This is a genomic window from Shewanella fodinae, assembly GCF_014651955.1.
GTDB lineage: Bacteria > Pseudomonadota > Gammaproteobacteria > Enterobacterales > Shewanellaceae > Shewanella > Shewanella fodinae.
Genome location: NZ_BMXW01000006.1, coordinates 57,672 through 115,037, shown reverse-complemented (window position 1 = coordinate 115,037; position 57,366 = coordinate 57,672). Strand labels below are relative to the sequence as shown.

Sequence of the window (57,366 nt, the reverse complement as noted above, 5' to 3'; positions counted from 1 at the left end):
CGCCTTCATAACTGTCTGGCTCGCTGAGAAATAGTGTGGCAGACAAGTCTGTCCGCACCATGCCATTTTCTGTTGCACGAATCGCATTGTCGATGTGATAACCAAAGGTTTGCCCGCCTTGATAGCGGTTGAACAGTGGTGGGTAAAACTCTAGGGGTAACGCGGCAGACACAAATAAAGGGTGTGCCAGCAGTCGATCCATTATCAATTGCCCTAACGCTTGTGCAACGGGGTCATCTTTGCTCAGTTGCTGGTTGCGTTTGCGGGTTGCCGCCAACTCGCCAGAGGTTTGATTACCGTCAATCCAAGGGCGTTCGTCCAGTTGTTGTCTGAGTTGCAGGACTTCATCGTTGGAAAAAACCTGTGGGATTTCAATTAACATCATTAGGCTCCGTCAGCCAGGTGGTAAAGATGGCTTTCCCGTAGGAAAGCCTTGGTTTTCAAGATATTAAAAATGCACTTCAGCACTCAGCATGGCCAAGCGACCGGGAGCCACGTTGGCAAAATGGGACGCATAGGCTTTGTCGTAGTAACGCTTATCCGTGAGATTCTGTACATTGAATCTGAGCGTGAGGTAATCGTTGACCCGGTAAGATGACATCATGTCGAAGCGCCAGTAGGACGGGATCCACAAGGTGTTAGCGGTATTGCCATAGACTTTACTCATGTAGTAAGCCCCAGCCCCTGCCGTTAGCTGCTCGGTAATATCATAAGTGCTGAACAGACTAACACTGTGCTTGGCGGTATTGGGGAAACGGTTACCGTCATATGCAGTGTTGTAGCCGTTACTTTCTAAAGTGGCATCCAGATAGGTATAGCCGCCAAAACCGTGCCAGTGGCGCATGATGTCACCGGAAAATCCGACTTCAAACCCCTTGACCTTCTGTTTCCCAACGTTGGCCTGTGGCGCATTACGACCCGCTTCGGTGGCTACTCGGGCGTTGTTCTTTTCTATCTGAAACAGCGAGCCATTCAATGATAGGCGGCCATGGAACAGTTCCCATTTGCTGCCTATTTCATAACTTTTGGTATCTTCTGGCTGCAAATCATCATTGTTATCGCCAAGTTGATCACTGCCATCGCCGTTTGACGTGCCTGGTGGGTTAGATGAAGTTCCCCACGCCGCATAAATACTGCCGTTTTCGGCAGGTTTATACAGCACCGACAACTGATAATTGAAGAAATCACTGTTGTTATTCAGTGTCGCCGTAGAGGACTCACTGCTGGTGTCGTAATCATCCCAACGGATACCGCCATTGATGAACCAGGCATCACTCAGCTCTAGGGTGTTAAAAGCATAAAGTGAACGGGTGTCGGTTTCTGTCACTGTCGTGGCGCTACTCAGACTGATAGTGCCAACCCAGGGATCGTGCGGATTTGGATCTGATAACAAGGTGCAGTTATAGCTGTCCAACATCGCTTCATCGCAGCCCGCGTTGCGACCATTACCCGTGTCGACGCTGTAGCTGCGGTTGCTGGTGCGTTCATTGCTCAATTCGGTGCCCACGGCAAAACGATTGGGCATCCCCGCTAAGGTGACTTCGCCGCTCAATTGCAGCTGTGTGGCGAGCGTTTTGGTTGCAGAATGGCGTGATTTGGTATTACGCCACACATAACCATTGGCAACATTACCGGCGCTGTCATCTGGGTTGGTGACGATATAGTGGTTAGTGTTGCGGCTGTATACTGAGGTCGAATTAAAGTGCAGGGTATCGCTAAAATCGTGATTGATAATCACTGAAGCCGTATCATCACCATTGTCTCGAAAATCGCGATTCAACAGACCATAGAAATTATCTTCATCGACCTTAGCCGGACGGCCAGAACTCTGATCATAGGGGATGCCATAATCGGGGATGTCGTGGCTTTCAAAATGGTAATACTCCAACGTCACCTGGGTGGCGGTAGTCAGACCGAAGGTTAACGAAGGTGCAACCCCCCAACGGTTACCTGATACTTGGTCACGTCCAGGAGTGTCAGCATCATGGCTCATCATATTGATACGGAACGCGGCTTCATCGCTAAGCTCTTTGTTTACATCCAACGTGCCACGCTTGAGCGCATCGGTGCCCAGGGTCACATCGGCAGTGATGAAGTCGCCGGCGCGGGCTTTCTTGGTGACAATATTGATGCTGCCGCCTACTGCTCCGCGACCGTTATAGACAGAACTTGGGCCTTTTAGCACTTCGATCTGCTCGATGTTAAAGGTTTCGCGATTCTGTGAGCCAACGTCGCGCATCCCGTTGATAAAGGTTGACGATTGGGCATCATAGCCACGGATAAATGGCCGATCGCCGTAAGGATTACCTCCCTCCCCAGTGCCCAAGGTAATCCCTGGTGTCGCACGTAGCGCATCGCTAAAACTTTCAGCGCCCATATCTTTCATTAGATCTTGATTGATTACTGTCACGGTTTTGGCGCTATTAAGCAGATCTTCCGTGAACTTGCCAGATTGTACCCGGCGGGTGTTATAGCCTTGGTAGTCACCATTAACTTCGATGTGTTCAAGCTTCTTGTCACCTTGATGTCGATGGCTTTTATGGTGTTCTTTCGATTTATCTTCGCTGTAGTGTGGTTCGGTTTGAACCTGCGATTGTTCAGCGGCAAGGACCGGAAGCGCTGAAATTGCCATTCCTAAGGTTAAAGATCCCAAAACCTGGGTGCCGAGTCGAATCCTTCCATTGCGGCGTTGTGCTGTTGTCATTGCAAAATTCCCAATTAGATGTGTTATCAGCGGCAGTTCATCTGCTGCGCTTTTAGCACCAGCTAATATAGAGATTTGTAAATATGAGATCAAGAACGATTATCATTTAGATTATAAATTGATGTGGGTCATGTTTTTCCTGTGGCATTTATGATGGGACTGTCGAATGAGGAAGCTTGTGTTTACGGCATAAAAATGCCCGGAAGTTCCGGGCATCGCATTCAGGGTATTGCTGTCGATAGCGATTAAGGGGTATAGATATTGTCGAGCATCCGGGCCAGCCGCACCGCGCCTTTTTCGATACGTAGCTCAATCACTGGACCATATTTTTCAACGTAAGCTTGCCCTAGAATTTCATGGGGTTGATAACCCGCGTAAATATCCCGCGTCAGCGTGAGCGATTCATCGCCCCATTGTTCTGGTGTGCCGCTAGCATCCGCTTTATTGGCCAGTTTGGCTAAGCGGTCACCAAAGCCTTTCCAATCATCACCTACCATATGTTCAATGATGCCGTAATCGAAAATGCCATGCAGATTAGCGGGTTGCCCGAAAAAGGTCACTTCCGTCTTATTACCACCCCAGTCATCGGCATAACTGACATGTAATGGTTGGTGCAAATCACCTACGAAATGCGCTAGGAAGAATAACGCTTGCCAGTCCTGCGGATTTTTCTGCAGTTTGGCTTGCTGCTCGGCAATAGCACTTAACACACAACCTTTGCTGCAGTCGGCATCATGCAGGTCTTTTTCATTACGGGTGACGTTGATGTAATGCAGGTGCTTTGACCAATCCCACTGGTGATCCTTTTTGATATCGTCTGCCCAAGTACAGGCTTCAGCGAATGAATGATAATCGCCCTGTTTGGCGGCAACGGCATCCAGTGCTTTCTGGGTCGCAGGTGAGGTCAAATCATAGGCGGCTTCACAAAAGGCCTTGTGGCCGGTAAAACCCCAGGCGTGTACCTGGCTGGAGAGGACTAACAACAATAAGCCACAATAACGATACATAATGCTTCTCCTATTTTTGGGGGAGCCATTGTAACGGCCGCAGCCGTTTGGGCGAAGTACACAACACAGGCTGTTACAAAGTCGGTTGCAGAATACTGCAGCTGTGATCCTGCAGTTCTTCGGCAGAGGCATTGTTAGCAGTGAGCCAGTTGGCTTTGATAGCCATCAGCACCAACTGTCCGTTGGGCAGGTTAGCCAACGCCAGACCGTAATGTCCCATGTCGTCGGCAGCCTCAGGAAGTTCTTGCGCTAGGCGGATAAACACACTCTCATCCTGTAACTGCTGTGGCGTCAGGGTTCGCAACAAATAGTCACTGGGTCCCAGTTCATGCTGTTGCCACTGTGACGTAAGCGTTGGTGTCAGGCTATCCAGTTGTTGTCTTACATCCTGTCGTAGGCAAGAGATGTGAATATGCAGCTGGTTCTGGGTGCGGCCATAAGCGGAGTTGATCGCCAACGACAATGCACGGTCGGGAACAGTCCGTTGCTGTTGCGCCATCAGCTCGATTGCTAAGGCTCGCTGTTGCCAAGCGATAGCGAAGAAATTGGGGGTCAGCGGTTGCAACAGTTCAGGACTTTCTACTCCCGAGATCTTATCTACAGGCATCAGCAGATATTGCAAAATGCCATGTCGGTCTTTAAGCGTGACGTAGCCTTTGGATTCATTCACTTCGCTGCACGGTGCGGGTTTACCGTGCTCTTCCATATCAGGCACACAGCGCTCGCTGATTAAGTGCCACAGGGCATCGGGATTATGGGCTGGCGTTTGCCAAAAATAAGTGGCCGTAGCAGCGGCAACCAATATCAATACCGCAAACACTAGCAGGAATTTTCTCGGTGTTCTGACCATGGAGGGTTCCAGAGTAACAGTTAAAACTGGGTTAAGTTAAAAGTCGGCTATTGTAGCGACCAACGTTAAAAAGAAAATGGCTGGCGCTGCAAGTCTTATAAAGACAGCAGCGCTAAGGTTAAAACTAGCGGCAGTTGTTAGTGGCTGAACGCCAATTCTGGATGGATCACCAATGCCCGATACGATGCCTGTTGTTGTGTGGTAGCGAGCATATCCAGTTCTACGGCGATCTGCTGCGTGCCGTATTTCACTTCGACTAATCTGGGTTCGGTCAGTTCCTGCTCCAGTAATTTTCCGGTGGCGAAAAAAATTAGCATGCTGTCAGTGTCCGGTTGATAACGGACAATGGATGTCACTGGGCTGTACCAGTCATAGCCTTTATCTTTACCAAATTCCCAGCGCTGTTGGACGGTGAGTTTTTGCTCGTCAATCTGGTACTCCACCGCGCGGCTGTATTTCTGATTGGCAAAAAACGGCTGAGCGAGATGGCGGCCATCACCGTTATCAAACAAGGTGAGCGTACCTTTTTGTGGCACTAGGTAGGCGGCATGTTGGGCATAACCAAAATCAAAATCGCTGTGTTGACACACCCCATTTTCGTCACAGTCCAGCGGTTTGCCATCGGTATTCACGGGTGTTAGTAGTTTGCTTGCCAGTTGGCTGTTCCAGCCTTTGCGTGGTGCCAGAATCCATTTCACCTGCTTATCTCGGCCGATTTTAAACACTCCTTGATGGCGCGATGAGATGATAATGGTATCGTCACTGGCATCATACTCGACCGAATTGACATGCGCCCAATTGCGGCCGGTACCAACGCCCATGTGATCACCAAAGGGCGCATCAGGCTCTAGCTCGTTGCCTTTGGCTTGCAGATCGACATTCAGGCATACGGCACGCGGATCCAAGGCCTTCATCAGACTGTCCCGTAACGGGTCGAGGATGCGGTTAAGGTCCCAGACATCGACCAGACGGCCATATTCATCGACTTCCAGAATTTGGTCGCGGACGGTATTCACCACTTTTCCGTCAGGACGATGATAGTTTTGTTTGGCTGCCCGTAATAGATAGTGGCCATTTGGCAGGGCCTTCATGTCGTGTGACAGGTCGATGTACCCCTTGGGTAACCAGCGTTCAAATACCATGCGTCCTAGCAAGTCCATACGGTAATAGCGTTGCCCTTGCAAAAATATTATGTCGCCGTTAGCAACTTGATGGACGCCCATCAGAATACCGCGTTTGCCAACATCTTGCTGATCATGAATTTTATGCGGGTCGAGATACCAGCGAACTTCGCCCTGGGTATCGGTAATGAAATCCAGTGGCCAACGATCCCACTCTAGTGCGCCACCATTAGTCCACTGCATTGATTCTGAATGCTGATCGGCGACCAGATGGTTTATCCAGTACAAACGTTGTTTAAAGCCTTTGGCAACGGTGACCGGTTTGATAGTCGGAAAGGCCTCCACCGCATTATCCACGCTGATCCCTTGCAACGGTTGAGTGAAGATGTTGTAGGTTTCGTCGACCTTGTTCCCTGCTAATGTATAACGTAGCTGCACCCGATTCTGGTAATTGGCATATAGCCCAAACACCGGCACTCCGTCATAAGTCAGTAGCTGGCTGTGACCGACACGGTAGTGAATAGCAACGCCCGCTTTGCCCTTGCCTAAGACGGTCACCTCCATGTCGGTAGGCTGTTTTCCTGCCAAGCCGATAATCGCGGTCAGCGGTGCATAACCGTAAGGATTGACGCTGACCAGCCCCAACTGACCTTGTGCTGGTCGACTGATTTTCATTACCGAGGCGGTCGCAGGGGTGGTAACGGTGGCGATAGACGTAATGGTCAATGCGAGCAGCAGTGTCGCGATGAAAGACTTATGCATCCTTTCTCTCCCAGAATAGCTAAAGGACACAAGACTGCAGTCTGGCACTGCTTTTGGGTAGCGAGAGGATCACAAAAGCAATATTTATATGGTGTTACGATGGTCAGTCAGGTGCTTAATGCAGCGAGAGACTGACCGTTGCTTTAAGTCCAGATGGCTGATTAGGCTGCAATAACAGGTTGCCGCCATAGGCGGTCGCCAGCGAATGGGTGATGGCGAGTCCCAAGCCCACATTGGAGCTGTCAGTGTCACGTGCCTCGCTGAGGCGGGTAAACGGTTTTAAGACTTCTTGCAGCTTATCGGCGGGAATACCCACGCCATTATCGGCGACACAGATATGTAATTGCTTATGATCTTGCACTAATGCCAGCGTTATCTGCGCATTGTTTCCAGCGTACTGAATAGCATTATTGATCAGGTTTTCGGTCATACGGCGCACGCTAACCGGCGGAATATTGCCAGTTAAGCCGGGTTGTGGCTGGTAGTGGATTTCGACCCCTTTCTCATCGTATTCATCGACAATCGTCTGCAACAGACTATCAATGTTGGTCATTTGCCTTGGCTCTCGGTTGCTATCGTTTTTAGCAAAACGCATGGTCGCCGTCAGCATTTTCTCCATAGTGCTGATGGTCCGCAGCAGTTGCTGTTTATCTTCACTCTCTTCAATGAATTCTGCCCGCAACCGCAGGCTGGTCAGCGGTGTACGTAAATCGTGAGAGATTGCCGCGAGCAACTGCGTGCGCTCTTTGATGTAATCAGTCAGTTGCCGTTGCATATCATTGAAGGCATTAATAGTTGGTAACAGATCGCGCGGCACCTGACTATTCACTTCCTGCACCTGTTTATTACGGGCAAAGGCTAATGCGGCGCTGCCTAACTGCGCAATCGGCGTCAAAGCCCGGCGGATAACCAGCAGTGACAACAATATGGTCAACAGCATGACACTCGCCAGCGCGATCAGCACACTGTTGGACCAATGGGTAATATCGGTTTCCATGCCAGAAGAAAAGTTCAGCCACTGTCCAGAAGCGAGTTTTACCGAGCCATCAATGGTGGCACTGTAATTAAGATTACGTCCTCGGCCTGCAAATGGTGCTCCGTTACGGCCAGGTTTGGTCGATGCGCCACGCATCATGTCGCCGTTATTCATCATCCCCCGCATGCCTTCCATGTTGTGTCTGGAAAGATCCATCAACGGCCTTTGTGATTGTGAAATCAGCGTCAGGTTGGCTTCTGTAATGCCGGCAGCGGCCAACTGTTGGATAAATCGTCGACTCATGTTGTCGGTTTGGCTGGCGGCGGTGACACGTGGTGTGTCGGTCAATGACAGTTGTAAATCAGAACTGCTACTGGCGTTGAGGATGGACTGGTGCAACGATTGCGGGGTTTGTTGCAGTGTGTCTGCCACCGCAATCACTCGCTGTACTGCGCCGGATACAGACAACTGGTTGAGCCGTTGTGATTTATCGTATGACAACAGAAACAGCGTCAGTAAAAAACTCAAGGCAAAACCAATCAGGATCACCAACCCTATCTGGTAAATCAGCGGTTGCCGTTGATACCAGTTAACCATGGCTGACCTCACAACTGAGCTGATAACCGCCGCCCCAGATGGTTTTAATTAATCTGGGCTGTTTCGGATCCGGCTCGATTTTCTTACGTAACCGGCTGATCAGCGTGTCGATGGCACGGTCATAAACATCGGCACCGCGACCTTGTACCAGGCGCAGAATATCTTCCCGGCTCAGTACCACATTGGGATGGGCTAAAAATGCCAACAACAGCGTAAACTCGGTCGATGTCAAGGCGACCAATGCGCCCTGAGGATCTTGCAGTTCGCGAGAAAGGGTATTGAGTTGCCAATCGGCGAACCGATATAACGTTGGGCTGGTACTTAACTGTTCATCTAGGGTAGGGATGGCAAAATGGCGCCGCAGTACAGATTTGATCCGTGCCAACAGTTCACGTGGGTTGAACGGTTTAGGAACATAGTCATCAGCCCCCACTTCCAGACCAACAATACGGTCAATCTCTTCCCCCAGCGCTGTCAGCATGATGATGGGTACGTTGCTGGTGCTGCGAATTTCGCGGCAGAGGGTGATACCGTCTTTCCCTGGCAACATTAAGTCGAGGATAATCAGATCAAAACGCTGGGTCGCCATCAATTTTTCCATCGCTGCCCCATCGGCCGCTGTGCTTACCCGCAGGCCGTGCTGTTGCAGGAAGCGCTGCAGCAAATCGCGAATATCTTTGTGGTCATCCACGACAAGTATCTGATAAGCCCGTTCCATTTCAACCCCTTATAAAGCCCCTTGGTCATTACTATATACAGATTGCGCAGGAAAGTGTGGCAAAGTTTGTCAGCGCTATAGATTGTGACTGTTTGTCAGAAAAGAAGGGAATTGCGACACACATCGGCTGCGGGTTCTTGCTGTAATAAAGGCGTACACAGCAATAGGAGAATTAACATGAAAACTTTTATTAAAGCAGCTTTGATGGTTAGCGCGCTGGTAATTTCTGCCGGTGCATCTGCTCACTACTGGGGTTATGGTTTTGGCATGATGAACAGCAATAACCCGCAGTATAAGACCATGCAGGCGTTGCATCAGAATCCAGAGGCGATGCAAAAATGGCGCGACAGCATGCGCAATGATCCTCAGGCGCGGCAGCAGTGGATGCAGCAAATGCACGCTAACGGCGGTCGTGGTCAGCATTTTTTCATGCGTGGCAGCTGTGGTGGTACCCCGGCGTTTATGGGCCGAGGCATGAGATGGCAGGCACAACCAGGTAATGCATCAGCGCCTGCTCCAGCCCCCAAAGTGGTGAAATAAAGGTAAGTTGTCAGTGAAAATCAGGGCCTGCTGGCCCTGACTTTTTACACTATTAGCGATCATGAACTGTGATATGTTGTCAGCCCAAAGTGCTGGTTACCAGGCTTGTTCCAAGATCTGGCGGCTGACTGCTGGCGTGATTGCTTGGTGCTCTCCCAGTTTTACCATACGATGGGCTTCCAAGGCAGAGATGATATCGTCGATATCAGCTTTTGCCACATCGTAATCCCGGAGCCGGGTTTTAATGCCCAGGCTTTCAAAAAATTCACGGGTTTTGGCAATTGCGGCATCAATACGCTCTGCATCGCTGCCCGTTGTAATATTCCAAACGCGCTCAGCATATTGCAGTAATTTTGTGTGTTTCTGCTCGCGGCATACCTGCCACAATGATGGCATGACAATCGCCAATGTTTGTGCATGATCAATCCCAAAACGGGCAGTCAGTTCATGACCTATCATATGAGTTGCCCAGTCTTGCGGTACCCCGGTGCCTATGAGGCCGTTAAGGGCGTTGGTGGCGGCCCACACCAGATTGGCGCGCGCATCATAATCCTGTGGCTGTGCTACAGTGATCGGCCCCACTTCAATCAGCGTCTGCAGCAATCCTTCGGCAAAGCGATCCTGCACTTTTGCTTCAGCAGCATAAGTCACGTACTGCTCGCATACATGGACAAAAGCATCGACTACGCCATTTGCGACTTGGATTTTTGGCAGCGTGAAAGTCAGACTCGGATCGAGTACTGAAAATTGCGGATAGCACTGCGCATGATTGATACCAAATTTGCCTTTGGGATGGCTGACCACCGCAAAAGCATTCATCTCTGAACCTGTGGCGGGCAACGTTGCAACAGTGGCTAGCGGCAGTATCTTACTGCTGTCAACGGCGGCGGTGCCGTTCCACAGTAAGGTGGCTGCGTCACCTGCAAAATGGGTCGCTAGCGCCACAAACTTAGTACCATCCATTACCGAACCACCGCCAACAGCTAGCAGGAAATCGATGTTTTCTGCTTTTGCTAAGGCAGCGGCACGCATCAATGTTTCATAACGTGGATTGGCTTCTATCCCGCCAAACTCGAACTGTTGGCGAGTACCCAGTGCCTGCTTGACCGCCTCAAGGGTGCCAAATTTTTTAACGCTGCCACCGCCGTACAACACCAATACCCGCGCTTGCGGTGGTATCAGCTTGTCGATTTCGGCAATGCGGTCTTTACCAAAGACGATATGAGTAGGATTACGATAATCAAAGTTAAACATGGACACAGTCTCCATTTGCCAAGCATAGTTCAATGGTTGCCATAGTAATCCTCTGCCAGCGAAGCGCCATACCCATTGCTGGCCAATTTATGCCTATTCCTGCTTCATACTGTAAAATAGTGGTCATTTGATGGTTAAATACTGCTGATTTCTGCAAATAAGGATTAATTGATGTCTGAAATAGCGCGTCTGATGGCGGCACTTGCCCCCAAGAGCGGTACTTTTGCTACCGTCATTCCGGGGATCCGTATTTTCCGCGCTGACAGCTATCGCAGCCGCCGCCCTATGTATTATTGGCAAGGCATCATGATTGTGGGGCAGGGGCGCAAGCGATTATTCATCGAAGACAACGTATTGGAATATAACCCTCAGCAGCCATTGGTGATGACGGTGCCAATGCCGGTTGAATGTGAAACCTTTGCCTCAGCCGATGAGCCTACTCTAGTGATGATGGTGGATATTGATGCGCAGCAGCTCAGCCACGTGATCCACCAATTAAGCCAGCATTATCGGTTACCGGTTACTCAGGATATGAGTCGTCAACCCGGAGTTTTTCTCACCCAAAATAGTGAGTTGCTCAACTGTTGTATTGAACGATTGTTGTGCGCATTGCAGTCGCCATTGGAAGCAGCAGTGCTGGGGGATGGCATAGTGCAGGAACTGCTATTCCGTATTTTGCTGAGCGAGAATGCGGCTCCGCTGTATGCGCTGGCCTCAGCACATAGTCGTCTGGCGCGGATCGACAAAGCGCTACAGTTCATGCACCGACATTACAGCGATACCGTTGAAGTGGAACATTTGGCGGAGTTGGTCAATATGAGCAGCTCGGCATTTCACCGTTGTTTCCGCGAAGTAACCGCGTCATCGCCGATCCAATATCTGAAGAAGTTGCGCTTAAATCGGGCACGGGAGTTGTTGCTGCAAGGGGCGCGGGTAAAGCAAGCGGCGGCAGGGGTCGGGTATGAGAGCGCTGCGCAATTTAGCCGTGAATTCAAACGTTATTTCAATCAGAGTCCCGGCAACTATGCCAGGACTCCCGAAGAATTTCAGTAAACAGACAAGCGTGAAGCAGGCGTTGCCGAATTTTGTTTATCGATGATAGCCCAGATGCTATCTGCAGGACCATTAACTGTCCGTTGTTGCGTCAGACGCGCACTGTAGAGAAAGCCGAAAGCGAATAACAGTGCCACTAAATCTACCATCAGGGTGGTCAGTGTGTGCGGTGCCCAAATGCCTAATGACGGCGCATAAGTTGCCAGCACGGATGTTAGTGGCATGGCGATACAAGCGAGCGCGCCTATCCGCAGCAGATGAATGGCAGCACGGGCGGCACCACGCCAAAAACTGTACAATACCGCGGCGGCAAAACACAGATAGTAACTCCACAGATAACTGTGATTGATGTTGGTGACCCAGCTATACAGCCATTTCCCTAACAACATGGTGATTGCCACCGCAACCATTGCCCCAAGGCAACAGCCAACGGTTGCCGCTGCCATCAACCGCACCTTTCGTGGCTGCTGTGGCAATTCCGCGCCTTTTTGTTGCTGGCGGCGTTTTTCCAGCCACAGCAGGTTGCCACTGTAAAACAGCATGGCGCCACTGAGTCCCATAAAAAAGTAGAGCCAACGTCCTGGCATACCGCCAAAACTGCCAAAATGTAGTCCGAAGAATACCGCAACGATACGGCCCCAAGTGCCAGCTGCCGTTGGCGAGAAGGTACTGAACTGAGTTTCCAGTGAATAGGGTTGTAACGACAAAAAGTCAGCCAAAGGGCCTCGCATCAACGCTTGCTCATTGTACATTTCAATCCGCACGGCAGGGCGTGGAGTATCTAGCCCCATAAACGTGAGTGTACGCGCCTCATATCCTGGCGCATGTTGATTAGCGGTGGCAATGATTTCACGAATGGGGGGCAAATGGGTAATGTTCAGTGGTTGTACTAGCGGTGCACCGCGGCTGAAGCCGGGTGTCTTACCATACACAAACTCTCCCAGCGCATCGTAAAAGGCATCGTGAAAGGCAAACACCACGACCGTAATCGCAATGACAATATGAAAGGGTAATGCGGTGATCCCTAACAGGTTATGACTGTCTAGCCAGAATCGGCTTGGCCCCTTCTTTTGTCGCAATGCAAATAGGGTTTTAACCAAGGTTGGCAGCAGAAAGATGACGCCGGAAACCAGCGCCATAAAATACAGTATCGAGGCCACCCCCATCACCAGTACGCCTAGTTGTTCATGTCCCAAATTCCCGGGGATACCTGCCGTGCGATGTAATTGATCGATCAAGGTACCGAGTTGGCTTGGCTGCACTTTCTGGGTCAATAACTGACCATGTTCATCCAATGTTGCTTGCCATTGTTCAGCATTTAGATTCAGTCCTCGGCCACCACCATGACTATACCAAGTCAGCGGTGCATGCTTGTCATCCTCCAGATGCAAGGTAAAGCCTTTAGCAATCTCGGGATGTTGCTCCAATGCCTGCTGCAACAGCTCATCGGCCTGAGCCGTGGCGATTTGCGGCAATATGCTGGTAGGCGGTGATGCCCAGGCAGACAGTTGTGGCTTGAACATTGTCAGTGCCCCAGCGAAGAAGCAGATAAATAGTAAGATACCAGCTGTAATGCCAGTCCAAAGATGCACTTTCTGATAGATCCTTAGGATATCACTGCGGATTTGCATGGTTTACCTCAACAACAGCAGCAGGCCCCAGGCCAGCAGGTTGGCACCACCGAGCCACAGCAATGCCCGACGGGTGGAATGGAACAAATAGACAAAGCTGAGCACGCTTAACCAGATGGGGGCTAGCAGCCACATGTTGAACTGATATTTATCTTGGGCATCAATGCCTCCAGGGCCGAACCAAGCAAAGCAACCCACCAGTGCCAGCGCTAGGGCGAATCCCAGGAATAGGCCGCAAACGGTTTTACCAAACCAGTCAGGCTGGATTTTACTGCGCTCATTCATTTCAGCGGACTCCCGCGTAACAGCGATAAAAACGGAATCCATCCTAATAAGCTGCCCAGCAATAACAGCCACAGAAAAACTGCGGCTGTTGTACTTAGTAACAGGTTCCAACCTACTAATGCCGCCAGCAACAGCGCATAAGACAGGTAACGGTAGGGTGCCACGGGTAAGGGCGTGTGGAGCAAGGCTTGTTGTTTACTGCTCAGATACAGCAGTGTACTTGCTACCAACATGGTAAGAATTAGGGCGCTATACCACATGAAAATTCCTTATAAAGTGTGGGCATCAGCAACTTAAGAATGAAGAAATGAGCCGCAAAATAACATAATCACATTCAATATCAAATGATATTTATTATCATTTGTATTATTAAGTTTGGCAATTGTGATGTGTGCAGGAATTCACGCATGATAGTGAGGTTTGGCTGGACAAAATGGCCGCTGAGTATCCGGCGGCCACGTTTACATTGCGGAGAACGTGATCACCAGCGACTGTCTCGCTCGCAGGGGATCCCGTCATGGTCGCCATCCATTTTGACATTAGGACAGTGGCGCAGGAAAAACTCGGCTTCTGCTCGAGAACGCATCTGTGAACAGTATTGGCGGCCATCACATTTAAATTGAGGAGGGACTTCGGGTAGCCGTTCCTCGATACTGTCTATCACAGTCGGCTGCCATTCTGGTGATGCTACAACCTTGTCTTCGTGGCCCGCTAATCGCTGCCAGATCATCCAGCAGGCATAGGCAAAAATCAGATAGAACAACAACCGTTTCACTATTTCTCTCCTTGTGACAGTGAAAACTCATACGACGCTAGCTTAGCATCTGCTGAAAAATATCCAATGTCAGTGACAAAAGGTTTTCCTGTGCTGCCAGCTTGGGTATGCTGCATGCCGTGAAGTTCAGGAGAACAGCAATGGAGCAAACCGCATTAGTGTTGGAAGGTGGTGGACTGCGGGCAATGTATACGGCGGGAGTACTGGATAGCTTTATGGCTGCCGGACTAACTTTCCCATATCTGGTCGGTGTCTCGGCGGGGGCGATTTATCCGGCATCTTATCTGTCACGGCAAGCTGGACGTAACCTGCAAATTCAGCAAGGTTTCCTTAATGATAAACGTTACATGGGGCTGAGCCATTGGTTGCGCCGCGGTAATTATATCAACGTGGATTTTGCCTACCGTCGTATGGCAAATGAGTTAATCCCATTTGACTTCGAAAACTTCCTAAACAGCGGTTCAGAGTTCAAAGTGGGGGCATTCAACTGTGTCACAGGTAACACCGAATTCTTTGGCATGGCTGATTTCCATGATCATCAGCGATTGCTGGATGTCTTGATTGCATCCTCCAGTTTGCCTTTTATATCGCACCCAATGCTGATTAATGACATACCTTATCTGGATGGTGGCATTGCCGATGCCATTCCGATAAAGCAGGCGCAGGCTGATGGTTTCAGTAAACAGCTAGTGATCCTGACGCAGGATGCTGCGTACCGCAAATCGCCCTTCAAGCCGACTTGGTTGGCAAAGTGGGTGTACCGAGATTATCCCGAGGTCGCTAAAGCGTTAATGGTACGGCATCAGCGCTACAACCAGGCGTTACAACAGTTACAGCAGGCGTTGCAGGCTGGCACGGCGCTGGTGATCCAGCCCAAAGCGCCATTGGGGCTGTCGCGCTTGGAGCGTAATATCGACAAAGTGGCGGCGGTTTATCATTTAGGACGCAGCGATGGTGCGGCACAATTGCCTCGCGTACAAGCGTTTCTACAATCTGCTGATTAAGTGTTTTCCAGAGGAAATATGGCCAATATTCTACTGATAGCCAATCTAAATTGTGACCGTATTCTGTTGCTCAACAAAGCGTTACGAACCGGCGGACGCTTTCATTATCAAGACGGCGGTCGGCGCTTGGGTGGCGGTGGCGCCAATACTGGGATCGGACTGGAATGGGCCGGACATAAAGTGGCCTTGGTGAGTCAGGTCGGTCACGATGAGTTAGGAGATTGGGTACTGGCCGAAGCGGGTATGCAAGGACTGGATTGCCGGCGGGTACAACGACATGACGGAAGTACCAGTGAAATCTTGTTGGTGATGACGCCTGATGGCGAACGCACCATTATCCGACCACAACGGCCCACATTTCAGTTAGCCGCTCCGCCACGCTGGCAAGAGTGGGACGCGCTGTATCTTAATACCTCCGCTGAAGGCGCGGTCAGTTGGGCGCATAGCGCTTTGGCACACACGCTGGTGGTGGCGCAGTTGGCGAAAGATGATCGACCGCGGCCCTGTCATGTGCTGCTGTCATCGCATTCCGATATGCATGAACGCACGTCATTAAACTATTGGCAGTTTGCCCAGCAGATTGCCGGTGATGAATTGCGCTATTTTATTGTGACTGAGGGCGAACAAGGGGCACGGCTATACAGTGCTGAAGGGGAAACACGTATTTCTGCCGTGACCGCTGCGGTGGTGGATACTACGGGTGCCGGTGATGTCTACGCTGCGGGGTTGATCCACGGTTTATTGTCGGGGTTGGAGATTACTGCTGCCATGGGCGAAGCCGCGGTGTGGGGGGCATATGCCGTGGCCTCGGAAACCTCAGTGCCCGGCATCGCCTTGCGGCAATATCTGCAGGATGCCAGCAGCGGATGTCACAAAAACACTATATAGACGTCATGTCGTTGTCATGCTGTCCCAATAATATTCGCTGCGAGTACTGAGAAAGTTTTCTGCATACTCTCCCTTCATTCTTCCTTTTAGATGGTTTTTTGGCCTCGCATGATGCGGGGCTTTATTTTTTGTCATACACCTGTCATGGCAATAGCGCATGATTAACGGCGTAACCCTCGTTTGCAGCAATGACGAGAGGTTCGCTCATTTGCTGGTTATTCCTTCCACCCCGTTCCCCAACGGGGTTTTTTCAAATTTATCGTGTGGCTAATCGCCAACTTCTGTGATAAAAACTGCAGATTAATTATTTGTTCATCAAGACGTTAAGATGCCATTTTCTCTTTTGCCCGAACATCAACTCTGCGGCCTTTATGCCGGTGACAATCTGGCGTTTCGTGATGGCTTGCCCAGTGGTATTGACAGTAAAAAACCGCAGTCATTGTTACAGGTGACTTACACAGGGGTACTGCATGATGCTCAGGCAGATAGCAAAAACCACGGCGGAGTTGATAGAGTGCTGCATCATTTTCCCCTAGAACATTATCAAGCTTATCAACAGCTAGGGTTAGCCGGAACAACCCATACAGCTCCCGCTATGGGCGAAAATATTTCATCGTTGGGGCTGACGGAACAGGATCTGTTCATTGGTGATATTGTCGCCATCGGTACGGTGCGGTTGCAGGTAACGCAACCGCGCTCGCCTTGCTTTAAGCTCAATGTCCAATTTTGTCAGCCAAATTTTTCACAGGTGATGCAAGATAGTGCCATGTGCGGTTGGTTTTACCGAGTGCTTGATGAGGGCAGTATTCACCCTCAACAGCAGTTGCGCTTGCTGGAGCGGCGTTCGTCGGTCAGCTTAGCACAAGCGATGGCACTATATTTTACGCCACAGTATGATGCCGCGGCTTATGAAAAGCTGTTAGCTGCCGATGGGTTAGCCGCCAACTGGCAGCATAATTTGCAACAACGCCTGAATAACGGTGTGGTGGAAGATTGGCACAAGCGGTTGCATGGGCCTGCGCAGTTACAAACTTTACAGGGAAGCTAGTCATTATGTACGAATTGCCAAAACAGGAACGTGACATGGGGATGCTGGTGCATCTGGCAACATTTGCCGGTTATCTGATCCCCTTTGGTAATATTCTGGGGCCGCTTATTGTATGGTTGATGAAACGGGAAGACTCGGCGTTTGTCGATGCCTGTGGCCGTAATACCTTGAATTTTCAAATCAGCATGTTGATCTACTATGCCGTTGCCATTGTTTTGGCGTTCTTGCTCATAGGTTTCTTTCTGATTGGCCTCTTGGTGTTGTTGAATGTGATCTTCACCATCATTGCCGCTATTAAAGCCAGCGAAGGCAAAGTCTTTAAATACCCGCTGGCTATTGGTTTTCTATAAGGTGTTAACGCTTGCGGCTGGCGTCAGCGTTGTGCTGTAGCAGCCGCTGACGATAGTACAACAGTGCAAATACGCCAAAGACAAAAGCGTTGATATAGTCTTTTGCGCGCAGTGGCAACGCCTGACTGAACAGTGTATGAAAGATCAACGTCTGCAGGCCGTGCATAATAGCGGTAACGCCTAATAGGATATTGAGAATGATGACAATTTTGCCATCAAACGGATGTAGCAGGTTGAACAGCATCAGCAGCCATGCAAAGGCAGTGACCAGCTTGCCAATGATAATACTCATGTTCATGCAGTCTGCTCCTGGTAGCGATATAAGCGATAACTGACTTGACCCGCCTGTTTCTCTTTTAAAGGTTGCCATTGCGCGGGCACCTGCAAGTCGTGCAATTCAGTCTCTACCTCCACATAAATCAACGCGTCATCGTTGAGCCATCCTTGCTGCAACAGCGCTATGGTTGGCGCTGCCAGCCCTTTACGAAATGGCGGATCGATAAATACGATATCAAAACGTTTATCAACTGGTCGCTGCAGGAGTTGCAAGGTATCACCGACCAGCACTTCCGCGTTGTCACATTTGAGGGTTGCCAAGTTGCGTTTGAGCTGATCCGCGGCGCTACGCTGCAATTCATGAATTCGGGCAAAGGCGGCATAACGCGACAGCGCTTCTAACGACAGCGCACCACTACCGGCAAAACAATCAAGCACACTCGCGCCAGTAAGATGACCACTGAGCCAGTTAAACAAGGTTTCTCTGACTCTATCTGTGGTTGGGCGTAATCCTTCCAGATCCTGTATGGGTAATTTGCGTGACCGCCATTGGCCTGCAATGATCCTTACCTGTCCGCTGCCTGGACGATTTCTGGCCATGTTGCCCCCGTTATGTTGCCGACAGAAATAAAGTGGTAAACTGTACCGAATATTTTAAATCCCTTCATAATGCAGAGCGTTAACAGCCAGTTAAGGCTGATGAGGGGAGTGAAGCGTCGCTATTCTATAACAAAGTTGCCGTTGAAGGCGAAAACGCTGGCAGCAGGTAAATCCGCGACCACTGAACAGTGGCCTCCAAGGCTTCTGGCAATTCCCACCCAAGAGATTGAGCACTGAATACTGATGGCAAAGAAAGGTTTATTTTCCTGGTTCCGTAAAGATACTGACGCTGAAACCAAGCCCGAGCTGCAGCAGTCCACGTCTGCATCTGCCGAAACAGCATGCGAGATTGCAGAAACAGACGCTGCGGCGGCGACAGCGGATACAAATACCACAGTTCCAACGGCCGAAGCAGAGCAAGACCTACCAGACAAAGAGCCTGAGTCGCCGGATGCTGACGATATCGCCGAGGAAGTGTCTGTTACTGATGACCATGCGGTAGGCACTGATGACGAAGTAGCGGTAACTGCAACCATCCCTGCAGAACCTTCAGTCGCTGATCATGTTGCCGCAGCGAAAGCCAGCGATGAACATGGTGAGAAGCTAGAACAACAGCCGGAACCGCAGGCTAAACCACATAAGGAAGGGCTATTTGCTCGACTGAAACGGGGGTTGATGCGCACCAGCGAGAACATCGGCAGCGGTTTTATTGGCTTGTTCCGCGGCAAGAAAATTGATGAAGATTTGTTTGAAGCGCTGGAAGAACAACTGTTGATCGCCGATGTAGGCGTAGAAACCACGCGCAAATTGATCGATAACCTCACCGAACATGCGAGCCGCAAACAGTTAAAAGATGCGGAAGCGCTGTATGCTTTGATGCAACAAGAGATGCTGGCAACCTTGGAACCGGTGAGCCAGCCACTGGTACCGGAAAATGCCACGGGTCCGTTTGTGATCCTGATGGTAGGGGTGAACGGCGTGGGTAAAACCACGACCATCGGCAAGCTAGCGAAACAGTACCAGCGCCAAGGTAAATCTGTGATGCTGGCCGCAGGCGATACTTTCCGTGCCGCTGCGGTTGAACAGCTGCAGGTGTGGGGCCAGCGGAACAATATTCCGGTCATCGCCCAGCACACCGGTGCTGACAGTGCCTCCGTATTGTTTGATGCGTTGCAGGCCGCAAAATCCCGTAAAGTGGATGTGTTGATCGCCGACACCGCTGGCCGTCTGCAAAATAAAGCACATCTGATGGATGAGCTGAAAAAAGTGGTGCGAGTGATGAAGAAGCTGGATGACGCCGCACCGCACGAAGTGATGTTGACACTGGATGCCAGCACGGGCCAGAACGCCATCAGTCAGGCACAGTTATTCCATGAAGCAGTGGGTATTTCGGGGATCACTATCAGTAAGCTTGATGGCACTGCCAAAGGCGGGGTGATCTTTGCCATTGCGGATAAATTTGGTATTCCTATCCGTTACATAGGGGTAGGTGAACAGATTGATGATCTACGAACCTTCAACGCCAAAGACTTTATCGACGCCCTGTTCAGTCAGGAGAAGACGGATAGCTGAGTATGATTCGATTTGAGCAGGTCAGTAAAATCTATCCCGGTGGTCAGAAAGCGCTGACCGAGGTGAACTTTCACCTGCAACGGGGAGAAATGGCATTCCTCACCGGTCATTCTGGTGCTGGTAAGAGTACCTTGCTCAAACTGATCACCGTGATTGAGCGCGCCAGTGCAGGCAAGGTCTATATCAACGGTCATGATATTGCCCATATCAAACGCCAGCATGTGCCTTATCTGCGACGGCAGATAGGGATGATTTTCCAGAACCACCATCTGCTGATGGACCGCAGTGTGTTTGACAACGTGGCGTTGCCGTTAGTGATTGAAGGTTTTTCGCTGGGCGAAATTCGCAAGCGGGTGGCAGGTGCGCTGGATATGGTAGGGCTATATGGCAAAGAACGGCATTACCCCATTATGTTGTCTGGTGGTGAGCAACAGCGGGTTGGCATTGCGCGAGCGATTGTGAACAAACCGGCACTGCTGTTGGCCGATGAACCGACAGGCAACCTCGACCCTAAATTGTCGATGGACATTTTGCGGCTGTTTGAGACTTTTAACGATGCTGGCACCAGTGTGTTGATTGCCACCCATGATCTTGGTCTGATCGCCCGTATGAAATATCGTACCCTGACGTTACGGCAGGGGCGTATGATTGGTGGTGAAGCCGATATCGTTGAATCCTTGAGCGATTAGGAGTTGTTATGTCCCCATCTTCGCTGACCCGCTCCAAGCTACCACTCTCTGGCCGCATTGTGATGTTTTTCATCCGTCACATTCAGCATGCCACTGCCAGCATGGGCGAGTTGTGGCGGACGCCGGTGTCCTCCATTATGACCATGGCCGTACTCGGGGTGAGCTTGAGTTTACCGGCGGCATTACAGGTGCTGGTTAAGAATGTTGAAAACATCACGCACTCTTGGAGCAGCGCCGCGCAGATTTCCCTGTTCATAGACGGTAGTCGCTCCGAACAGAGTATTCAAAGCCTGATCGCCCGCATTAAGGTTTATCCTGAAATCAGTGATATCAAATACATCACACGAGCACAGGCACTGGCAGAGTTTCAGCAACAATCCGGTTTTGGTGACGCGCTCTCTTATCTAGATGAAAATCCACTACCCGCAGTGGTTATTGTAACCCCCAGCAGTCGTTACTCCACCCCCGTGGGTGCCAGAGAGTTATTGGCAAAGCTGGAGCAGGAACCCGAAGTCAGTTTCGGACGGCTGGATATTGAATGGCTGGAGAAACTCCAGGCACTGGTTAACGTGTTGGAACGCACTGTGTTCGGATTGGCAGCTTTGCTGATCCTGGCTGTGGTATTGGTGATAGGCAACACCATTCGATTGGCAATTATGAACCGGCGCAATGAGATTGAAGTGATGAAGCTGGTGGGCGCAACCGAAGCCTTTATTCAGCGCCCATTCCTTTATACTGGCATTTGGTACGGTGTTATTGGTGGTACTTTAGCGTGGCTGATTATCAATCTGTTAGTGTGGTTTTTATCCGGTGCAGTGACTACTTTTATCGGGCTTTATGGCAGCAACATGCAGCTACAGTCGCTGAGTTTCAGTGAATTGTTACAGATGGTGTGTGCCGCATCGTTTCTCGGTTGGCTGGGGTCTTATTTATCCGTACGACAGCACCTGCGGGCCATTGAACCCAGCTGATATTACCGTGAACTAATTGGGACTTGCATTGTCCTATTTGTGGAGCAAAAATAACACTCCGCACCGAGTTGTGTTGACATATAATGTCAATTAACCGATAGTGCAAAAGTTCGGTTGAAATCCTTTAATTGAACTGTAGTAATGAAAGGGAGCGTGAATGACTGATCAAACGCAATCAATGGCACTGATGGTTCCTCAGGGAAGCAGCAGTCTCGAAGCCTATATTCATTCAGTGAGCAGCATGCCAATGCTGGAAGCTGATGAGGAATATGCATTGGCTAAGCGTTTGCAGGAAACAGGTGACCTGCAGGCGGCTAAGCGGCTTATTATGTCGCACCTGCGCTTTGTAGTGCATATTGCCCGTGGCTATGCCGGTTACGGTTTGCCTCAGGCAGATTTAATTCAGGAAGGCAACATAGGCTTGATGAAGGCGGTAAAACGCTTCGACCCCGATGTCGGCGTGCGTCTGGTTTCTTTTGCCGTGCACTGGATTAAAGCGGAAATCCATGAATATGTTTTGAAAAACTGGCGTATCGTTAAGGTTGCTACCACTAAGGCACAACGCAAGCTGTTCTTCAATCTGCGTAAGGCAAAGCAACGTCTTGGCTGGTTCAGCGATGAAGAAGTCTCCATGGTGGCCGATAGTCTTGGCGTCTCCAAGGCGGATGTGACCGAGATGGAGTCACGCATGTCAGCCCAAGATGCGGCGTTTGATATGAGCAGTGATCAGGATGATGACCATGACTTTGCCCCTGCTCTGTACTTGGAGGATCACTCTTCTGATGTGGCCGAACAGGTGGAAAATGATAACTGGGAAGCCAACTCGCAGGCCCGGTTGCTGGCTGCAATTAAAACGCTGGATGAGCGTAGTCAGCATATTCTGAAAGCCCGTTGGCTGGATGATGATAAAACCACCTTGCAGGACTTGGCAGACCAGTATCAGGTGTCAGCGGAACGTATCCGGCAGTTGGAAAAAAATGCCATGAACAAGCTCAAGGCATGTATGGAAATTTGAGACTGAGTCAGAATTATCTGAGCCCGGCAAATGCCGGGCTTTTTACATGATGAGAGCCTCGATTTTAGTGAGGGTCGGTGTTGGTCACTTGGGCAATGATCTGCTGCCGTTGCACTTTCAGACCGGTCTGATCAATAGCTGGCCAAGCGTAGTAACGTCTAGGTCGCTTGAATGCTGCAATATACTGGCTAAGAAACGCTTTGATCTCCTGCGCGTCTGGCAATTCTCCGCTACGGGTTTTCACTATTGCTGATGGCAGATAACCAAATTTGAGATCTGGCTCTGGAAACACTATAGCTTCAAGAATATCTGGGTGCAGTTTTAATGCGGCCTCTACTTCTTCTGGCTGAATATTTTCGCCACCACAGATGAACATATTATCGGCGCGCCCTTGAATATGCAGTCGCCCCTGCTCATCTAAGAATCCCCGGTCTTTACTGCAAAACCAACCGGACTCATCTGTGGCTTTATCCACACTGCCATCATCCTGCAGATAGCCGAGAAACAACGTTTCTCCCCGTACCCAGATGATATTGTCGCGGATTTGCAGTTGGCGTCCTGGCAGTAGTTTACCGCTGCTACCGTCAGTGCGAACTGGCCCTGTGGTAATTTGCGAACCCATTTCGGTCATGCCGTAGCTGGTGAAGACCTGCATGTCCAGTGGTTGTAAACGGTCCAGTAATGACTGACTGATAGCACTGCCACCGAGTAGCAGATATTTGATGAGTAACAGACTGTTAGGCGCCTCATCCAGCAGTTGTTGTAATTGGGTGGCTACCAGTGACAAGTGGCTGATGGGATCGCGTTTGAGTTGTTGTGCCAGGCTCAAGCTGCTGTCAGGCAATACTGTGGTCGCTGCGGCTAGGGCACAGCGATTGATAATCGCCACTCCACCAATATGAAACAGCGGCAATGATGCCAACCAGCCATCACCGGTTTGCAATGCGATTAAGCTGCGGCTGCCTTCGGCGTTGGCGATATGTCCAGCCAGACTGTGCATGGCGGCTTTCGGCGTGCCACTGGAGCCAGAGGTCAAAATAATGTCAACCGCAGTATCCAGTGCTATTTCTGGTGCAGTGCTATTCGCGGTTAGGGCAAAATTGAGGTTTAATCTCTGACGTGTTTGCCACAGCGGCTGACGAGCATCGTCTGGGCACCAGAGGTATTGGATCGCAAAGCGCTGCATCAACCCTTCAAGCTGGCTGTCAGGAAATTTGGGTGACAAGGGACAAAATAGCAAGCCGTTGTCGACGCAGGCCCAGTAAAGTTTCACCAATTCGGCACAATTGCCAGCAATACAGGCAAGTTTATCTCCCGCGTGTAATCCAGCGTCCCGTAACTGTGTACCTAATGCCAGTACTTGTTGACTCAAATTGCGATAACTGATGCCTCGGCCGTTAGCCATCAGCGCAATGGCGGTGGGATGCTGGCGGGCACTCTGATGCAAGGGCGACAACATCGATTATTTCCCTACACTGAATACAGGAGTAAGCGCTTCAAACTGCAAGCAGGTCTTATGCTGATCGCCAACGATCAAATCCTTGCTAAATGGCGACAGTGTATCAGCGCCCGGGGTTTCATCGGGGGTTAACAGTGCTGCCACCCGGCATAAATCACGGATCCCCAGTGATGCTTCTAGTGACGAACTCAGCACACTACGAATACCCAGCGCATTGGCTTCGTCTACCAGTTGTTGCAATCGTTGCAGTGTGCCTAGCAACATGGGTTTGATCACCAGTGCTCTCAGGCCATGTTCGAAGGCATCCTCCGCCACTTTAAAATCCGCTGTTTTGGCCAGCGTTTCATCTAGTGCGAATGGGATGCCGGTGCTGGCGAACAGCGCCCGGTTATTTTGCCAGATACGGCAAGGCTCTTCGAAATACTCGATAGCTGCCTTTGGCAGGCAGGCACAGAAGCTTTCTGCCTGTGGCTGCTCAAAGCCTTGGTTGGCATCGAGCCGTAGCTTTAGCTCTGGGCGTAACTCTAGCACGGCATAGATCAGGGCCAGCTCTTCTGCCATAGAAGTTTGCGCTACTTTGATTTTTACCCGACGGATATGCGTGGGTAAGTTGCTGATGCGTTGCTTGGTTAAGGTTATGGGTTCGCCTTCTCGTGGAACCAGTAGCGGAATAGGTTCAAATTGGGGGTGGTGTACTGGTAACTGCCCTGCAATCTTGGCATTGAGCAGACTTAAGCCCCACGCCAGCGACGGCAGTTGGGTGAGATTACTGGCGGCAATAAGATCATGTCCGCCTTCTATGACAGACTGTAACAGTAGTTGCGCTTCAGTAATTACGTCATCCAGCAACTCATGGCTGAAGCCGTTAATGGGGCTGCCATCACGATCTAGACCGCTTAACGGGGCGATTTCCACATAATGTTGCTGGTCGCCAACACAGGCTTTGAGCACTAATCCCTGACGCAATTCAATACGCTGTTTCCCTACAGGTAAAGGTGCTTCCAACGGAATATGGTAACGGGCAAGCGTAAAGGAATCGGCAATCATAGGGTAACCTCCGCTGGTGAACCTAAAGCGGGTAAAAGCGCTGCAAGAAACTGCTGGGGATTGGCCTGATGGCTGTTATGCCCCGCAGCAGCAATAGCATGGCAGTGGATGTTACTCCGTGTCTGCCAGCGTTGTGCCAACGCGGAAAATTTCGCATCCTGCTGGCCATAATAATAGTGTACCGGACAGCCACAGCTGGCCGGGACCTGCTGCAAATCCTGTTGCCAAGCGAGAGACGTGGCACGGAACATCGCCAGTAACGCGTCAGGGCTCTGTTGACTACGGCGTTCGATTAATAGCGCTTTCTCGGCGTCAGATAACTCGGCAAACACGGGCTGTTGATACCAGAGTGCCAGAAATTGCTGTATCGGCAGGTGTGCCAGTCGGGTAGCCCATTGCGAATCGCTAACGGCGCGTTGTTCCTTTTCTGCCACCGTCAGTAAGCCAGGATGGCAGGACTCCAGCTGCAGACTCAATAAACGCTGTGGTGCCATTTGTGCGACATGCAAAGCGATACGTCCACCCAGAGAATAACCCAGCAGATGGAAACGGTTTACCCCGAGATTGTCCAGTGTCTGCAACAGGAGCTCGACCGTCGCCTTGAAACCCGGCTCTGGCACCCTCTGGATGCTACTGTTGCCATGCCCTGGCAGGTCGATAGTAATACAGTAAAAATGTTGGCTTAGGACGGGTAATAACTGAGCCCAATCCGCGCCACTACCAAGAAATCCATGCAACAGCACCAGATTAGGTTGCCGATTGTCGCCTGTACATTGATAGGCCAGCATCAGCTTTGTCTCACCCATTGACCCAACTGAGCAATCTGCTCGCTGGCTTGGGTCTGACTGACGCGAACTTCAATCACTGACGCTCCGTCATATGCTAAGGCTTCTTGATAGGCATCATTGAATGCCTGTAAATCTTCCACCCGGTTATAGGGCAGACCAAACATGGCGCTGCCGTACCCAAATTCCAGTCCGTGTTCGAGGCGGTAATAGCGTTGGCGCACTTGTTCATCGGGCACCGGCAAAATGTTAAAAATACTACCACCATCGTTATTGAGAATGACCAGCACTAAAGGTCCTTTAGCCTGTCGCGCCAGTGCCAGAGAGTTCAGATCATGCAACGCGGAGATGTCACCAATAATCAGTGTTGTCGGTCGCTGCTGATGGGCTGCTATACCACAACTGGTCGCAATCAGGCCATCAATACCGGAAGCGCCACGATTGGTGTAGGTCTGCGCAGCGTCGGCCGTCACTGGTGCAAACATATCGTATAACCGCACCGGCAAACTATTACCGATGAACAGTTGCTGTTTCCCCGGTTGCGTGGCGGCTATGGCCCTGATCACCTGTGCTTCACCAAACGGACCATTATCTATCTGCTGTCGGAACAGTTGGTGTAACTGTTCATTGGCCGTGATTAGCTCCAGTGCCCAGTTAGCAGCAGAGGAGCGTGGCCAGTCGAGTGCGGCAAACGCTGTCAACGGCGTCAGCCAGATTTCTTTGGCTTTGTGGTTGGGATCCAACCTTTGTTGTGATGGCAATACTTGCCAGTAACTCTGCCAATCCTGTTGTGCTAGATAAGCAATTAAGCGCTTTGACAGCAAACGGCCGCCAAACACCAATACCCGGTCAGCGCGCTCCAATAGTGCTTTGGCTTTAGGTTGCTGCAGCAACTGATCAATATTGCCGATAACGGCCGGGTGCTGCCGCAGTTGTGACTGGGCATCGGTCAAAAGGGGCCAGCCCAATTTGGCTGCTAACTCTGTCAACTGCGCTGGTTGTTCTGCAGCATCTAGGGCACCAGCGATAATAACGCCCTGACCATGGGCAAAGCGGTTGAGCATGTCGCGACTTGGTAATTGCCCCGAGATTAACCGACTGTATTGACTATAGGGTTTGGCATGGCTTTGCCAGCACTGCAATGGTAACAGGTAATGATGGAGTTCCTGCGCTAGCGGCGCGTGCAAATCCTGCGGATATAATGGTTCGCGGAACATACAGTTGATATGCACCGGGGATTGTTGATTGCAAACCGCTTCATCCACGGTTGTTAGCAGTGTTTGTGGTGCGATAGCCAGATCCGGTGTTGGCAGATTAACGGGTCGTGCATATTGGCCATAGATCTCGGGCTGATGGATTGCCTGATTGGCCCCACAGTCAATCAATTCCGGTGGACGATCTCCAGATAACACAATCAAAGGTACTTGCGTCAGCCAGGCTTCAACCACTGCTGGCAATAGATTGGCAACCGCGGTGCCGGAAGTGGTAATAATTGCCACTGGGGCACGACTGGCCTTCGCCAATCCCATGGCGTAAAAGCCCAGTCCTCGTTCATCGAAATGCAGATGTTGTTGCAGCTTCGTCTGCCTGGCCGCCGCCAAGGTCAAGGGGGTAGAACGTGAGCCAGGAGCCATACACACATGTTGTACTCCCAGCCGCGCCAGTTCTTCCAGAATGAGTTCGCCCCAAAGTAGATTCAGATCGGCGTGTTGATTCTTTTGCATAAACAGACACCCTGTGGTGGATGGCTGTTAGTGTAACCTGTTTGCGGTATGCAATGTATGTTCAGATAGTTAAAAAACGTGTCAGGCCGTTACACCAGGGCCTGGGTCACTTCTCTTACTTTCTGTTTGAGCCAATTTAGCTCAATATCATTACTATCGGTCGGCGCTACCATTTCAACGGTTTTGGGTTCGGCGATGCCAAACATGCGCATTGTTTCGGATTCCGCCAGCTTACAGCCATGTAATGTTGGTACATCGGCCAGCAGATCAAAAACGGACTTATAAGGCACCAGACATACCGCCTGGCTTTCTTCCAGATAATTAAACAGCGATGAAACACTGCTAATGCTGATCTCTACATCCAGTTGGATCTCATTACGGTGGCACCAATCTTCAAACGGACAGGTTGCGTGCGGATTACAACCGAGGTCAGTTTTGATAAAAGGAAACTTGGCAATCGATTCGAGGGTGATTTCCTGCTGCAACAACGGATGTTTACTGCTACAGATCAGGAAAATATCTTCCAACCGTTTCAACGATTCGATCTCGTACTGACCATCGACCAGTTTCATGGCATCTTGATGGTTACCACAGCAAACGCCCATGGTAATTTCACCATCCATAATCCCCTGTAAAGTGCTGTTATTCCACGGCACAATATTCAGATGGAACTGTTTATCTTCATTACGGATAGATTGCATTAAGGCTTTGGGATATAAATAAGTGACTAAGCCCGGAACAGCCACTTCAAACCAACGTTCACTATTTTGTTGATTATTGGCGAGATTGTTAAAACTATGCGCGTGATCTACTATTTCTTTCGCAATTGGATAGATCCGCTTAGCATATTCGTTAGGAATTAATCCATATTTCTTTCTATAAAATAATTCGTTGCCAAAAATTGTTCTAACATTTCTTAAGCAACGGCTAATCTTTGATTGCGGTACATTGAGGATTTTTGAAACATGGGTAGCTGATTTGTTTTCACACAATCCAACAATGATCATTAAACTCAGTAGGTCGAGTTTTTCAAAATCGATGTGTTTCATTGTTAGTACTCCATTTGTGGAAATTCCTATTGCAATTAGATTAATAAAAAAAATGAAAAATGGAAAATCCAAAAGGTGTGTTATATCACGTTTAAAAATGTATTCTATTTAGATTTTATAGCAAACAGGAGTTAAGCCTATTTTCATATTTCATAAATTGCAATTTGCATAATGATATATCTGTTTTTTTATAACTGTATTTACCATTATTTGTTTTTAGAAAATAGTAATTAAATTAACCTCTTAAAATTTAAAACTGCTCATTTTCTCCACCACTTGATGTGATTCGGATCACTAATATACTTGCACTTTCTGCCAATAATTTAATTGCGAAATAATCGCTAATAAATAAATACAACATGATAGTTGGAGGTTAATATGAGCACCGCATCTGTATATCTCAGTTATGCGTTTATCTACTTTGTATTGTTCATTGCAGTTCCTTTTATCGCTGTTACATTCGTGATGACTTGCATTAAGTTTTTCAAGTCAGAAACTGCAGCGCCAGTACATGCAAAGATTAAAGACCGTCTGTTTGATAATGAAAGCTTAGGCTTTCTTAAGTCTCTGAAGAGTCTGACTAAAGGTGAATATGAAATCTGCAGTCATGTTCCATTGGAGTCTGTTATCGAAGTTAATGCAGACGAAGCTGAACCTCATGGGTATCTGGACTATGTGCTGATTGACCAGAACTCATCAGAAATCAAAATGGTGATTTCTGATTTCAGCGATAAATCTAGTGCAGAAATCAAACCACTGCTTCAGAAACTCAACATCAGATTGATTGATATGAAGCGTAACTGCCCAATGGATAAACAGCATTTAATGCAGGCCTTGGCTGCCTGATGTTTACAGTCGATGTCGGTGACAATCTGAAAAAAGGTTGTCACCCTTCTTCTCAAAAATAACAAACTAATAATCAGGTAACGAACTATGTTCAGGAATACTTGGCGCACAGTGCTCGGTGTTGCCACATTGGTATGCCTGTTGGGTTTCGGCACAGCCGGCACCGCCAATGCAGAAACATCTACCGCGCTGAAAATCAATGATGGCCCCTGCCTAAAATGCCACAAGCGCAATGGCACAATGCTGGGGGTTCACGGACAGGACAAAATGCATTTCACTTGCAGTACCTGCCACGGTGAACAGGGCGTCCATCCCCGCAAACCCAACGACATCCGGGTATTTAACCCCGATCCAGAGAACGCTCCCCAAGAGCAGAACAAAACCTGTCTCAGATGTCACCGCCCGGAAAAACTGGCTGCAGGCGAATGGACTCATAACGTCCACGCTAACAAAGTAAGTTGCGCTGCTTGCCACCAACTCCACCCGGCGACAGATCCGATGACCCAAATGACCGGCACACAACACAGTCAGTTGTGCCGTCAATGTCATGCGAAGTAGGGGGTGCGTGATGGATAAGTCAAAAAGACAATTTTTACAGGGCAGCGGGGCAATGATTGCCGGCATCTCTCTGTATGTACTGACCAATGGTGAAGTGGCCGGTGAACAGCAGAAAAGTGCAGTCAAATACGCCATGCTGCATGACGAGAACAAATGTATTGGCTGTAATGCCTGCGCTGATAATTGCCGCAAGGTAAATCAGGTGCCAGAAGGGGTGGCGCGTCTGGAAATCATCCGCACTGGCCCATTTGGTGAATATCCGAATCAGTACTATCACTTTACCCGTAAATCCTGTGAACAGTGCGAAGACTCACCTTGTGTGCATGTGTGCCCAACCGGCGCTGCATTTAAAGACGAGAACACCGGCATTGTAAGTGTGAATTCTTGGAAGTGTGTAGGTTGCCAGTATTGTATTGCGGCTTGCCCTTACCACATTCGCTTTATCAATCCGGTGACCAAAGCCGCTGATAAATGTGATTTTTGTCGAGAAACTCAGCTTAAACAAGGCAAACAGCCCGCTTGTGTGGAAGCGTGTCCGACTAAAGCGCTGGTATTTGGTGACTTGAATGATCCCAATTCAGAGATAGTCAAAGCGCTGGAAGAAAATCCGGTGTATCGCAATAAGAGAGATTTGGGAACTCATCCTAAATTGTTCCGTATTCAAGCTAAGCAGGGAGGGATAAACGTATGAGCCCTTTCCATTTTGAGCATCTGGTCTGGCATTGGCCAATCGCTTTTTACCTGTTTTTTGCCGGGGTTTCAGGCGGTGCTATGTTTTTCGCCGTGCTGTTGAAGAACTTTATTTTACGCGGTGACGCATACAAGTCTGGGTTTGTTCAGGCTGCTTGTATTGTTGCGCCTATCACTGTCATGGCAGGTTTGGGGATCTTAGTCACCGACCTGACCAAACCACTACATTTCTGGAAGATCATGGTGTTCTATAACCTGACCTCCGTTATGTCTGTGGGTGTGATCATCCTGTGTATTTACATGGTCTTCATGTTCCTCTGGATAGCGCTGGTGTTCCGTCCAGTCATTGACGAATGGTGTCGAACTCGCTTCCCTTGGGTGCTTAAACTGAGCGCATTCCTGAGCAGCAGTGAAGCGACTATCACCGGGTTGTTGGTCATTCTGGCTCTGGCATTGGGTGCCTACACTGGCTTCCTGCTGTCGGCTTTGCCTGGCTATCCGATGCTGAAGAACCCAGTACTGCCTATCCTGTTCCTGTTATCAGCACTGTCTTCTGGTGCCGCTGCATCGCTGTTGGGTGGTGTGCTGATGAAAGGCAACCCTGATGGACGTGAAGTGCATTTGATCCATAAGATTGAAATCCCACTGATTTTGGTAGAGATGGTAGCCATTTTCACCTTCTTCCTTGGGTTGGTTTTGACCGGGGGACAAGCCAAAGTGGCTGCCGCCAATGCCTTAGGTTTTGGTTTCTGGGGTGTGGTGTTCTGGGTGGGGATCCTGTTGGTTGGCCTATCTGTGCCGCTGGCAATGAATCTGTTCATGACCGCTACCGCCAAACGCCGTTTTGCTTATGTTGCGGGGACTGCAACCTGTAGTTTGATTGGGGTGATACTGCTGCGTCATTTTATTCTGTACGCAGGGCAGATGACTATCGCCTAATGGATTATGTGTGAGCTTAGATAATAACGATAAATGTTAGAAAGAGCTGTATTCGAGTTTAAGGCAGTTATGTATGCCGTAAAACACGGAGGTCATTGGGCAGGACGCCATTTTGCTCTTTATCCACACATTACCCGAACCTCCACGGGTTTTGCCACCTGTTGAGCACGCAGGTGGCTTTTTATTGGTTGCAATATGGTGATGATCAGCCGCATCTCTTTGATTCGTTAAACTCTTTCCAACTTGTTTGATGTTAGGGTATTCAGCGTTTACATAAAGGATATAGCATAAAAAGGGCTGCTAATCTTCTAAGAGTGGTTTTGTCGAACGACGGATGCTTGGATGGTCGCTGTGACTGGCGAGATTATGTTGAATTTTCAACAGAACCTGACGGAATATTTCGACATGCTGCGGGTCGATGTCCTTCCACGCCGGCACCCACAGTTCATCAACAACATCACCAATTATCTTCAGGTTTTCAGACGCAGCGCTGGTGACAAACAAACCATTCACTCGCTGATCATTGGTAGGTTTGCGTCTTTCCAGCAACCCCATCTCTGCCAATTGATCAACAATTCGACCTAATTTGGCGGGCTGCATTCGCATCTGTTCGGCCAGTTCAACCTGTCTTATCCCTGGCGTCATATCTGCTCTTTTTAGGACATCTGCTTGTACTAGGCTGATATCTGCAATTTTCTCATGAACTTGAAAAGCAATACTCAGCATACGGAGTATATCGACCATAACAAAACCGGATTTTTCTTGCATCTTTTAAACCTACTACGGGAAAAATCGATTTGTCAGTTTACTTTTCTTTACATAGTGCATCAGTAAGACAACTCGCATTTTCTGAATAAACCTCTACGGTTTGAAATGAGGCTGATAATGCGGTTAATTATCAATTGTAGGTTTTATGAGAACACCACTAATATATAATTCCTATTTAAATCCATCAGTAAATAATATATTTAAATTAGAATTATTTTATCTAATAATATTAAAAATATCTTTCCCAAAAGTATTAATATTTTTAAATCCATTTATATGATTAAAATTCTACTTATTTTTATGCGCAATAGATCAAATTTCTTATATTTATATATATAAGATTACCTTTGATTACCAATGAAATGTGGATGGGTAAGCTAATTTAGATTTATCGTAACAATTTGAATTTTATAATAAATTATCGAATTGCTGCAGTATGTTTTTGAGCGGTAAATCACAATAGCCTCACAAGTTTAATTATGATCACATTTGAAATATTAATAAATAAAATATCTATATTTGTATGGAACAATGGTAGAGGGCTTATTTATAAATAAGTTCAACTAAATATTAATAACTCACCGATAAATAAAAGGTAGTTTACATGTCCCGTATTGTTAAAGTAGCAATGCTGGGGGCGGGGGTCTTTTTGTCCCTGATAACCCCAGTGAAAGCGACGCCCTGGGATAATTTGAGTAGTGAGCAACTGGAGCAGCAACTGCAAGCGAAGTTCGCAGAAGGTAATTATTCTCCGAAAGGTGCTGATTCCTGCCTGATGTGCCATAAAAAAGATCCGAAAGTGATGGCACTGTTTGACTCAACTCATGGACGTCTCGACAACAGCAAGTCGCCGATGGCTGGCCTGCAGTGTGAGGCCTGTCATGGCCCGCTTGGCAACCACAACCGTGGTGGCAAAGAGCCGATGATTGATTTTGGCCCAGACAGTAAGTTGTCTGCTGCGAGCCAGAACAGTGTTTGTCTCGGATGTCACCAGCAGGCTAAAACTCAGGAATGGCACAGCAGTGTCCACAACCTTGAAGGTATTACTTGCGTTTCCTGCCATCAAATTCATACCGCCAATGATCCGGTGCTTGATCACAAGCAGGTAAACGAGGTGTGTAGCAAATGTCATCGCCAAGAAAAGGCGGATATGCATAAACGTTCATCACATCCGCTGCAGTGGAATGAGATGACCTGTATCGATTGTCATAACCCCCATGGTTCCGCCAATGACAAAGCGTTGAAGCGTGCCACCGTGAATGACACCTGCTACAGCTGTCATGCCGACAAACGTGGGCCGTTCCTGTGGGAACACGCGCCGGTGACGGAAGATTGTACCAGTTGCCACAATCCTCACGGCAGCGTTAACGACAATCTGTTGAAACAGAAGGCCCCACAGTTGTGTCAGCAGTGTCACGTGGATGACGGACATGCTAGCCGTGTCGTCAGTCAGCCCGGTGTGGATGCGTTCGGTGGTGGTCGTAGCTGTCTGAACTGTCACAGTCAAATTCACGGTTCTAACCACCCCGCTGGCAGCAACTTCAGCCGTTGATAAGGAGATAAGTTATGCCAATGAAATTAAATCTTATCACCCTAGGGCTGATGGCTGCGGCTGGGCAGGTCGCCGCCGCAGATTTTGGCGTGATGCACGCCAATACCAGCAAGGTGAACACCACAGATTATCAGTGCCAGCGTTGTGTTAATCCGACAGGATTGCGCGGCGAAGTGAGCGTCAGTACTGGCTGGAAAAGTGGCGACGACATCCATTCCGGCAATGCGTTAGGTAAAGAGGACAGTGGTTGGTTGGGTGCCGTAAGCGGTGAGCTACATTATCGTGACGGTCATGGCTATCAAGCCAGTGCCGAGGCTGAAAATTTAGGGCTAGACAGTAGTCGTGCCCATCTGCAAGCCGGTAAAACAGGGGTGTTTAAGGCTACCGCTGATTACCGATTATTACGGCATTCACAAGTCACGGGCAAAAGTCCAGTTTGGTACAGCGATAATCTGTTACAGCCTTCAACCACCGATACTCGTTATCCCAAGCTGTTTACGGAACGGGAGCAGATCGGTGCAGGCCTGACGCTCTACTATCAGGATTACAGCGCTTTCGTGGCGTTTAATCATGAAGCGAAGACCGGTAATAAGGCCGCGAGTCTGATTGCCGCTAACGGTGTCCTAAATTTTGCCGCGCCAATCGATAACAAGACTGACCATTTTACAGCAGGGCTCAGTGCCAATGGTGATAACTGGTTTAGTCGTCTGCAGTATAACGGTAGTTTCTTCCGTAATGATATCGGTAACTTATCGCTACCTTATCTTGATGATGTCTACGCTGCGACCCCAGATAACGATGCCCATCAGGTGTCATTGGATGGTCAATATCTGTTGGACCGAACAGTCGTTAACGGTCATCTGGCGGCGGGCCGTTTAATCCAAGATGCTGACTTAATCCAGATGGACGGCAATCCATTGGTGAATTGGAACGGTGAAGTGGATACCCGTGACGCTCGTTTGTCTGTTAGCAGCTTGCTGACAGCAAAATGGCGAGTCAATGGCCAGCTCAGCTACAGCGACCGTGACAACCAAGGCAGTGTTGCCGAGTTTGCCCAACTAGAGTGGGACAATGTTAATGGTGCCTTTAAAGCCAATGTGCCGCTGGACATCACCCGTAAGAGCGTGAAGCTGCAGAGCAGTTATCGCTTCAGCAGAGATGTGCGACTAAGTGGGCAGTATCAGCATAAACAAACTGAGCGTAACTATCTGGAACGGGAAGATAACCGCGAGGACAATCTGTGGGCCCGTCTGAGTCTTAAACCACTGGATAACCTGCAGCTGGGCGTCAAAGCACTTTATGAAAGTCGTGATGGTTCTCGGTATGACGCCTCCCGCATCACCGCTCCTGACGAAAATCCGCTGTTGCGTAAGTACTACCTAGCTGACCGCAACCGCTATGGCGCGGAACTGAGCTTTACTCATACGCCGTTGTCCTGGCTGACCTTGGATATCAATCTGCGTTATGCCAAAGACGACTACCAGCATACCGAGTTAGGGCTATCGGCTTCAGAAGACTACCGCTATGACGCCAATCTATCGCTTGACCCCACTGCAGATTGGCATGTGTACGCATTGGCCAGCCAGCAATGGATTAACTCCGACATGGCGGGTTCCAGCAACTTTGCAACAGCAGATTGGCAAGGGCGGATAGAAGACCGCTTCATCAACCTTGGAGCCGGGTTCAGCTACCGTTGGTCAAGCCAACTGACGGTCGGCGCTGACTACCTGTTTGCCAACTCTGAAAGCAACACGGCCATTGATAGCAGTGATTACGGTGACTATTACGACTTCAGCCACAGTCTGGAGCTGTATGGCCGTTATGCCCTGAGCGAACAGATGTGGCTCAAGCTGAGCTACCGCTATGAACGTTACTACGATACCGACGATGCCCAGGTGGCCGTGGATGTTATTACCGGCCTGACCACCCTAGGCAAACTGGATCACAACTATAACGCCCACCTGCTGATGTTGAGCTTCAGCTACAAGCTGCCCTAGGCCAACGTTATAAATAGACGAGGTTTAAATACAAATGGAACGTAGAAGTTTTTTAAAAATGAGTGCGGCGCTGAGCGCGGCTGCCACAGTGACCGGCTGTAACTCCAGTTCAAAAGATGTGGAAGAGGTGCCTGCTGAACCAGGTAGTGCTGTGGAAGTTCAGACTTGGTCTGCCTGTTTGTGTAACTGCGGCTCTAACTGTCCACTGAAAGTGTTCAGTAAGGACGGCAAGATTGTCCGTATAGAGAATGAAACTTTTGGTGATGACTCCTTTGGCAATCATCAGATCCGTCCATGCGCCCGCGGCCGTTCCAATCGCAAGCGCGTGTATAACCCTGATCGAGTGTTATACCCAATGAAGCGTGTTGGCAAGCGCGGTGCTGGTGAATTCCAAAGAATCAGCTGGGAACAGGCCATCAGCGAAATTGGCGCGAAACTGAAGGGAATTTATGACACTTACGGTGCACGTTCAGTTTATTACCAATATCAGTCAGGTGCTTACTATGACCTTAACGGCAGTTCAACGTGGCATCGCTTGTTGAACTGTATGGGAGGATGTCTGGGTTATTATGGCAGCTATAGTTCCGCGCAGGTAAGTCGGCTCTATCCAATTATTTATGGCTCCAATGCACGCTCCACAATGTTGGAAGCTCACAACAGCGATTTGTGCCTATTCTTTGGCTATAACCCGCTGGAAATTCGCCAAAGTGGTAGCGGCGAAGGTTATGAGTTTGCACAGATAAAACATAAGGTAAAAACCATTCTGTTTGACTGCCGTTACACCGATACGGCGGCTGGCAGCAACATTGAATACCATGCTTGCCGTCCAGGGACAGATGCGGCACTGATATCTGGTATTGCTTACCACTTGATCACCAACAATATGATCAATGAAACCTTTCTCAGTGAAAAATGCTATGGCTTCCGCGCTGAAGCGGCAATTCCAGAAAAGGGCCTAGAAGCATTGCCTTATGAGCGCAGCTACGAAGCCTACATTCTTGGTGTTGGTGAGTTGGATGCCGTTGCCAAAACGCCTGAGTGGGCGGAGCGTATCTGTGGTGTACCGGCTGATACTATTCGTAGTGTTGCTGAGCAGTTATATGCAGCCAAAGCGCCTTATATTGTAGGCGGTTATGGTTTAAACCGTCAGGCTAATGGCGAGTATAACGTGTGGGCGACAGCAGCACTATGTGCTTTACTTGGCGCAGTTGGTAAGCGTGGTACTAATACAGGCCATATGCCTTACTCACTCAACAACCTCAGCAGTCCTGGATTCCCAAGTCTTAGCAGTGCAGAAAAGGCCAAAATCTCAGTATTTACTTGGCCAGATGCCATCCGTAATGGGAAAGAGATGACGGCGTTTAAGGATGGGGTGCAGTTGCCAGCAGATGAACTGGATGCAAACGGTGACGGTAAGCTTAACGCCAATATCAAAGCCATCATCAACTTCGCAGGTAACACATTGATCAATCAGCATTCTGATTGTTTTGGTACCGCTAAATTGCTGGAAGATGACACCCTGTGTGAACTGATTATTGTCAGTGAAAATCACATGACTCCCTCTGCACTCTTTGCAGACTATCTGTTGCCAGACAGCAGTTGGTTGGAAAAGGATGACGTCGCCAACCAATCGTATTCTGCAGGCTCAATGTCGTATATCACCGCTATGACCGCTGCGATTGAACCATTGGGCGAATGTCGCGGTACTTATGATGTTTGTGCCGAACTTGCCCAAGTGATGGGTGTCGCCGACAAATTCACTGAAGGTAAAAGCTACCAGCAGTGGCTCAAAGAGTACTATGAAACCAAAGTGGCGCCACAAGATGAAGTCCTGCCTGCAACGCTAGAGGAATTTCAAGCTCAGGGGCTGGTGAAGAAATTCAATCCGTTGAGTGAATCACATTGTGGGTTGTACAACTACGTTAACGATGGTGGTGAGCTGAAGACTAAATCTGGTCGCATTGAACTGTTTTCTCATGAAGTGGATTTCATGAATAAAAACTGGATTAAACCAGACTATGTTGTCGGCCTGCATATTCCACCGATCCCAGCTTACATTGTGACCTGGGAAGGTTACGAAGACACCTCTCCAGAGTTGCAGGATTTCCCGCTGCAGTTAGCGGGCCATCATACCAAAGGACGTACACATTCTTCATTCCACAGTGTGCAGTGGCTGCGTGAAGCTGTAATGGATGCGGTATGGGTTAACCCCAAAAATGCAGATGGCTTTGCTGATGGTGATTGGGTCATTGTGGAATCTCTGCGCGGAAAAATCAAAGTGCGCGCTAAAGTAACTAACAGAGTAATGCCAGGTGTTGCCTCAATGCCTCAAGGTGCCTGGTTCAAACCCAGTGGTGACGTGGATATTGGTGGCTGTATCAATACGTTGACGGCTTATCGTCCGAGTCCGATTGCTAAAGCCAACCCACAGCACACCAATCGCGTACGAATCTATAAAGCTTGAGGAATAGAAAATGCCTGATAAACAATATGGTTTCTACTTTGACACCAAAAAATGTAACGGTTGTAAGGCGTGCCATATCGCCTGTAAAGACAAGTTTGATGCTGCCGTCGATGTAAAACCGCGGCGAGTTTACGAGTATAGCGGTGGTACTTTCGTCGAAGGTGCTAATAACACCGTGACCTGTAATGTGTTCACTTATTACATGTCTGTGGGCTGTAACCACTGCAGTGAGCCTGTGTGTACCAAAGCTTGCCCTACCGGCGCTATGCACAAACGCAACTCGGATGGCTTTGTCAAAGTTGAAGAAAGCTTGTGTATTGGCTGCGGCAGTTGTGCCAGAGCTTGTCCATATGATGCACCACAGCTCGATAACGATCGTAAAGTCATGGTCAAGTGTGATGGCTGCTATGAGCGGGTTGCGCAAGGGCTTAAGCCACTGTGCGTGGCTGGCTGCACCCAACGCGCTTTAGATTTCGGTCTAATCGAGGAACTGCGGCAGAAATATGGTACCGAACGCGATATTGCACCGTTACCACCAAGCAACATCACCAATCCCAATATCATTATTGGGACTGCTGATTTCACTCGACCATCAGGCAGCACTGATGGTGCTATTACGAACCCGACAGAAGTGTAATCTGGTTCCCGGGGCTGAAAACTTCAGCCCCGGATTCTCAGGAGTGAATAATATGAAAGCTGACATTGCATTGGCGCTGAAAACAGTCGCGCAGTTGTTTTACTGTTATCCGACCTCGGACTTGCTGTCTGTCATCACTGATACTTCATTACAGGAGTGGCCAGTTGTCGGTGATGATGATGCCGAGGCGTTGCAGATTCTTATTGCCAGCGACCGGGATTTTAACGTCATCTGTGCTGATTACACCCGAATGTTTATTGGGCCAGGTAAAAAACTGGTGTACCCATGGAGTTCGATTTATCTCGATGATGAACCGCTGATGTTTGGTGACAGTACCGAACGCTGGGAAAAGTTTTGTCATCGTTATGGTATCGGTATTGAACAGCAAAGCAATGACCCCTCAGACCATTTTGCGCTGATATTGTGGGTGATGGCAGATCTGTTTGATAACCCGCAAGCACAATCTTTGTGCGAGCAGGTGGTTAAAGAGTTTTGTTTACCTTGGATCCCGTCATTATTGACATCGGTAGTTGCAGCGTCGCAAACCGTGTTTTATCGGCAATTGGCGCAACTTGCACAGATCTATCTAAGATTGATTGCAGAACAGTTTGTGGATCGGACGTATACGCCACCACGGACTACCATTGCTGACGTAGTGGTCAAACGGTGACCGAATATGGCAGTGATTTCCGCGCTAAGCCAGCAATGGCAAAAAGCTGAACTAGCAGAGCGAATGAGTGCGAGATTAGGTCAAGAATTAGCCGTAAAGCGATTATTGACGGGAGCCACTTCGCTGCAGACTGTGTGTAATCTAGTGCTCGCTCTGGCCGGTTCTGAGCAAGAACTGAGTGCTGATGCGTGGGACGATGGGGTGATGGTGACACTGTTTTTCAGCGCTTATCGTTTGTTATTCGTCAAAGCCACCCAACAGGAACTCAGCCAAGGGGAAGAATTGATCATCAGTCTCGGCAGTAGGCTCAGCCAGTGTGTGCCGCCCGCAGTGCTGAATGCCGGACAGCAACAGCAACTGTTATTGATGCAGCAATTGGCACAACAGTTGGTGACCTTGCGCAGCCAGCGCCGCAGTTGCCACCGGAATATGTGTTAAGGGTAATCACTCATTCTTGGCGATTATTGATCCATTCACTCATGACGACATGGGTCTTGATTTTGCTGATCGCCGGGTTGGCATCGATGGCTTCACGGATTTCGTGAAGCCGCCGCATGGAGGGGGTTCTGACATAAACCAGCAGATCCATTTCCCCGGAAATCCCGTGGCAGGTGACCACTTCCGGCACCGCCTGAAACAGGTGCACGATATCGGCGCAGTTCCGACACTGGTGCTGGATCTCAAAGTAAGCACTTACGCCGTCTTTTTGTGATTCACTGAGTAACACCTGATAACCGCGGATCACGCCATTCTGTTCCAGCTTTTTCAGACGTTCGGATACCGCACTACGTGACAGGCTGACCTCTTCGGCAATTGCCGATACGCTCTTGCGGGCATTTTGCCGCAGTGCAGTGATAATTGCCTGATCAAATTTATCCATTCCTCAATTGTCCCATCATATCGTCGTCAAAGCCGTCATTTTGTCGGCTAATGCTGAATTTATCTTGGTGTATTGACGCAGATTGTCAGCGGTGAAATCGCTATACTGCTGCTATTACATTCGGCGTTAATTTATCAGATGAATCCAACTTCAGGAACTATTGGCCGCTGGCAAGGTGCAGGGTTGATGGCAACCACCTTGCTGGGAACCGGCGTATTTATTTTACCGCAGATGACCGTCAATATGGCGGGGCATGGTGCCATGCTGGCATGGGCGTTGCTGACGTTGGCGATTATTCCTATCACCATCGTATTTGCACAACTGGGCGCGCGCTTCCCTCATGCTGCTGGCCCAGCATTTTTTGTGGAACAGGCGTTTGGACGGGTGTTGGGCCGGGCGGTCGGATTGAGTTTCCTGCTGATTGTCCCTATTGGTGCTCCCGCTGCCATTATGATGACTTTTCAGTTTTTTCAGGTGATGGTGCCCATTGCGGGATGGGGTAAGCTGGCGTGTGAGTTGCTGGTGCTGTTAGTGCTTTTAGGACTCAATCTGCGCGGCATTCAGGTATCGGCGAAAGCACAGTTTGCTCTGACCTTGTGTATTGTTGCCGTGGTGGTACTGATGTTTGGCAGCGGGGTCAGCCGCGCAACCCAGTATCAGGCACCGCAGGAAGTGCTGAATATTCATGGCACATTGCAGGCGATGGGCATCGCGTTCTGGAGTTTTCTAGGGGTAGAAACCATGACCCATCTGACCACGGATTTCCGTAATCCGAGGAAAGATTTTACCCCTGCAATGATGATCGGTACTTTGCTGGTCGGCGCTATCTACTTAGTCTGTACTTGGTTATTGCTGTTGCTGCCTTCTGATGCGCCATTGGCGATGATGAGTGCTTTTGACACGCTGCTGGGTGGGTATGGCACGCAGATTATCGGGATTCTAGGCATTGCCAGTGGCTTAGCCACGACCAATGTGTATGCGGCCAGCGTGTCGCGTTTACTTAGCAGCTTCAGTGAACAAGGCATTACGCCACGCTGGTTTGCGCCGCGTAACCAGCATAACGTACCCGTACGCGCATTAGCGTTTATCCTGTCGTTGATGGCATTGGTGCTACTGGCGAACTTTCTGACCGATACCCGGCTGGATCAGTTAATTTCCTGGGCTAACGGTGTCTTTGTGGTGATTTATCTGCTGTCGATGCTAGCGGCAGTCAGGTTGCTGAGTAAAGGTTACCGTCCTTGGGCCGTGCTGAGCAGTCTGATGTGCCTAGTCCTTGGTGTGGCCTTGGGAAGTGCGATGGTGTACGCCATTACCCTGATGGTGATATTGCTGCCGTTGCTATGGTTACAACTCAAACTGCGGCGGCCACCATTGCCACCGATGGCGGCTTCCTAATCTTTGTCACAATTCCTACCGGCAACTTGGCGGTGATCACCTATAGTTAAAGTCGCACTTTTAACGAGGGGAAGTTGCCATGGGAAACACCACTATCATCCAAAAAATTGAGCAGTTGCCACGGTTACCAAAAGCGCTGAATGAACTTCTGCAAATTATTAATGATGACAATGCTGAACTTGGGCTGCTGGCGGAAAAGGTTTCCCACGATGCGCTGATCAGCGCCAAACTGTTGCGGTTGGCGAATTCGGCCCGCTTTGGCCGCAGACGTGAAATCGGTTCTATTGAAGAGGCCGTTATCCGTTTGGGGATCCAACCGTTGCGGATCCTAGTGACGGCTTCTGCGGTAACCTCTGCGATACCGCCAGTAAATGGCGTCGATTTAGTCAAATTTTGGGGCCGCAGTTTTGAAGTTGCATTTTTTTGCCAGGAGTTGGGGAAAAGGGCGATGTTGCGACACGACACGGCCTTTACCTGTGGCCTGTTACATAACATTGGTGAGTTGTTGTTGGCGCTGATGGAACCCATTAAGTGGCGTCAGGTACAGGCGGCGGTGGCTGAGGGGGCGGATCAGGCCGAAATCAGCTTGTATCTGCTGGGCGTTGTGCCCGCGGAGGTGGCCGCACAGCTTGCCAGTGAATGGTATTTTTCAGATGAGTTGGTGGCCGGATTGCGCTATCAGGAAGATCCGCCGTCAGCAAAATCCCCTTCCAAACTGGCGTTAGTGTTAGCGCTGGCAAAATATTTGCCACTGCACTGGGATGACTGTACCGATGCGCAGAGAACCAGTTGGCTGGCACAGCAGACCGAACATTTTAGATTGCGATTGCAGATGGACGGACTGGCAAGCCGACTGGAGAAAATGTTAGGTGCTGGTGAAGAAACTGCGCGGCAGTTGGTTTAGCGCCAGCGTTACGCGTGACGCTGGCGCTCGATGGCTCGATTACGCAGTTGGATCAGTTCTGAATGCTTCAGATATAGCAAATCGGCACAGCGGCGGATAATCTGATCTTCATAACGGCATAGTTCGCCGTCAGCATAGGCCAACTGCCACATAGACAATACCAATTGCTGTTTTTGTTCCAATGAGAAGTGTTCATTGACTACAGAGGTGAACTGAAATAAAGACGTTGCGTCGTTACGATTTCGGCGCGCTTCATCGATTAATTCGTTGGCATCTTCTGCCGATATGCTCAGATTTTGTTCCAACAGCTGTGGCAACAAACTTGCCTCGGCACCGTCGAGATGCTCGTCAGCATATACCACTTCCAGCAACATGCAGGCGGCCGCCAGATTGATGCTATGGGCCAGTTGCTGAGGATCTGGGGTATCCTGCAACTCTTTAAAAAACTGCTTTAGTCTGGCTATCATTCTGTCATTTCCTTACTTCATTACTAAAACGTTAGAATGACTTGCGCTGCCTGAGTTCCCGAACATAGCTCTTACAGCAGTGCGCCGAGCCCTTGGGTCAGCAATGAGGCGGTGTTATCTCCACCACTGCTTTGCAGATAATTCTTGAGAATTTCAGCCATAGGTGCGACCAAGTCTTTAGAGATCCCTAGCTTGGAAAAAGCGTCATAAACCATGGCGCTACCCTGCAATGAGCTCCCCAGATTACCCGCTTTGGACAGTAAGCCGCTCATGCCAGACTTAGTGTCGGTCGCCGGGACTGCGGATAACAGGCTATCGACATTGGGAATAGTGTCAGCAATCTGAGAAAACTGAGCAGTGCCAAGATTGGATTTTGCCAGACTCAACAGACTCCCCAGCCCACCTTCGGCCTGGTTTTGATTCAGATTCAATTGCGACATTACACTGCTCACCAGACTGGTATTTTGGTTATCTGTAGCCACGGTACTAGCAGTCGTTGTGTTGGCCGTTGCTTGTTGCACCTGTGACTTGAGATTATCCAGCAAGCCAGCATGGGCAGGCAGCGTCAGCAGCAGGGCAGTCAGTGTTAATATTGGCGCTTTCATTCGGATTATTCCTTTGTCATCCTAGTAATGGAGCTTATTCTATGCGCAACCGCTGTAATGATGCACGGCTTTCCTTACCCAAAAGCTTCGGTCGATTGATTTCTGCGGTGCATTAACAGGCGATTTTGGGTATCCTTAGCGCTGAATCTGATACTGTTATCACCGTTGTTGAGAATGCTGCATGTCCTTGTCTGCGATACTTTCTGAAGCTTTCTATTTTTTCCGCAACCATCTGCTGCAATTGGCTGCATTGGCCTTGCCGATTCTGCTGGTACAAGTCGGTATTCAGTTATGGTTGGGGGCTGAATTTGCGGCGATGGATCCGAAAGCGCCACAAATTGGTGCGCCACATGTACTGGCGGCATTACTACTGTTTTTGGTGTTTTCGTTGCTGATTGCCTCGCTGACGCTGTTCATGGAATTGCGCACTGAGGGTTATCAGCCCAGCATTTTGTCGGTGTTGAAAGACAGCTTACCCTTTTTGCCGTGGTTGATGGTTGCTGGCATATTTTCCGGCATGGCCATTGCCGCGCCGGTGGTGATACTTTCCACATTGGGGCCTCTTGGCGTTATTGGCCTAGGGGTCAGCTTGTATCTGTTTGCCCGACTGTCTTATGTTAACTTTATGGTGGTGGTTGAGCGGTTGTCACCATTACAGGCGATTAAAGCCAGCTTTGTCTTTAGTCAACATGTTACCGGTCGCACATTGTTAGTGCTGTTGTTGTATTTCCCGCTAGTACTGCTGGGCAGCGTGATTTCTGCAAGCGTAGAACATGCGCCAGTGATATTGCGGTTAGTGGTAGAAAGCATCACCGGCTTTATCAGTTTGTATGTCAACGTGGCACTGTTCCGGCTGTACCGGGTCAGTCGTCAGCCTGCCTAAATTACGGGGGCCAGAGTGAACGATATCGAGTTCGTCGCCGGTATCTCGGAGGCTCTGGCCGCAGAATACCGCAATGCCAAGCGTTATGTTAGTGATGTGCCAACACAGTCGTTGCTGCATGTCAGAAGCTTTGCGCATCGGCTGACCGCACTACTGGCAGAACCTACGGCGGTAGTGTTCGACAGTCCCAATCTTTATGATCGGATTGAGCAGCTCAACCGACTGCGACTGATCGATGTGCGTATCACCCGTTCATTGCATCGGCTGCGGACCGATGGTAATCGCGGCGCTCACCCCGAGAAATACCATTTGGACCAAGTGCAGTTACAGCAATTGGCTCGCAAAGCTATTCGCGATCTGCTGAAACTGGTGGAGCTGGTGTATCCGTTACTACGGCAGTGTTCAGCCCCAGAGTACCAGTTTGATGAGTATGATGAACTGAGTGGGCGTGATCTGTGTTTTCGTGCGGTGATGGAAGATGACAGCGAGGCCCAATATCTACTGGGTATGTCGTTTAAGAGTCAGGCGTTGATGGCAAGACAGCAGGAGCAGGCAATAACTGACGCCGAGCCGTTGCCACGACAGCAACAGGCACAACACTATCTCGCCAAAGCCGCTTATTGGTTTGCTCAGGCCGCCACGCAGCAACCTCGTGCACTTTTTGAACATGGTGTGGCACTGTTGCATGGGTACAGCGGCGAACCTGAGTTGCCCGCCGGACAGCAGTTGATCCGCCAGGCGGCTGAGGTCGGTGTTGTCGATGCGATGGCGCTGCTGGGCTATTTCTATTTGGTTGGTAGTGGCGATATAGCAGCCGATCTTGTGTTGGCCGAGCGATATTTGACCGCCGCTGCCGAGCAGGAACATGTGGAAGCGATGGCGAACCTGGGGGTACTTCGTTACCAGCAGGGCAATTTAACTGCGGCGTTCCAGCATATCAGGCAAGCAGCGCAAAGCGGCTATCCTCATGCCCAGTATCATCTATCACTGTTGTTGGCTCGAGGCGAAGGTTGTCAGGCGGATCCAGCGGCCAGTGAGCAATGGCTGGCGGAGGCGGCTGAGCAGGGGCAGTTAGATGCCATGCTGGCGCGTGCCCAGCACATGTTGAATCAAGAACAAGCTTTTGGCAGCGATATGTCGCAGGCAGAGAATTACTTGCGACAGGTCATTCGCTATGGTCACAGTGTGCCCGCAATGATTGAACTGGCCATTGCATTAACCGATGGTAGTCTAGCAAGGATTGATGTCGTGGAAGCGGCAGCCTGGCTGAAGTTGGCTAAAAAACGCGGTAATGCACAGGAGCAACAGGTGATTGAGCCCTTGTGGCAATCGCTGGTGCAACAGATAGAACGGGTATTGACGGTTAGCAAAGATCCAGAGGAACAGCGGTCATTACAACGAGCAAAGGAATTACTCACCGACTAATCTTGATGTTCCAGTACCCGCCCCTTGCTGCGCCATTGATGTGGGTGATCGCGACATACATGGGGGTTGGCATCATATATATCCCGTTTACTGGCACGAAAACGATATTGCTGCATCCTAGCCATATGTTGTTTCAAGTAGCGACGGCCAAACAGACTCAACACTAACAACACGCCTGCCGCTGCCAGTAGCAACAGTGGCAGTATCAGCAGGGCTAGGCAAAATACTAGCGCACTCAGTAGCATGCCAATAATCGCCACGAAACCAGACTTAGGTTGCCACACAAACAAACGGGACATAACGTCTCCAGTGATCTCATGGTGCGTGGTTTGGCCTGCAATAGGCAAAAGTGACCATGATTTAAACAATAGCGGCCATTATGTCCAACGAGATCTTAAGAAATCATTAAAATATTGTGAAAGTTGTCAGTCTTTTACAGGAAATGTCGTGCAGATACAGTGGGGCGTGCGGGGAATAATTGTCGATAGATTGGGCAATCAAACATCGGGAGGCGATTTACATTGCGAAATCATGCCCAGATCACGACATTTAGACAGCAACACTTTTCTAATGAGCGAGCACCAAAACGAGATCTGGTGTGTCAGGGCTGCCAGCGCATCGCTTTGCAGGGGAGCTATGCAGGAAATTCCTGAAGCTGGCAGCTTTCTGTCTTATGACAAACTATCTGACAACGCGCGCTTGAAAATGCGCGAGGGCAAATTGTTGCGGATGCAGCGGATAACCAAAGAAGAATCCCTGTGCTTGGCCTTCGCCCATATCCTGCAGTACGGCCTTTTGCTGTTCGGTCTCAATTCCTTCCACTACGTAAGACAACTCCAATGCCTGGCTTAACTGTACGATGGCATGGCATAACTTACGACCGCGAGAGCTATCAAGTTGTCCAGCAAATTCACGGTCAATCTTTAAACCATCGATTGGCATATTGCCTAAACGGCTCAGTGAAGAAAAGCCGGTGCCGAAATCATCAATGGTCACTTTCAACCCTAAATTATGCAGGTTCTCCAATGTTTGCCGAGCTTGCTGGGGATAGTGCAGCAGTGCCGATTCTGTAATTTCCAGTGCCAACGCATCGGCAGGCAAGGCTGCATTTTTCAATGCCTGTTTAACCTGGCTGACAAAATCAGAATGCTCCAATTGCATCGGCGATACATTCACTGAAATTGTAAAATCTGGATGATCCTCTTTGCGCCACAGCGCCGCTTGGCGGCACGCTTGTTCCAACACCCAATTGCCGACGCTGACAATCAACCCGGTTTCTTCCAGCAAAGGCACAAAATCGGCAGCTTCCAGCAACTCATGAGGGTTTTTCTGCCAGCGCAGTAACGCCTCAGCCCCCAGTAAGTGGTTATCCTTCAGTTTCACAATGGGCTGATAGTAGATGCTGAACTGGCCTAAACTCATGGCATGGCGTAAATCGCCCAACAGTTTTAATCGGTGTTCAGCAGCATCGCTCATGCTTTTATCGTAAAACATAATGTGGTCGGCGCTACGTTTGGCACAGTACATCGCGGTATCGGCTTGGCTTAACAGCTGTGATGAGCTAATTTTTTCACCATCGAACAGACTGATACCGATACTGGTACCGAGATAGAACTTCTGTCCTTCCAGCTCAAATGGTGTATCAAACAATTTGACTATCTGATCAGCAAACCAACGGATCTCTTTGCGGCTCTGACATTCGGTGAGGATCAATGTGAATTCGTCACCGCCCATCCGTGCAATGTCGGCCATCTCAATGCAGCCTGCTTCCAGCCGCGCGGCAACCAGTTGCAAAATGCGATCACCCATGGAATGACCAAAACAGTCATTGACGTGTTTAAAACCATTGAGATCCAGAAACATAAGAGCGCCTAAGCGTTCAGCATCGGCATGTTTATGGTTGAATTCTAACGCTTCACTTAGCAGTTTTTTCATGTGACGGCGGTTTGGCAAACCCGTGAGCACATCGTACATCGCTTGCTCAGTAAGACGATTTTCCAATCTTTTACGATCGCTGATATCACTGAAAATCGTCACCATATATGGTGTGCCATCGGCTATGATGCGACGACTGCTTTGCCATGCAGGGAATTGACAGCCATCGGCTTTCAGCTTGAACATCTCACCTTGCCAGAAATCACGTTCTTTGAGTGCTGTGCTACATTCCTGCTGATGGATGTCGTCAGCCACCTCTAACACCGTCAGTGATTTCCCCAGCAGTTGTGCCGTACTATATCCAGACAAACGACACAAAGCTTTATTCACGGCCAGTATTACATTGTGTGCATCGGTGATGGCAACTGCCTCGGCGCTCTCTTCCAGAATGCCGGAAAGCACGCCACGAGGAATCGCGGCAAATTCGTCATTACGGGTTCGTCTCGGTTGGCTACGGCGATCCAGATGCTGAAACCGTACCAGTACCAGCACATCTTCATGCAATTTCACCGGGTACAGATAAAGACGGGTGGGCAGCTCTTTACCGTCTCGATTCAGATGCAGCCATTCCTGCACCTGTGGTTTGGCGACCGAGGCTTCAAATAGGCGCCGAGCCTGCTCAATGCTGCTTTGGCCGTTCAGTTGTAGCCGTGGTGCAAAATCATATAATGCGGCATTAATAATTTCGGTACGCAGACAAGCGAAGTAGTCCAACGCGGCTTGGTTAGCGGCAACAATGATGGCGTTACGGAACAGTGCCAACGGCGTTTCATGTGGTTGTTTCTGCCAGATCTTCAACTGTGGTTGCAATGCGGCATCCGCCTGTAATTGCGCCAATATTTGTGTCCAATCCATCATCCGCGCTGCTCCGCTGCTGTCCCACTTAAAGGACACATCCAATATGCCGATTGCCTATTTTCTGGGTAGCAAAAAATAAACAGTTTTGGCGCATTCCTCAATCAAATTTTTGATTTATTGCAAAAAAGATCATTATTACCTATTTGACCACATAAATGTGTGACTATGATTGTCAGATACAGAGTTTTTTGTCGGAGAAAATATCATGCTAAAACCATTGCTCGGTATATTGCTGCTATTGCCAGGATTATTAGCGGCGGCAGAGTTAAGTCAGGTGGGACAAAAAGCGGCGGAACAAGCAAGTAAAGTGGCACAACAAACAGAAGCGGCGCAACTGCAAAAAGCCCAAGCTGCTGCGGGTGCTACTGCGGCAAGGGAACAGGCGGTGCTGGCACGGCAGCAGCAAGAGCCGTGGGAGCAGTTGGAGCGACAAAAAGCGCAACAACAGTTTAATGAACGCGGACAGCGGGAAGCAAAATATCTGCAACAAGCGAAAGAGGCGGCTGCCAAAGATCATCAAATGGAAACGCCCAAGATGAAGATAATTAAACGTAAAGTAATAGATAATTAAACGCCAAGTCTTTTACATGCTTGTTTACAAAAAGCATCCGGCTGTAACAGCTGTAAACTTGCCATCTTAGTGCCAGCACCACAAGATACCTGAGAACACTCATCTCAGGAGCACACCATGAAGCGTCAACTGACCGCTTTGCTGTTGTCGCTAGGTCTGTTTAGCGCCGCTACAGCACAAGCGACCACCGCCAAGGATATTCAGAGTTTTACTCTGGCTAATGGCATGAAAATTATGGTGTTGGAGGATTCATCCATTCCCAACGCTAACATGTACCTGTTCTGGAAAGTCGGTTCCCGTAATGAACGGCCTGGCATTACCGGTATCTCGCATTTCTTTGAACACATGATGTTTAACGGCTCTAAACACTATGGGCCGAAGATGTTTGACCGCACGATGGAAGCCGCAGGAGGCGCTAACAACGCCTATACCACCGAGAACGTGACGGTATACACCGACTGGTTCCCTGCCAATGCACTAGAAACCATCTTTAAGTTGGAAGCGGATCGTATTGCGAATCTGGATATTGATCCGAAAATGGTTGCCAGTGAACGCGGCGTGGTGGCGTCGGAACGCACTACCGGGTTGGAAAACTCAAACTGGCAGGCACTGCAAGGCCCCGTGAAAGGTGTAGCATTTCTAGCACATCCCTATAGTTGGCCAGTAATAGGTCATGAGTCAGACATTGCCGCTTGGACACAACAAGATCTAGTGGATTACCACAAAACCTATTACGCGCCAAACAACGCTGTGGTGGTAATTGCTGGCGATGTGACCCTAGCGGAAGTGCAGCGGCTGGCAAATGAATATTTTGCTCCGATCCCGGCGCAGCAACCGCCTGCACCGATAAAAACGGTTGAACCTAAACAGTTAGGTGAGCGCCGTATTTTTGTCAAAAAGGCATCGGTTAGTACTCCTAACATTATGTTGGCGTACCATGTCCCCGCCAGCAGTGATAACGACTACTACGCACTGGATCTCCTGACGTCTATTCTCAGTGACGGTAATAGTTCCCGCTTGTACCGTGGGCTGGTGGATCAACAGTTGGCCTTGGAGGCTGAGACCTATATGCCGATGGCATTTGACCCGAACTTGCTGTACGTCCTCGCGGTGGCGGCACCGGGCGTGACTGAAAGCAAGCTAGAACAGGCGCTGTTAGCACAGATCCATCATGTTGCCACTCACGGAGTTACTCAGCAGGAGCTCGATAAAGCGAAAAACCTCAAGCTGATGGACTTTTATCGTACCCTGGAAACCATTAACGGTAAGGCCAACACCATTGGCACCTATGAACTGTTTTTTGGCAGTTATCAGAAGCTGTTTGATGCGCCAACTGCTTATAACAAAGTGACGTTGGCGGATATTCAACGGGTTGCGCAAGTTTATCTCAACAAGGCTAACCGTACTGTCGGCGTACTGGCTGCCGAAGAGGAGACAGACAAATGAACTATAAAAATATTGCAACACCACTGACACTACTTGCGGCGACGACATTATTCCTCATGGGCTGTCAGTCTGCTTCCCAGTCAGCCTCTAAAACTGCGGCAACCACTGTGCAAGTGAGTCAGGATACCGGCAAATTTCAGCTGCCAGCTTATGAGACAGTGAAACTGGACAATGGTCTGACACTGATGCTTATGCCTCAAAAAGAAGTGCCATTGATTACTGTCAATGCCGTTGTCAGAGCGGGGAGTGTCGATGACAACATCGGGGGGATTGCCAGTATGACGGCGGATTCCTTGTTATTAGGTGCGGGTAAACACAGCAAGCAGCAATTGGAACAACAGATTGATTTTCTCGGTGCCAGTTTAAACACCAGTAGCGGTCGTGAGGGTAGCTACCTCAGTGCTGACTTTATGGCTAAGGATACTGATATCATGCTTGGACTGGTGGCCGATGTGCTGTTGCAGCCACGGTTTGATAAGCAGGAATTTGCCAAACTGAAGCAGCGCAATATTGCCGAACTGGAACAATCTAAAGAAAGTCCTAAGTCGGTGATTAACCGTTACTTCAGCAAGCTGATATTTGCTGATCACCCCTATGGCAACGCTACCTCGGGTGATCGTGATTCATTGGCGAAGCTGACATTGCCAGAGGTGAAAGCGTTTTATCACCAGTTTTACCAGCCAGGCAACACCGCCATCAGCGTGGTCGGTGATTTTGACCCGGTACAAATGAAAGCCAAACTACAGCAGTTATTTGGCCGTTGGTCATCACAGAAGCCTGCACCTATGCTGGATTTAAGTCAGGGCTTGCCAAGCTTGACGCAATCGCAAGTGCTGCTAGTGGATAAACCGGATGCCATTGAAACGACCTTCCTGATTGGCGGTATGGGGGTGGCCCGTAACAACCCAGACTATATTGGGTTATCCGTGGTGAATACCATTCTCGGTGGGCGCTTTACTTCCTGGCTTAATGATGAGTTGCGGGTAAATTCTGGACTGACTTATGGGGCGCGCTCCAGTTTTATCAGTTATCGCGATGCTGGCTTGTTTGAAATTAGTACCTTTACCAAAATGTCATCCACTGAGCAGGCAGTTGATCTGGCGCTGAAAACCTACCAGCGGTTGTGGGATAAAGGCATTGATGAGGCAACGCTGGCGTCGGCGAAAGCTTACGTGAAAGGACAGTTCCCGCCGCGTTATGAAACCAATGGTGAGCTTGCGGGGCTGCTCTCAGATATGTATATCTACGGTTTTGATGCGTCGTATATCAACGATTTTCAGAAACGGGTGGACAGCTTGACTGTTGCTGAAAGCAAACGCTTAATTGATACCTATTTCCCCAAAGATAAGCTGCAGTTTGTGTTGATTGGTAACGCTGCCAAGATTGCACCGATTGCTGCTAAATATGGACAGGTAAAACAACTGGATATCAAAGCTGTGGGCTTTGGCGGTTGACTAATCTCTGAGCTGATAAATGCCGGTCATGTGCCGGCATTTTTGTGCCTTGGCTGCAATTCTGTTAGCCATATTGGCTAATCTCACTGCCAGACAAACACAGATTACTGATGTAAGGTCATAATGCTGACGAATTAGGCGGTAGTCGTGGGTAACAACACTTCACACAGGTTAAGCTGCGTGCCGTTATGCACCAGAAATTGCTTTTCATCCCAGAAACTCAGGTGCGCTTGGCGTTTGGTGATATCACCGAGATTTTGCCCTGGTGTAAGACTGATCTGATGCTGACTAAGACCCGAGCCAATGGCATAGCAATCTAAACTGCTCTTGCCTTTAGGATGCAACCATAACCATTGGTGGTTTTCACTAAAGCAAGCATCACCGCCAGCAAGTGGTTGCAGACCGGGCTGCAATAGTAATTCACGTTTTTGACCCGCACCCAGCAGTTTCGACAGCGAGCCCAACAAGGTTTTTGGCAGCCGATATTGGTAAGGCACCAATACATTCACACTGGCTGTGTGTTGTTTAGCGCCAGTTTGTGGATAACACAAACTCCAGATGGTGCCGTTGTTGACGGCTATTGCCGCCAGCTCAGGTTGTGTCTGTGCAAAAACTGGTAACTGCAGCACTTCGGTATCGTCGAGTTCTTTAAAGCGGTTAACGATATGACTGTTACCGTCTTCGTTAATGAACAGCCAGGAAATTGCCCGGCCATTGCGGTTATTAGCGCCGCTCATTCGCAGTAGTAGTTGCTGTTCATCAAGGGCCACCATTTGTAATGGCGTAAATTGATACTGCTGGCCATTGAGTTGCTGCTGCAATACGTCACCGTTGTGCAGTGGGTAAAATTCTGCTTCCTGTTCGGCAATACTAGGCCAGAACCACAGTCCAGACTTGCCTAACAACGCAAGACCAGCACCCCAGCGACAAAAAATCTGGCTGCCGTCATATTCAGCCAGTGGTAATGACAGCAACAGTTGCAAATCGTCTGCGCGGCGGAACTGTAATAAAGGTTGGCTGGCCTGTTGATCCCACAGCCGCAGCACCAGTATGTTGTTGTCAAAAAAAGCGACTGTTTCACAGCTGTAATCACCGTGGAAACTAAGCTGATGCTGGGTTTTGATGCGGCTTTTCAGTTTGCTCATTCCCGCCACTTCCTGAATAGGGAGCCTTGTAATCAGTACCTTATCAAAATCGTGGCGGTCGGAGAAGCACTAGCGGGCGGCTCCGTAATCTTGTTGGCGCCATGCCTCATAACTGATAATTGCCACAGCATTGGACAAGTTGAGACTGCGGCTGCTGGACACCATTGGTATGCGGATACGTTGCTCTGTTGGCAGCGACTCGATAATAGATAATGGCAGACCTCGAGTCTCGGGGCCAAACAGCAGCACATCGCCTGGCTGATAGTGCGCTTCTGAATGCGGACGGCTGCCTTTGGTGGTACAGGCAAAAATACGTTTACCTGTCATGGCACGTAGAAAGGCTTCGAAGTTGGCATAACGCTGCACCGATGTCAGGTCTCGGTAATCGAGTCCGGCGCGGCGCAGTTTCTTTTCCTCTAAATCAAATCCCAGCGGTTCTATGAGGTGCAACTGGCTGCCATTATTGGCGCAAAGACGAATGATATTGCCGGTATTCGGCGCAATTTCTGGCTCGTATAAAGCGATATGGAACATGGTAAGTATGGCCGACAGCTAAAAACGCAGGCATTATAAAAGTAATTGTTTACCGGTAACAGCGGCTTGTCAGTCGTGGGCCAAGTGTTATCACAGCAGTGTTTGGGTCACAATAGCAGGGAATATGATAGAGCGGACGCTTTCAGAATTGATTGGCAAGCGCGTATTAGGCGTTTTGGGAACATACGGTGCAGCCTCCGTAGGCATGGATGTTTATATCTGTGGCGTACATGTGAACAGTGATATTGAGCTGACGGCTACCTTTCCCAAAGGTCATCAACTGGTGATGGATGAATGGGTGACCTTGCATTTGGATAATCGCACTGGCGTATCAGAATATGATGCTGAACTGCAGGTGTTTCGATTGTCATACAAAGGAAAGGTCAGTCGGATCTCGCCGCATGAGGTCAGCATTCATGCGCAGGAGTACCAAGTGTTTTATGGGGCGTCAGTGGTTAAGGAGTATCGCGCTGCGGATTATCAGTATCCGCTGGATCAGCGCCGCGATACTCAATTGCCGGTATCACCATTACAACAAGCACCGCAGATTGATCTCAATGAACAAGACAACAAGATCGGCGTATTGTTAACACATGCACTGCGCCAACCTCACTCAACTGTGATGGCATTTCTATCATCTGTTGATGATGATATTTTCCTCATCACCTTTCCAGAAACCTTTAAAGCGCAGCTATTGCGCAAAGACAATCGCTGTTATTTTGCCATTGATAGCCGTGCGACTTTTGCGTTCGAGGTGGCAATAGAGTGGAACTACAGCATCATTAGCGGCGAGATGTATCAAATTCCTAAGACCTCACCATTATTTGCACAGCTCAAGGAACAGTTCATCTGTAAAAATCCATGGGAAGTGGGGTTTTTTAGTCATCCAGCGGTGGAAATGTACCATTTGCGGCCGTTACATGTGGTTTGCCCGCAGATGGCCTGACGCTAGCCCACCAGTGGCAATTTCATGGTGACTTCCAGACCGCCAACGATGCGATTACGGGCACTGATGGTGCCATGATGTGCGGCAACGGCAGCTTCCGTAATGGCCAAACCTAGTCCCCAGCCACCAGTTTCGCGGTCACGTGCGGACTGGGGGCGATAGAAGGGTTTAAAAATAGCCTGCAGCTCTTGTTCTTCAATGCCCGGACCATCGTCAGCGATAATAATCAGCACTTGATTTTGTTCCACGCTGGCACAGAGCGTTATCTCGGTTTCTGCGTAGCGGATGGCGTTGCGTAACAGATTTTCAATGGCACGTGACAAGGGCCGGGGGTAATGCGGTACTACTAACTCTTCTGGGATCTGAATAAGGATATTCTTTCCCTGCTGTGCCGCTTCAAATTCGGCATCATCCAGCACCTGACTCAAAGATTCGGCAAGACCGACATAGACTTTCTCTTCCGGTGTTTTAAGGGTCACCCGAGATAATTCCAACAGCTCGGCAATCATCTGTCCCAGTTGATCTGCTTCATAGGCTATGCGTTCGGTTTCTTCTCCGGCAAAACCTCTTTTGCGTGCCAGTGCTAGCGCTAGTTGCAATCTGGTTAAGGGGGTACGTAATTCATGAGAAATGTCACTGATCAAGCGGCGTTGGCTGTTGACCATGCGCTCAATAGCATCGGCCATGCTGTTGAAAGCGATGCCCAGTTCTCCAATCTCATCGTGGCGTCTGGAGGTTGCCTCATCCACCCGGTTGGTCAGGTTTCCATGCGCTAGGGCATTGGCCGCTAATTTTAATGACATCAACGGCTTACCTAGATGCCAAGCCAGCAGAGCACATAAGACGCCTGATAATAAAATCGCTAACGACAGTGTCAGCAGTTTGTGTTCAATAAAAAAGAAGAACCAAGGAAGCCGATGCGGCCCTGGTAAACCAGCATACAAACGGTAGTTTTCGCCATTGGAGCTAAAGACAATTGGCCCGAAAAACATTTCTTCACGAAAACTAAAAGCACGCGGACTCGGCCGTTCCAGTGCGGAGATCATCAGCAGATTATTACGCACTGTCAGTGGCAGTCTCGGGCTGTTAATCAGTTGCCCTTGCGCATCAAATATAAACAGATGAAACGGCTGTTCTCCCATATTCCTGGGACGTTTAGGATCACCAGGTCTTTCTGCCCGGGGGCCTGGAAAATTTATCGTTGGGTCGACATCTGGTGGAGCCACCAGCGGGCGATGATGGTCAACGTCCGCACCTTCCATTGTCCGAATATTGCGTAATCGTTCCGGCGAACGTTGTAGTTTTTCTACCACTCGCTGCAGAACATTCATGATAGGCGGAGGGATCTCACCAGCTTCATGGCTCTGTTGTAACAGCGGCAGACTGCCGACTGCCAATATAATTAAACTGCTACACAGCCAAAAACCGATCAGCAGCTTGATGAACAGACGGTTGGGCAAAAAAAACGCTGACATTAAGGGATCCAGATGTAGCCTTTGCCACGAATGGTTTTTACCCGTGGTCGGCCATCAGGGCGCTCCGGCAATTTTTTGCGTAGGTTGGAAAGATGCATGTCCAGGCTGCGATCAAATGGCATCAATTTCTTGCCCAGCACTCTTTCACTGAGCTCATCTTTGCTGATCAGGTCGCCTGCTTGCTGTGCTAACGCGAATAACAAACTGAATTCCGTACCTGTCAGCATCAGCAGTTGTTCGTTGCAGTACGCTTCCTGACGAGTCGGATCCATTTTGATGTCACCTAACGCCAACTCATTATTGTGGTGGATGTCTTGTGCGATAGTATTGGAACGGCGGATGATGGCGCGGATTCTTGCCACCAGTTCCCGATCATTAAATGGTTTTGGCAGATAATCGTCAGCACCGCGTTCTAATCCAATCACTCGGTCAATTTCATCGCCCCGGGCGGTCAGCATTAACACCGGCGTTTGTTTTTTACTGCGTAATTCCTGTAATACCGCAAAACCGCTTAACTTTGGCAGCATCACATCCAGCAGAATAATATCAAAATCCTCTGCCAGTGCCATGTT

Annotated in this window: 57 protein-coding genes (2 of these 57 running past the window's edge); 28 read left to right on the top strand and 29 right to left on the bottom strand. The window is 49.4% G+C overall.

Features of this window, described 5'->3' with window-relative positions:
• From IE064_RS07530 to IE064_RS07500, 7 genes are all read right to left on the bottom strand, one after another.
• Nucleotides 1-382, bottom strand: partial view of a Fe2+-dependent dioxygenase gene (locus tag IE064_RS07530; protein ID WP_189617377.1) — the 5' portion only. 293 nt of this gene lie to the left of the window's left edge; only the first 382 of its 675 coding nucleotides appear in the window; the start codon lies at nt 380-382; its stop codon lies beyond the left edge, outside the window.
• Nucleotides 383-448: 66 nt separating this feature from the next.
• Nucleotides 449-2,704, bottom strand: coding sequence for a TonB-dependent receptor (locus IE064_RS07525; protein WP_189617302.1), 2,256 nt, complete (start codon nt 2,702-2,704; stop codon nt 449-451).
• Nucleotides 2,705-2,949: 245 nt separating this feature from the next.
• The gene (locus IE064_RS07520) at nt 2,950-3,711 is read right to left on the bottom strand and encodes a S1/P1 nuclease (protein ID WP_189617301.1); all 762 of its coding nucleotides are present in this window, start codon (nt 3,709-3,711) and stop codon (nt 2,950-2,952) included.
• Nucleotides 3,712-3,784: 73 nt separating this feature from the next.
• Nucleotides 3,785-4,561 carry a CDP-diacylglycerol diphosphatase gene (locus IE064_RS07515; protein ID WP_189617300.1) on the bottom strand — a complete coding sequence of 259 codons (777 nt, stop codon included), beginning with the start codon at nt 4,559-4,561 and terminating at the stop codon, nt 3,785-3,787.
• A gap of 137 nt (nt 4,562-4,698) precedes the next feature.
• On the bottom strand, nt 4,699-6,444 hold the full coding sequence (locus IE064_RS07510; RefSeq protein ID WP_189617299.1) for an aryl-sulfate sulfotransferase: 1,746 nt from the start codon (nt 6,442-6,444) through the stop codon (nt 4,699-4,701).
• Nucleotides 6,445-6,559: 115 nt separating this feature from the next.
• The gene (locus tag IE064_RS07505) at nt 6,560-8,017 is read right to left on the bottom strand and encodes a sensor histidine kinase (protein WP_189617298.1); all 1,458 of its coding nucleotides are present in this window, start codon (nt 8,015-8,017) and stop codon (nt 6,560-6,562) included.
• A complete protein-coding gene (locus IE064_RS07500; RefSeq protein ID WP_189617297.1) occupies nt 8,010-8,735 on the bottom strand; it encodes a response regulator in 726 nt (241 codons plus the stop codon). The genes IE064_RS07505 and IE064_RS07500 overlap by 8 nt, the downstream gene beginning before the upstream one ends.
• Before the next feature lie 177 nt (nt 8,736-8,912).
• Between IE064_RS07500 and IE064_RS07495 the strand changes: the two genes are divergently transcribed.
• A complete protein-coding gene (locus IE064_RS07495) occupies nt 8,913-9,275 on the top strand; it encodes a hypothetical protein (RefSeq protein WP_189617296.1) in 363 nt (120 codons plus the stop codon).
• Between the two features lie 96 nt (nt 9,276-9,371).
• Here the strand turns inward: IE064_RS07495 and IE064_RS07490 are convergent, their stop codons facing one another.
• Entirely contained in the window at nt 9,372-10,529 is a 1,158-nt protein-coding gene (locus IE064_RS07490; RefSeq protein ID WP_189617295.1) for an iron-containing alcohol dehydrogenase, read from the bottom strand.
• A 171-nt stretch (nt 10,530-10,700) separates the two neighbouring features.
• On the opposite strand from IE064_RS07490, the gene IE064_RS07485 reads away from it, so the two are divergent.
• On the top strand, nt 10,701-11,582 hold the full coding sequence (locus IE064_RS07485; protein WP_189617294.1) for an AraC family transcriptional regulator: 882 nt from the start codon (nt 10,701-10,703) through the stop codon (nt 11,580-11,582).
• Here the strand turns inward: IE064_RS07485 and IE064_RS07480 are convergent.
• From IE064_RS07480 to IE064_RS18295, 4 genes are all read right to left on the bottom strand, one after another.
• A complete protein-coding gene (locus IE064_RS07480; RefSeq protein WP_189617293.1) occupies nt 11,576-13,213 on the bottom strand; it encodes a PepSY-associated TM helix domain-containing protein in 1,638 nt (545 codons plus the stop codon). The two genes, IE064_RS07485 and IE064_RS07480, sit on opposite strands and share 7 nt — an antisense overlap.
• A gap of 3 nt (nt 13,214-13,216) precedes the next feature.
• Complete coding sequence (locus IE064_RS07475) at nt 13,217-13,498, bottom strand: hypothetical protein (RefSeq protein ID WP_189617292.1); 282 nt, start codon at nt 13,496-13,498, stop codon at nt 13,217-13,219.
• Entirely contained in the window at nt 13,495-13,758 is a 264-nt protein-coding gene (locus IE064_RS07470) for a hypothetical protein (RefSeq protein WP_189617291.1), read from the bottom strand. Before IE064_RS07470 ends, IE064_RS07475 begins: the two co-directional genes overlap by 4 nt.
• A gap of 221 nt (nt 13,759-13,979) precedes the next feature.
• Entirely contained in the window at nt 13,980-14,273 is a 294-nt protein-coding gene (locus IE064_RS18295; protein WP_229799904.1) for an excalibur calcium-binding domain-containing protein, read from the bottom strand.
• A gap of 140 nt (nt 14,274-14,413) precedes the next feature.
• Here IE064_RS18295 and IE064_RS07460 point away from each other — a divergent pair, with 140 nt between their 5' ends.
• The 4 genes from IE064_RS07460 (at nt 14,414) to IE064_RS07445 (ending at nt 17,563) form a co-directional block, all read left to right on the top strand.
• Nucleotides 14,414-15,277 carry a patatin-like phospholipase family protein gene (locus IE064_RS07460; protein WP_189617290.1) on the top strand — a complete coding sequence of 288 codons (864 nt, stop codon included), beginning with the start codon at nt 14,414-14,416 and terminating at the stop codon, nt 15,275-15,277.
• 18 nt (nt 15,278-15,295) lie between these two features.
• Nucleotides 15,296-16,165 (top strand): PfkB family carbohydrate kinase, encoded by an 870-nt coding sequence (locus tag IE064_RS07455; RefSeq protein ID WP_133038193.1) that lies wholly within the window; start codon nt 15,296-15,298, stop codon nt 16,163-16,165.
• A 328-nt stretch (nt 16,166-16,493) separates the two neighbouring features.
• On the top strand, nt 16,494-17,213 hold the full coding sequence (locus IE064_RS07450) for an MOSC domain-containing protein (protein WP_189617289.1): 720 nt from the start codon (nt 16,494-16,496) through the stop codon (nt 17,211-17,213).
• 2 nt (nt 17,214-17,215) lie between these two features.
• The gene (locus tag IE064_RS07445) at nt 17,216-17,563 is read left to right on the top strand and encodes a DUF4870 domain-containing protein (protein ID WP_133038313.1); all 348 of its coding nucleotides are present in this window, start codon (nt 17,216-17,218) and stop codon (nt 17,561-17,563) included.
• A 4-nt stretch (nt 17,564-17,567) separates the two neighbouring features.
• On the opposite strand, the gene IE064_RS07440 is transcribed toward IE064_RS07445, so the two are convergent.
• Nucleotides 17,568-17,861 (bottom strand): DUF1145 domain-containing protein, encoded by a 294-nt coding sequence (locus IE064_RS07440; protein WP_189617288.1) that lies wholly within the window; start codon nt 17,859-17,861, stop codon nt 17,568-17,570.
• Nucleotides 17,858-18,439, bottom strand: coding sequence for a 16S rRNA (guanine(966)-N(2))-methyltransferase RsmD (gene rsmD, locus IE064_RS07435; RefSeq protein WP_189617287.1), 582 nt, complete (start codon nt 18,437-18,439; stop codon nt 17,858-17,860). Before rsmD ends, IE064_RS07440 begins: the two co-directional genes overlap by 4 nt.
• A gap of 243 nt (nt 18,440-18,682) precedes the next feature.
• On the opposite strand from rsmD, the gene ftsY reads away from it, so the two are divergent.
• The 4 genes from ftsY (at nt 18,683) to rpoH (ending at nt 22,686) form a co-directional block, all read left to right on the top strand.
• Nucleotides 18,683-20,011, top strand: coding sequence for a signal recognition particle-docking protein FtsY (gene ftsY / locus IE064_RS07430; protein ID WP_189617286.1), 1,329 nt, complete (start codon nt 18,683-18,685; stop codon nt 20,009-20,011).
• A 2-nt stretch (nt 20,012-20,013) separates the two neighbouring features.
• Nucleotides 20,014-20,700, top strand: a complete 687-nt coding sequence (gene ftsE, locus IE064_RS07425) for a cell division ATP-binding protein FtsE (RefSeq protein ID WP_133038188.1) — start codon at nt 20,014-20,016, stop codon at nt 20,698-20,700.
• Between the two features lie 8 nt (nt 20,701-20,708).
• Nucleotides 20,709-21,671 carry a permease-like cell division protein FtsX gene (ftsX, locus tag IE064_RS07420; RefSeq protein WP_133038187.1) on the top strand — a complete coding sequence of 321 codons (963 nt, stop codon included), beginning with the start codon at nt 20,709-20,711 and terminating at the stop codon, nt 21,669-21,671.
• Nucleotides 21,672-21,828: 157 nt separating this feature from the next.
• Nucleotides 21,829-22,686: an RNA polymerase sigma factor RpoH gene (gene rpoH, locus IE064_RS07415; RefSeq protein WP_133038186.1), complete on the top strand. Its 858-nt coding sequence runs from the start codon at nt 21,829-21,831 to the stop codon at nt 22,684-22,686.
• Nucleotides 22,687-22,750: 64 nt separating this feature from the next.
• Here the strand turns inward: rpoH and menE are convergent, their stop codons facing one another.
• The 5 genes from menE to IE064_RS07390 form a co-directional block, all read right to left on the bottom strand.
• On the bottom strand, nt 22,751-24,145 hold the full coding sequence (gene menE / locus IE064_RS07410; RefSeq protein WP_189617285.1) for an o-succinylbenzoate--CoA ligase: 1,395 nt from the start codon (nt 24,143-24,145) through the stop codon (nt 22,751-22,753).
• A 3-nt stretch (nt 24,146-24,148) separates the two neighbouring features.
• Entirely contained in the window at nt 24,149-25,192 is a 1,044-nt protein-coding gene (gene menC, locus IE064_RS07405; RefSeq protein ID WP_189617284.1) for an o-succinylbenzoate synthase, read from the bottom strand.
• On the bottom strand, nt 25,189-25,998 hold the full coding sequence (gene menH / locus IE064_RS07400) for a 2-succinyl-6-hydroxy-2,4-cyclohexadiene-1-carboxylate synthase (protein ID WP_229799902.1): 810 nt from the start codon (nt 25,996-25,998) through the stop codon (nt 25,189-25,191). Before menH ends, menC begins: the two co-directional genes overlap by 4 nt.
• The gene (gene menD, locus IE064_RS07395) at nt 25,980-27,701 is read right to left on the bottom strand and encodes a 2-succinyl-5-enolpyruvyl-6-hydroxy-3-cyclohexene-1-carboxylic-acid synthase (protein ID WP_189617283.1); all 1,722 of its coding nucleotides are present in this window, start codon (nt 27,699-27,701) and stop codon (nt 25,980-25,982) included. The genes menH and menD overlap by 19 nt, the downstream gene beginning before the upstream one ends.
• A gap of 89 nt (nt 27,702-27,790) precedes the next feature.
• Nucleotides 27,791-28,750: a LysR substrate-binding domain-containing protein gene (locus IE064_RS07390; protein WP_165900085.1), complete on the bottom strand. Its 960-nt coding sequence runs from the start codon at nt 28,748-28,750 to the stop codon at nt 27,791-27,793.
• Nucleotides 28,751-29,128: 378 nt separating this feature from the next.
• Here IE064_RS07390 and IE064_RS07385 point away from each other — a divergent pair, with 378 nt between their 5' ends.
• From IE064_RS07385 to nrfD, 4 genes are all read left to right on the top strand, one after another.
• Complete coding sequence (locus IE064_RS07385) at nt 29,129-29,596, top strand: hypothetical protein (RefSeq protein WP_133038181.1); 468 nt, start codon at nt 29,129-29,131, stop codon at nt 29,594-29,596.
• A gap of 87 nt (nt 29,597-29,683) precedes the next feature.
• Nucleotides 29,684-30,154, top strand: a complete 471-nt coding sequence (locus IE064_RS07380) for a nitrite reductase (RefSeq protein WP_189617282.1) — start codon at nt 29,684-29,686, stop codon at nt 30,152-30,154.
• Between the two features lie 10 nt (nt 30,155-30,164).
• Nucleotides 30,165-30,845 (top strand): 4Fe-4S dicluster domain-containing protein, encoded by a 681-nt coding sequence (locus tag IE064_RS07375; protein ID WP_189617281.1) that lies wholly within the window; start codon nt 30,165-30,167, stop codon nt 30,843-30,845.
• A complete protein-coding gene (nrfD, locus tag IE064_RS07370) occupies nt 30,842-31,783 on the top strand; it encodes an NrfD/PsrC family molybdoenzyme membrane anchor subunit (RefSeq protein WP_189617280.1) in 942 nt (313 codons plus the stop codon). The genes IE064_RS07375 and nrfD overlap by 4 nt, the downstream gene beginning before the upstream one ends.
• Before the next feature lie 300 nt (nt 31,784-32,083).
• On the opposite strand, the gene IE064_RS07365 is transcribed toward nrfD, so the two are convergent.
• A complete protein-coding gene (locus IE064_RS07365) occupies nt 32,084-32,551 on the bottom strand; it encodes a MarR family winged helix-turn-helix transcriptional regulator (RefSeq protein ID WP_189617279.1) in 468 nt (155 codons plus the stop codon).
• 628 nt (nt 32,552-33,179) lie between these two features.
• On the opposite strand from IE064_RS07365, the gene IE064_RS07360 reads away from it, so the two are divergent.
• From IE064_RS07360 to IE064_RS07335, 6 genes are read left to right on the top strand one after another with little or no spacing between them, the layout of a single operon-like run.
• Entirely contained in the window at nt 33,180-34,103 is a 924-nt protein-coding gene (locus IE064_RS07360) for a DmsE family decaheme c-type cytochrome (RefSeq protein WP_229799912.1), read from the top strand.
• A gap of 14 nt (nt 34,104-34,117) precedes the next feature.
• On the top strand, nt 34,118-36,100 hold the full coding sequence (locus IE064_RS07355) for an MtrB/PioB family decaheme-associated outer membrane protein (RefSeq protein ID WP_189617277.1): 1,983 nt from the start codon (nt 34,118-34,120) through the stop codon (nt 36,098-36,100).
• Nucleotides 36,101-36,134: 34 nt separating this feature from the next.
• The gene (locus IE064_RS07350; protein WP_189617276.1) at nt 36,135-38,564 is read left to right on the top strand and encodes a DMSO/selenate family reductase complex A subunit; all 2,430 of its coding nucleotides are present in this window, start codon (nt 36,135-36,137) and stop codon (nt 38,562-38,564) included.
• Nucleotides 38,565-38,574: 10 nt separating this feature from the next.
• Nucleotides 38,575-39,201 (top strand): DMSO/selenate family reductase complex B subunit, encoded by a 627-nt coding sequence (locus IE064_RS07345; protein ID WP_189617275.1) that lies wholly within the window; start codon nt 38,575-38,577, stop codon nt 39,199-39,201.
• A 52-nt stretch (nt 39,202-39,253) separates the two neighbouring features.
• Nucleotides 39,254-39,871 (top strand): TorD/DmsD family molecular chaperone, encoded by a 618-nt coding sequence (locus tag IE064_RS07340; protein WP_189617274.1) that lies wholly within the window; start codon nt 39,254-39,256, stop codon nt 39,869-39,871.
• A gap of 6 nt (nt 39,872-39,877) precedes the next feature.
• On the top strand, nt 39,878-40,309 hold the full coding sequence (locus IE064_RS07335) for a hypothetical protein (protein WP_189617273.1): 432 nt from the start codon (nt 39,878-39,880) through the stop codon (nt 40,307-40,309).
• Nucleotides 40,310-40,319: 10 nt separating this feature from the next.
• Here the strand turns inward: IE064_RS07335 and IE064_RS07330 are convergent, their stop codons facing one another.
• Complete coding sequence (locus tag IE064_RS07330; protein ID WP_189617272.1) at nt 40,320-40,751, bottom strand: Lrp/AsnC family transcriptional regulator; 432 nt, start codon at nt 40,749-40,751, stop codon at nt 40,320-40,322.
• Nucleotides 40,752-40,889: 138 nt separating this feature from the next.
• On the opposite strand from IE064_RS07330, the gene yjeH reads away from it, so the two are divergent.
• Nucleotides 40,890-42,146, top strand: a complete 1,257-nt coding sequence (yjeH, locus tag IE064_RS07325) for an L-methionine/branched-chain amino acid transporter (RefSeq protein ID WP_189617271.1) — start codon at nt 40,890-40,892, stop codon at nt 42,144-42,146.
• Nucleotides 42,147-42,225: 79 nt separating this feature from the next.
• A complete protein-coding gene (locus tag IE064_RS07320; protein WP_189617270.1) occupies nt 42,226-43,050 on the top strand; it encodes an HDOD domain-containing protein in 825 nt (274 codons plus the stop codon).
• Between the two features lie 8 nt (nt 43,051-43,058).
• Here the strand turns inward: IE064_RS07320 and IE064_RS07315 are convergent, their stop codons facing one another.
• Together IE064_RS07315 and IE064_RS07310 are read right to left on the bottom strand one after the other, a co-directional pair.
• Nucleotides 43,059-43,517: a tellurite resistance TerB family protein gene (locus IE064_RS07315; protein ID WP_189617269.1), complete on the bottom strand. Its 459-nt coding sequence runs from the start codon at nt 43,515-43,517 to the stop codon at nt 43,059-43,061.
• A gap of 71 nt (nt 43,518-43,588) precedes the next feature.
• Entirely contained in the window at nt 43,589-44,122 is a 534-nt protein-coding gene (locus tag IE064_RS07310) for a DUF2780 domain-containing protein (protein WP_189617268.1), read from the bottom strand.
• Nucleotides 44,123-44,303: 181 nt separating this feature from the next.
• Here IE064_RS07310 and IE064_RS07305 point away from each other — a divergent pair, with 181 nt between their 5' ends.
• Nucleotides 44,304-45,005 carry a hypothetical protein gene (locus IE064_RS07305; RefSeq protein WP_189617267.1) on the top strand — a complete coding sequence of 234 codons (702 nt, stop codon included), beginning with the start codon at nt 44,304-44,306 and terminating at the stop codon, nt 45,003-45,005.
• A 15-nt stretch (nt 45,006-45,020) separates the two neighbouring features.
• A complete protein-coding gene (locus IE064_RS07300; protein WP_229799900.1) occupies nt 45,021-46,430 on the top strand; it encodes a tetratricopeptide repeat protein in 1,410 nt (469 codons plus the stop codon).
• Here IE064_RS07300 and IE064_RS07295 read toward each other — a convergent pair.
• Entirely contained in the window at nt 46,427-46,729 is a 303-nt protein-coding gene (locus tag IE064_RS07295; protein WP_189617266.1) for a hypothetical protein, read from the bottom strand. The two genes, IE064_RS07300 and IE064_RS07295, sit on opposite strands and share 4 nt — an antisense overlap.
• 382 nt (nt 46,730-47,111) lie before the next feature.
• Complete coding sequence (locus IE064_RS07290; RefSeq protein WP_189617265.1) at nt 47,112-49,223, bottom strand: putative bifunctional diguanylate cyclase/phosphodiesterase; 2,112 nt, start codon at nt 49,221-49,223, stop codon at nt 47,112-47,114.
• Nucleotides 49,224-49,428: 205 nt separating this feature from the next.
• Between IE064_RS07290 and IE064_RS07285 the strand changes: the two genes are divergently transcribed.
• From IE064_RS07285 to IE064_RS07275, 3 genes are all read left to right on the top strand, one after another.
• A complete protein-coding gene (locus tag IE064_RS07285) occupies nt 49,429-49,794 on the top strand; it encodes a hypothetical protein (RefSeq protein ID WP_189617264.1) in 366 nt (121 codons plus the stop codon).
• Between the two features lie 117 nt (nt 49,795-49,911).
• Nucleotides 49,912-51,240: a M16 family metallopeptidase gene (locus IE064_RS07280; RefSeq protein ID WP_189617263.1), complete on the top strand. Its 1,329-nt coding sequence runs from the start codon at nt 49,912-49,914 to the stop codon at nt 51,238-51,240.
• Nucleotides 51,237-52,694, top strand: coding sequence for a M16 family metallopeptidase (locus IE064_RS07275; protein ID WP_189617262.1), 1,458 nt, complete (start codon nt 51,237-51,239; stop codon nt 52,692-52,694). Before IE064_RS07280 ends, IE064_RS07275 begins: the two co-directional genes overlap by 4 nt.
• 134 nt (nt 52,695-52,828) lie before the next feature.
• Here the strand turns inward: IE064_RS07275 and IE064_RS07270 are convergent, their stop codons facing one another.
• Both IE064_RS07270 and trmL read right to left on the bottom strand, forming a co-directional pair.
• Nucleotides 52,829-53,839 (bottom strand): hypothetical protein, encoded by a 1,011-nt coding sequence (locus IE064_RS07270; RefSeq protein ID WP_189617261.1) that lies wholly within the window; start codon nt 53,837-53,839, stop codon nt 52,829-52,831.
• Nucleotides 53,840-53,908: 69 nt separating this feature from the next.
• On the bottom strand, nt 53,909-54,373 hold the full coding sequence (gene trmL, locus IE064_RS07265; protein ID WP_133040013.1) for a tRNA (uridine(34)/cytosine(34)/5-carboxymethylaminomethyluridine(34)-2'-O)-methyltransferase TrmL: 465 nt from the start codon (nt 54,371-54,373) through the stop codon (nt 53,909-53,911).
• A gap of 124 nt (nt 54,374-54,497) precedes the next feature.
• Between trmL and IE064_RS07260 the strand changes: the two genes are divergently transcribed.
• On the top strand, nt 54,498-55,319 hold the full coding sequence (locus IE064_RS07260) for a pyridoxamine 5'-phosphate oxidase family protein (protein ID WP_189617260.1): 822 nt from the start codon (nt 54,498-54,500) through the stop codon (nt 55,317-55,319).
• A gap of 2 nt (nt 55,320-55,321) precedes the next feature.
• Here the strand turns inward: IE064_RS07260 and IE064_RS07255 are convergent, their stop codons facing one another.
• Nucleotides 55,322-56,794, bottom strand: a complete 1,473-nt coding sequence (locus IE064_RS07255) for an ATP-binding protein (RefSeq protein WP_189617259.1) — start codon at nt 56,792-56,794, stop codon at nt 55,322-55,324.
• Nucleotides 56,794-57,366: the 3' portion of a response regulator gene (locus tag IE064_RS07250; RefSeq protein WP_133040010.1), read on the bottom strand. The gene runs 114 nt beyond the window's last position; only the last 573 of its 687 coding nucleotides appear in the window; its start codon lies beyond the right edge, outside the window; its stop codon occupies nt 56,794-56,796. The genes IE064_RS07255 and IE064_RS07250 overlap by 1 nt, the downstream gene beginning before the upstream one ends.

Coding starts and splice junctions, on each gene's coding strand:
- IE064_RS07525 (WP_189617302.1), bottom strand. CDS start 2,704: ATGACAACAGCACAACGCCGCAATGGAAGGATTCGACTCGGCACCCAG.
- IE064_RS07520 (WP_189617301.1), bottom strand. CDS start 3,711: ATGTATCGTTATTGTGGCTTATTGTTGTTAGTCCTCTCCAGCCAGGTA.
- IE064_RS07515 (WP_189617300.1), bottom strand. CDS start 4,561: ATGGTCAGAACACCGAGAAAATTCCTGCTAGTGTTTGCGGTATTGATA.
- IE064_RS07510 (WP_189617299.1), bottom strand. CDS start 6,444: ATGCATAAGTCTTTCATCGCGACACTGCTGCTCGCATTGACCATTACG.
- IE064_RS07505 (WP_189617298.1), bottom strand. CDS start 8,017: ATGGTTAACTGGTATCAACGGCAACCGCTGATTTACCAGATAGGGTTG.
- IE064_RS07500 (WP_189617297.1), bottom strand. CDS start 8,735: ATGGAACGGGCTTATCAGATACTTGTCGTGGATGACCACAAAGATATT.
- IE064_RS07495 (WP_189617296.1), top strand. CDS start 8,913: ATGAAAACTTTTATTAAAGCAGCTTTGATGGTTAGCGCGCTGGTAATT.
- IE064_RS07490 (WP_189617295.1), bottom strand. CDS start 10,529: ATGTTTAACTTTGATTATCGTAATCCTACTCATATCGTCTTTGGTAAA.
- IE064_RS07485 (WP_189617294.1), top strand. CDS start 10,701: ATGTCTGAAATAGCGCGTCTGATGGCGGCACTTGCCCCCAAGAGCGGT.
- IE064_RS07480 (WP_189617293.1), bottom strand. CDS start 13,213: ATGCAAATCCGCAGTGATATCCTAAGGATCTATCAGAAAGTGCATCTT.
- IE064_RS07475 (WP_189617292.1), bottom strand. CDS start 13,498: ATGAATGAGCGCAGTAAAATCCAGCCTGACTGGTTTGGTAAAACCGTT.
- IE064_RS07470 (WP_189617291.1), bottom strand. CDS start 13,758: ATGTGGTATAGCGCCCTAATTCTTACCATGTTGGTAGCAAGTACACTG.
- IE064_RS07460 (WP_189617290.1), top strand. CDS start 14,414: ATGGAGCAAACCGCATTAGTGTTGGAAGGTGGTGGACTGCGGGCAATG.
- IE064_RS07455 (WP_133038193.1), top strand. CDS start 15,296: ATGGCCAATATTCTACTGATAGCCAATCTAAATTGTGACCGTATTCTG.
- IE064_RS07450 (WP_189617289.1), top strand. CDS start 16,494: ATGCCATTTTCTCTTTTGCCCGAACATCAACTCTGCGGCCTTTATGCC.
- IE064_RS07440 (WP_189617288.1), bottom strand. CDS start 17,861: ATGAACATGAGTATTATCATTGGCAAGCTGGTCACTGCCTTTGCATGG.
- rsmD (WP_189617287.1), bottom strand. CDS start 18,439: ATGGCCAGAAATCGTCCAGGCAGCGGACAGGTAAGGATCATTGCAGGC.
- ftsY (WP_189617286.1), top strand. CDS start 18,683: ATGGCAAAGAAAGGTTTATTTTCCTGGTTCCGTAAAGATACTGACGCT.
- ftsE (WP_133038188.1), top strand. CDS start 20,014: ATGATTCGATTTGAGCAGGTCAGTAAAATCTATCCCGGTGGTCAGAAA.
- ftsX (WP_133038187.1), top strand. CDS start 20,709: ATGTCCCCATCTTCGCTGACCCGCTCCAAGCTACCACTCTCTGGCCGC.
- rpoH (WP_133038186.1), top strand. CDS start 21,829: ATGACTGATCAAACGCAATCAATGGCACTGATGGTTCCTCAGGGAAGC.
- menE (WP_189617285.1), bottom strand. CDS start 24,145: ATGTTGTCGCCCTTGCATCAGAGTGCCCGCCAGCATCCCACCGCCATT.
- menC (WP_189617284.1), bottom strand. CDS start 25,192: ATGATTGCCGATTCCTTTACGCTTGCCCGTTACCATATTCCGTTGGAA.
- menH (WP_229799902.1), bottom strand. CDS start 25,998: ATGGGTGAGACAAAGCTGATGCTGGCCTATCAATGTACAGGCGACAAT.
- menD (WP_189617283.1), bottom strand. CDS start 27,701: ATGCAAAAGAATCAACACGCCGATCTGAATCTACTTTGGGGCGAACTC.
- IE064_RS07390 (WP_165900085.1), bottom strand. CDS start 28,750: ATGAAACACATCGATTTTGAAAAACTCGACCTACTGAGTTTAATGATC.
- IE064_RS07385 (WP_133038181.1), top strand. CDS start 29,129: ATGAGCACCGCATCTGTATATCTCAGTTATGCGTTTATCTACTTTGTA.
- IE064_RS07380 (WP_189617282.1), top strand. CDS start 29,684: ATGTTCAGGAATACTTGGCGCACAGTGCTCGGTGTTGCCACATTGGTA.
- IE064_RS07375 (WP_189617281.1), top strand. CDS start 30,165: ATGGATAAGTCAAAAAGACAATTTTTACAGGGCAGCGGGGCAATGATT.
- nrfD (WP_189617280.1), top strand. CDS start 30,842: ATGAGCCCTTTCCATTTTGAGCATCTGGTCTGGCATTGGCCAATCGCT.
- IE064_RS07365 (WP_189617279.1), bottom strand. CDS start 32,551: ATGCAAGAAAAATCCGGTTTTGTTATGGTCGATATACTCCGTATGCTG.
- IE064_RS07360 (WP_229799912.1), top strand. CDS start 33,180: ATGCTGGGGGCGGGGGTCTTTTTGTCCCTGATAACCCCAGTGAAAGCG.
- IE064_RS07355 (WP_189617277.1), top strand. CDS start 34,118: ATGCCAATGAAATTAAATCTTATCACCCTAGGGCTGATGGCTGCGGCT.
- IE064_RS07350 (WP_189617276.1), top strand. CDS start 36,135: ATGGAACGTAGAAGTTTTTTAAAAATGAGTGCGGCGCTGAGCGCGGCT.
- IE064_RS07345 (WP_189617275.1), top strand. CDS start 38,575: ATGCCTGATAAACAATATGGTTTCTACTTTGACACCAAAAAATGTAAC.
- IE064_RS07340 (WP_189617274.1), top strand. CDS start 39,254: ATGAAAGCTGACATTGCATTGGCGCTGAAAACAGTCGCGCAGTTGTTT.
- IE064_RS07335 (WP_189617273.1), top strand. CDS start 39,878: ATGGCAGTGATTTCCGCGCTAAGCCAGCAATGGCAAAAAGCTGAACTA.
- IE064_RS07330 (WP_189617272.1), bottom strand. CDS start 40,751: ATGGATAAATTTGATCAGGCAATTATCACTGCACTGCGGCAAAATGCC.
- yjeH (WP_189617271.1), top strand. CDS start 40,890: ATGAATCCAACTTCAGGAACTATTGGCCGCTGGCAAGGTGCAGGGTTG.
- IE064_RS07320 (WP_189617270.1), top strand. CDS start 42,226: ATGGGAAACACCACTATCATCCAAAAAATTGAGCAGTTGCCACGGTTA.
- IE064_RS07315 (WP_189617269.1), bottom strand. CDS start 43,517: ATGATAGCCAGACTAAAGCAGTTTTTTAAAGAGTTGCAGGATACCCCA.
- IE064_RS07310 (WP_189617268.1), bottom strand. CDS start 44,122: ATGAAAGCGCCAATATTAACACTGACTGCCCTGCTGCTGACGCTGCCT.
- IE064_RS07305 (WP_189617267.1), top strand. CDS start 44,304: ATGTCCTTGTCTGCGATACTTTCTGAAGCTTTCTATTTTTTCCGCAAC.
- IE064_RS07295 (WP_189617266.1), bottom strand. CDS start 46,729: ATGTCCCGTTTGTTTGTGTGGCAACCTAAGTCTGGTTTCGTGGCGATT.
- IE064_RS07290 (WP_189617265.1), bottom strand. CDS start 49,223: ATGATGGATTGGACACAAATATTGGCGCAATTACAGGCGGATGCCGCA.
- IE064_RS07285 (WP_189617264.1), top strand. CDS start 49,429: ATGCTAAAACCATTGCTCGGTATATTGCTGCTATTGCCAGGATTATTA.
- IE064_RS07280 (WP_189617263.1), top strand. CDS start 49,912: ATGAAGCGTCAACTGACCGCTTTGCTGTTGTCGCTAGGTCTGTTTAGC.
- IE064_RS07275 (WP_189617262.1), top strand. CDS start 51,237: ATGAACTATAAAAATATTGCAACACCACTGACACTACTTGCGGCGACG.
- IE064_RS07270 (WP_189617261.1), bottom strand. CDS start 53,839: ATGAGCAAACTGAAAAGCCGCATCAAAACCCAGCATCAGCTTAGTTTC.
- trmL (WP_133040013.1), bottom strand. CDS start 54,373: ATGTTCCATATCGCTTTATACGAGCCAGAAATTGCGCCGAATACCGGC.
- IE064_RS07260 (WP_189617260.1), top strand. CDS start 54,498: ATGATAGAGCGGACGCTTTCAGAATTGATTGGCAAGCGCGTATTAGGC.
- IE064_RS07255 (WP_189617259.1), bottom strand. CDS start 56,794: ATGTCAGCGTTTTTTTTGCCCAACCGTCTGTTCATCAAGCTGCTGATC.